The 55,895-nt window shown below is 44.6% G+C and carries 61 protein-coding genes and 3 tRNA genes (2 of these 64 running past the window's edge); 33 read left to right on the top strand and 31 right to left on the bottom strand.

All coding sequences use genetic code 11. The features are described 5' to 3' along the window. The 4 genes from AC59GT_RS15310 to ubiE form a co-directional block, all read right to left on the bottom strand. Nucleotides 1-345 carry the 5' portion of a GatB/YqeY domain-containing protein gene (locus AC59GT_RS15310; RefSeq protein ID WP_497238441.1) on the bottom strand. 105 nt of this gene lie to the left of the window's left edge, so the window shows 345 of its 450 coding nt (coding positions 1-345); the start codon lies at nt 343-345; the stop codon falls past the left edge of the window. A 45-nt stretch (nt 346-390) separates the two neighbouring features. Further along, nucleotides 391-1,149 (bottom strand): SDR family oxidoreductase, encoded by a 759-nt coding sequence (locus AC59GT_RS15305; protein WP_497238440.1) that lies wholly within the window; start codon nt 1,147-1,149, stop codon nt 391-393. Between the two features lie 148 nt (nt 1,150-1,297). Further along, nucleotides 1,298-2,035, bottom strand: a complete 738-nt coding sequence (gene porT / locus AC59GT_RS15300) for a type IX secretion/gliding motility protein PorT/SprT (protein ID WP_497238439.1) — start codon at nt 2,033-2,035, stop codon at nt 1,298-1,300. Continuing rightward, a complete protein-coding gene (gene ubiE, locus AC59GT_RS15295) occupies nt 2,032-2,763 on the bottom strand; it encodes a bifunctional demethylmenaquinone methyltransferase/2-methoxy-6-polyprenyl-1,4-benzoquinol methylase UbiE (RefSeq protein ID WP_497238438.1) in 732 nt (243 codons plus the stop codon). Before ubiE ends, porT begins: the two co-directional genes overlap by 4 nt. A 418-nt stretch (nt 2,764-3,181) precedes the next feature. Here ubiE and AC59GT_RS15290 point away from each other — a divergent pair, with 418 nt between their 5' ends. The 3 genes from AC59GT_RS15290 (at nt 3,182) to AC59GT_RS15280 (ending at nt 6,029) form a co-directional block, all read left to right on the top strand. After that, nucleotides 3,182-4,552, top strand: coding sequence for a Gfo/Idh/MocA family protein (locus tag AC59GT_RS15290; protein ID WP_497238437.1), 1,371 nt, complete (start codon nt 3,182-3,184; stop codon nt 4,550-4,552). A gap of 3 nt (nt 4,553-4,555) precedes the next feature. Then, nucleotides 4,556-5,296 carry a 3-keto-disaccharide hydrolase gene (locus tag AC59GT_RS15285; RefSeq protein WP_497238436.1) on the top strand — a complete coding sequence of 247 codons (741 nt, stop codon included), beginning with the start codon at nt 4,556-4,558 and terminating at the stop codon, nt 5,294-5,296. Between the two features lie 67 nt (nt 5,297-5,363). Next, nucleotides 5,364-6,029, top strand: a complete 666-nt coding sequence (locus AC59GT_RS15280) for a Type 1 glutamine amidotransferase-like domain-containing protein (RefSeq protein ID WP_497238435.1) — start codon at nt 5,364-5,366, stop codon at nt 6,027-6,029. 49 nt (nt 6,030-6,078) lie between these two features. Here the strand turns inward: AC59GT_RS15280 and AC59GT_RS15275 are convergent, their stop codons facing one another. Together AC59GT_RS15275 and AC59GT_RS15270 are read right to left on the bottom strand one after the other, a co-directional pair. Then, nucleotides 6,079-6,582, bottom strand: coding sequence for a hypothetical protein (locus AC59GT_RS15275; protein ID WP_497238434.1), 504 nt, complete (start codon nt 6,580-6,582; stop codon nt 6,079-6,081). Then, nucleotides 6,557-8,050: a hypothetical protein gene (locus tag AC59GT_RS15270; RefSeq protein ID WP_497238433.1), complete on the bottom strand. Its 1,494-nt coding sequence runs from the start codon at nt 8,048-8,050 to the stop codon at nt 6,557-6,559. Before AC59GT_RS15270 ends, AC59GT_RS15275 begins: the two co-directional genes overlap by 26 nt. 377 nt (nt 8,051-8,427) lie before the next feature. On the opposite strand from AC59GT_RS15270, the gene AC59GT_RS15265 reads away from it, so the two are divergent. Beyond that, nucleotides 8,428-9,228 carry a DoxX family protein gene (locus tag AC59GT_RS15265; RefSeq protein ID WP_497238432.1) on the top strand — a complete coding sequence of 267 codons (801 nt, stop codon included), beginning with the start codon at nt 8,428-8,430 and terminating at the stop codon, nt 9,226-9,228. Between the two features lie 79 nt (nt 9,229-9,307). Here the strand turns inward: AC59GT_RS15265 and AC59GT_RS15260 are convergent, their stop codons facing one another. From AC59GT_RS15260 to AC59GT_RS15245, 4 genes are all read right to left on the bottom strand, one after another. Continuing rightward, a complete protein-coding gene (locus AC59GT_RS15260) occupies nt 9,308-10,339 on the bottom strand; it encodes an aldo/keto reductase (RefSeq protein ID WP_497238431.1) in 1,032 nt (343 codons plus the stop codon). Between the two features lie 112 nt (nt 10,340-10,451). After that, complete coding sequence (locus tag AC59GT_RS15255) at nt 10,452-10,592, bottom strand: hypothetical protein (RefSeq protein ID WP_497238430.1); 141 nt, start codon at nt 10,590-10,592, stop codon at nt 10,452-10,454. Nucleotides 10,593-10,871: 279 nt separating this feature from the next. Continuing rightward, nucleotides 10,872-11,372, bottom strand: a complete 501-nt coding sequence (locus tag AC59GT_RS15250) for a GNAT family N-acetyltransferase (protein ID WP_497238429.1) — start codon at nt 11,370-11,372, stop codon at nt 10,872-10,874. Between the two features lie 9 nt (nt 11,373-11,381). Then, on the bottom strand, nt 11,382-12,074 hold the full coding sequence (locus AC59GT_RS15245) for a S24 family peptidase (protein ID WP_497238428.1): 693 nt from the start codon (nt 12,072-12,074) through the stop codon (nt 11,382-11,384). Between the two features lie 166 nt (nt 12,075-12,240). Between AC59GT_RS15245 and AC59GT_RS15240 the strand changes: the two genes are divergently transcribed. Both AC59GT_RS15240 and AC59GT_RS15235 read left to right on the top strand, forming a co-directional pair. Further along, nucleotides 12,241-12,435 carry a hypothetical protein gene (locus AC59GT_RS15240; RefSeq protein WP_497238427.1) on the top strand — a complete coding sequence of 65 codons (195 nt, stop codon included), beginning with the start codon at nt 12,241-12,243 and terminating at the stop codon, nt 12,433-12,435. 22 nt (nt 12,436-12,457) lie between these two features. Next, nucleotides 12,458-12,874, top strand: coding sequence for a hypothetical protein (locus AC59GT_RS15235; protein ID WP_497238426.1), 417 nt, complete (start codon nt 12,458-12,460; stop codon nt 12,872-12,874). A gap of 224 nt (nt 12,875-13,098) precedes the next feature. On the opposite strand, the gene AC59GT_RS15230 is transcribed toward AC59GT_RS15235, so the two are convergent. From AC59GT_RS15230 to AC59GT_RS15205, 6 genes are all read right to left on the bottom strand, one after another. Next, a complete protein-coding gene (locus AC59GT_RS15230) occupies nt 13,099-13,437 on the bottom strand; it encodes a hypothetical protein (RefSeq protein ID WP_117382579.1) in 339 nt (112 codons plus the stop codon). A 91-nt stretch (nt 13,438-13,528) separates the two neighbouring features. Continuing rightward, entirely contained in the window at nt 13,529-14,863 is a 1,335-nt protein-coding gene (locus AC59GT_RS15225; RefSeq protein WP_497238425.1) for a sensor histidine kinase, read from the bottom strand. 160 nt (nt 14,864-15,023) lie between these two features. Then, nucleotides 15,024-15,446 carry a DUF1801 domain-containing protein gene (locus tag AC59GT_RS15220; RefSeq protein WP_497238424.1) on the bottom strand — a complete coding sequence of 141 codons (423 nt, stop codon included), beginning with the start codon at nt 15,444-15,446 and terminating at the stop codon, nt 15,024-15,026. Nucleotides 15,447-15,540: 94 nt separating this feature from the next. After that, nucleotides 15,541-15,819: an RNA recognition motif domain-containing protein gene (locus tag AC59GT_RS15215; RefSeq protein WP_117383000.1), complete on the bottom strand. Its 279-nt coding sequence runs from the start codon at nt 15,817-15,819 to the stop codon at nt 15,541-15,543. A 104-nt stretch (nt 15,820-15,923) separates the two neighbouring features. Beyond that, on the bottom strand, nt 15,924-17,858 hold the full coding sequence (locus AC59GT_RS15210; protein WP_497238423.1) for a PAS domain-containing sensor histidine kinase: 1,935 nt from the start codon (nt 17,856-17,858) through the stop codon (nt 15,924-15,926). Between the two features lie 119 nt (nt 17,859-17,977). Then, nucleotides 17,978-18,562, bottom strand: coding sequence for a hypothetical protein (locus AC59GT_RS15205; protein WP_497238422.1), 585 nt, complete (start codon nt 18,560-18,562; stop codon nt 17,978-17,980). 380 nt (nt 18,563-18,942) lie between these two features. Between AC59GT_RS15205 and AC59GT_RS15200 the strand changes: the two genes are divergently transcribed. Continuing rightward, on the top strand, nt 18,943-21,333 hold the full coding sequence (locus AC59GT_RS15200; RefSeq protein ID WP_497238421.1) for an ABC transporter permease: 2,391 nt from the start codon (nt 18,943-18,945) through the stop codon (nt 21,331-21,333). A 13-nt stretch (nt 21,334-21,346) separates the two neighbouring features. Here the strand turns inward: AC59GT_RS15200 and AC59GT_RS15195 are convergent, their stop codons facing one another. Further along, nucleotides 21,347-21,856 carry an RES family NAD+ phosphorylase gene (locus tag AC59GT_RS15195; RefSeq protein WP_497238420.1) on the bottom strand — a complete coding sequence of 170 codons (510 nt, stop codon included), beginning with the start codon at nt 21,854-21,856 and terminating at the stop codon, nt 21,347-21,349. Between the two features lie 43 nt (nt 21,857-21,899). Continuing rightward, complete coding sequence (locus tag AC59GT_RS15190) at nt 21,900-22,379, bottom strand: Xre family toxin-antitoxin system antitoxin (protein WP_497238419.1); 480 nt, start codon at nt 22,377-22,379, stop codon at nt 21,900-21,902. 161 nt (nt 22,380-22,540) lie between these two features. On the opposite strand from AC59GT_RS15190, the gene AC59GT_RS15185 reads away from it, so the two are divergent. The 6 genes from AC59GT_RS15185 to AC59GT_RS15160 all read left to right on the top strand — a co-directional run bounded on the left by AC59GT_RS15185 (nt 22,541) and on the right by AC59GT_RS15160 (nt 29,957). Next, a complete protein-coding gene (locus tag AC59GT_RS15185; protein WP_497238418.1) occupies nt 22,541-22,996 on the top strand; it encodes a hypothetical protein in 456 nt (151 codons plus the stop codon). A gap of 37 nt (nt 22,997-23,033) precedes the next feature. Continuing rightward, nucleotides 23,034-24,248 carry a terminase large subunit gene (locus AC59GT_RS15180; protein WP_497238417.1) on the top strand — a complete coding sequence of 405 codons (1,215 nt, stop codon included), beginning with the start codon at nt 23,034-23,036 and terminating at the stop codon, nt 24,246-24,248. Nucleotides 24,249-24,290: 42 nt separating this feature from the next. Further along, a complete protein-coding gene (locus AC59GT_RS15175; protein WP_497238416.1) occupies nt 24,291-24,992 on the top strand; it encodes a hypothetical protein in 702 nt (233 codons plus the stop codon). Nucleotides 24,993-25,274: 282 nt separating this feature from the next. Then, the gene (locus tag AC59GT_RS15170) at nt 25,275-25,721 is read left to right on the top strand and encodes a hypothetical protein (protein WP_497238415.1); all 447 of its coding nucleotides are present in this window, start codon (nt 25,275-25,277) and stop codon (nt 25,719-25,721) included. 10 nt (nt 25,722-25,731) lie between these two features. Continuing rightward, nucleotides 25,732-27,804 carry a hypothetical protein gene (locus tag AC59GT_RS15165; protein WP_497238414.1) on the top strand — a complete coding sequence of 691 codons (2,073 nt, stop codon included), beginning with the start codon at nt 25,732-25,734 and terminating at the stop codon, nt 27,802-27,804. 107 nt (nt 27,805-27,911) lie between these two features. Continuing rightward, on the top strand, nt 27,912-29,957 hold the full coding sequence (locus AC59GT_RS15160) for a hypothetical protein (protein WP_497238413.1): 2,046 nt from the start codon (nt 27,912-27,914) through the stop codon (nt 29,955-29,957). Nucleotides 29,958-30,056: 99 nt separating this feature from the next. Here AC59GT_RS15160 and AC59GT_RS15155 read toward each other — a convergent pair whose 3' ends face one another. After that, complete coding sequence (locus AC59GT_RS15155; RefSeq protein ID WP_497238412.1) at nt 30,057-30,233, bottom strand: hypothetical protein; 177 nt, start codon at nt 30,231-30,233, stop codon at nt 30,057-30,059. A 130-nt stretch (nt 30,234-30,363) separates the two neighbouring features. On the opposite strand from AC59GT_RS15155, the gene AC59GT_RS15150 reads away from it, so the two are divergent. From AC59GT_RS15150 to AC59GT_RS15115, 8 genes are all read left to right on the top strand, one after another. Next, nucleotides 30,364-30,936, top strand: a complete 573-nt coding sequence (locus tag AC59GT_RS15150; protein ID WP_497238411.1) for a hypothetical protein — start codon at nt 30,364-30,366, stop codon at nt 30,934-30,936. A gap of 142 nt (nt 30,937-31,078) precedes the next feature. Then, nucleotides 31,079-33,070: a coiled-coil domain-containing protein gene (locus tag AC59GT_RS15145; protein WP_497238410.1), complete on the top strand. Its 1,992-nt coding sequence runs from the start codon at nt 31,079-31,081 to the stop codon at nt 33,068-33,070. Next, nucleotides 33,030-33,386 (top strand): hypothetical protein, encoded by a 357-nt coding sequence (locus AC59GT_RS15140; protein ID WP_497238409.1) that lies wholly within the window; start codon nt 33,030-33,032, stop codon nt 33,384-33,386. The genes AC59GT_RS15145 and AC59GT_RS15140 overlap by 41 nt, the downstream gene beginning before the upstream one ends. 69 nt (nt 33,387-33,455) lie before the next feature. Further along, nucleotides 33,456-33,713, top strand: coding sequence for a hypothetical protein (locus AC59GT_RS15135; protein ID WP_497238408.1), 258 nt, complete (start codon nt 33,456-33,458; stop codon nt 33,711-33,713). Next, the gene (locus AC59GT_RS15130) at nt 33,710-34,996 is read left to right on the top strand and encodes a hypothetical protein (RefSeq protein ID WP_497238407.1); all 1,287 of its coding nucleotides are present in this window, start codon (nt 33,710-33,712) and stop codon (nt 34,994-34,996) included. Before AC59GT_RS15135 ends, AC59GT_RS15130 begins: the two co-directional genes overlap by 4 nt. 4 nt (nt 34,997-35,000) lie before the next feature. Next, entirely contained in the window at nt 35,001-35,621 is a 621-nt protein-coding gene (locus AC59GT_RS15125; protein ID WP_497238406.1) for a DUF6712 family protein, read from the top strand. Continuing rightward, nucleotides 35,621-37,345: a hypothetical protein gene (locus AC59GT_RS15120; RefSeq protein ID WP_497238405.1), complete on the top strand. Its 1,725-nt coding sequence runs from the start codon at nt 35,621-35,623 to the stop codon at nt 37,343-37,345. Before AC59GT_RS15125 ends, AC59GT_RS15120 begins: the two co-directional genes overlap by 1 nt. 1 nt (nt 37,346) lies before the next feature. Continuing rightward, the gene (locus AC59GT_RS15115) at nt 37,347-38,189 is read left to right on the top strand and encodes a YncE family protein (protein WP_497238404.1); all 843 of its coding nucleotides are present in this window, start codon (nt 37,347-37,349) and stop codon (nt 38,187-38,189) included. Here AC59GT_RS15115 and AC59GT_RS15110 read toward each other — a convergent pair. Next, nucleotides 38,186-38,977 carry a methyltransferase, TIGR04325 family gene (locus AC59GT_RS15110; protein WP_497238403.1) on the bottom strand — a complete coding sequence of 264 codons (792 nt, stop codon included), beginning with the start codon at nt 38,975-38,977 and terminating at the stop codon, nt 38,186-38,188. The two genes, AC59GT_RS15115 and AC59GT_RS15110, sit on opposite strands and share 4 nt — an antisense overlap. A 75-nt stretch (nt 38,978-39,052) precedes the next feature. Between AC59GT_RS15110 and AC59GT_RS15105 the strand changes: the two genes are divergently transcribed. Beyond that, nucleotides 39,053-39,274 carry a hypothetical protein gene (locus AC59GT_RS15105; protein WP_497238402.1) on the top strand — a complete coding sequence of 74 codons (222 nt, stop codon included), beginning with the start codon at nt 39,053-39,055 and terminating at the stop codon, nt 39,272-39,274. Nucleotides 39,275-39,296: 22 nt separating this feature from the next. Then, nucleotides 39,297-39,545: a hypothetical protein gene (locus AC59GT_RS15100; protein ID WP_497238401.1), complete on the top strand. Its 249-nt coding sequence runs from the start codon at nt 39,297-39,299 to the stop codon at nt 39,543-39,545. Here the strand turns inward: AC59GT_RS15100 and AC59GT_RS15095 are convergent. The 4 genes from AC59GT_RS15095 to AC59GT_RS15080 form a co-directional block, all read right to left on the bottom strand. Continuing rightward, nucleotides 39,542-39,952: a DUF1810 domain-containing protein gene (locus AC59GT_RS15095; protein ID WP_497238400.1), complete on the bottom strand. Its 411-nt coding sequence runs from the start codon at nt 39,950-39,952 to the stop codon at nt 39,542-39,544. The two genes, AC59GT_RS15100 and AC59GT_RS15095, sit on opposite strands and share 4 nt — an antisense overlap. A gap of 65 nt (nt 39,953-40,017) precedes the next feature. Beyond that, complete coding sequence (locus AC59GT_RS15090) at nt 40,018-40,599, bottom strand: TetR/AcrR family transcriptional regulator (protein WP_497238399.1); 582 nt, start codon at nt 40,597-40,599, stop codon at nt 40,018-40,020. A 79-nt stretch (nt 40,600-40,678) separates the two neighbouring features. After that, nucleotides 40,679-41,428, bottom strand: coding sequence for an SDR family NAD(P)-dependent oxidoreductase (locus tag AC59GT_RS15085; RefSeq protein ID WP_497238398.1), 750 nt, complete (start codon nt 41,426-41,428; stop codon nt 40,679-40,681). Between the two features lie 143 nt (nt 41,429-41,571). Further along, on the bottom strand, nt 41,572-42,444 hold the full coding sequence (locus AC59GT_RS15080; RefSeq protein WP_497238397.1) for a DUF808 domain-containing protein: 873 nt from the start codon (nt 42,442-42,444) through the stop codon (nt 41,572-41,574). A gap of 140 nt (nt 42,445-42,584) precedes the next feature. On the opposite strand from AC59GT_RS15080, the gene AC59GT_RS15075 reads away from it, so the two are divergent. After that, nucleotides 42,585-43,688 (top strand): SPL family radical SAM protein, encoded by a 1,104-nt coding sequence (locus AC59GT_RS15075; RefSeq protein WP_497238396.1) that lies wholly within the window; start codon nt 42,585-42,587, stop codon nt 43,686-43,688. A 90-nt stretch (nt 43,689-43,778) separates the two neighbouring features. Here the strand turns inward: AC59GT_RS15075 and AC59GT_RS15070 are convergent, their stop codons facing one another. Next, nucleotides 43,779-44,279 carry a hypothetical protein gene (locus AC59GT_RS15070; protein WP_497238395.1) on the bottom strand — a complete coding sequence of 167 codons (501 nt, stop codon included), beginning with the start codon at nt 44,277-44,279 and terminating at the stop codon, nt 43,779-43,781. Nucleotides 44,280-44,434: 155 nt separating this feature from the next. Here AC59GT_RS15070 and AC59GT_RS15065 point away from each other — a divergent pair, with 155 nt between their 5' ends. The 3 genes from AC59GT_RS15065 to AC59GT_RS15055 all read left to right on the top strand — a co-directional run bounded on the left by AC59GT_RS15065 (nt 44,435) and on the right by AC59GT_RS15055 (nt 47,824). Next, entirely contained in the window at nt 44,435-45,403 is a 969-nt protein-coding gene (locus AC59GT_RS15065; RefSeq protein ID WP_497238394.1) for a bifunctional helix-turn-helix transcriptional regulator/GNAT family N-acetyltransferase, read from the top strand. A gap of 205 nt (nt 45,404-45,608) precedes the next feature. Further along, nucleotides 45,609-46,088: a DUF4112 domain-containing protein gene (locus tag AC59GT_RS15060; protein WP_497238393.1), complete on the top strand. Its 480-nt coding sequence runs from the start codon at nt 45,609-45,611 to the stop codon at nt 46,086-46,088. A gap of 137 nt (nt 46,089-46,225) precedes the next feature. Next, complete coding sequence (locus tag AC59GT_RS15055) at nt 46,226-47,824, top strand: serine/threonine protein kinase (RefSeq protein WP_497238392.1); 1,599 nt, start codon at nt 46,226-46,228, stop codon at nt 47,822-47,824. Nucleotides 47,825-48,158: 334 nt separating this feature from the next. Here AC59GT_RS15055 and AC59GT_RS15050 read toward each other — a convergent pair whose 3' ends face one another. Next, entirely contained in the window at nt 48,159-49,097 is a 939-nt protein-coding gene (locus tag AC59GT_RS15050) for a bifunctional helix-turn-helix transcriptional regulator/GNAT family N-acetyltransferase (RefSeq protein WP_497238391.1), read from the bottom strand. A 63-nt stretch (nt 49,098-49,160) separates the two neighbouring features. Beyond that, a complete protein-coding gene (locus AC59GT_RS15045) occupies nt 49,161-49,604 on the bottom strand; it encodes a winged helix-turn-helix transcriptional regulator (RefSeq protein WP_497238390.1) in 444 nt (147 codons plus the stop codon). Between the two features lie 108 nt (nt 49,605-49,712). Between AC59GT_RS15045 and AC59GT_RS15040 the strand changes: the two genes are divergently transcribed. The 3 genes from AC59GT_RS15040 to AC59GT_RS15030 are packed head-to-tail and all read left to right on the top strand — an operon-like array spanning nt 49,713 to nt 52,326. Next, nucleotides 49,713-50,459 carry an SDR family oxidoreductase gene (locus tag AC59GT_RS15040; RefSeq protein WP_497238389.1) on the top strand — a complete coding sequence of 249 codons (747 nt, stop codon included), beginning with the start codon at nt 49,713-49,715 and terminating at the stop codon, nt 50,457-50,459. A 6-nt stretch (nt 50,460-50,465) separates the two neighbouring features. Then, on the top strand, nt 50,466-51,413 hold the full coding sequence (locus tag AC59GT_RS15035) for a polysaccharide deacetylase family protein (protein ID WP_497238388.1): 948 nt from the start codon (nt 50,466-50,468) through the stop codon (nt 51,411-51,413). Nucleotides 51,414-51,468: 55 nt separating this feature from the next. After that, the gene (locus AC59GT_RS15030) at nt 51,469-52,326 is read left to right on the top strand and encodes an SDR family oxidoreductase (RefSeq protein ID WP_497238387.1); all 858 of its coding nucleotides are present in this window, start codon (nt 51,469-51,471) and stop codon (nt 52,324-52,326) included. Between the two features lie 147 nt (nt 52,327-52,473). On the opposite strand, the gene AC59GT_RS15025 is transcribed toward AC59GT_RS15030, so the two are convergent. The 4 genes from AC59GT_RS15025 to AC59GT_RS15010 form a co-directional block, all read right to left on the bottom strand. Further along, on the bottom strand, nt 52,474-52,749 hold the full coding sequence (locus tag AC59GT_RS15025) for a hypothetical protein (RefSeq protein WP_497238386.1): 276 nt from the start codon (nt 52,747-52,749) through the stop codon (nt 52,474-52,476). Nucleotides 52,750-53,033: 284 nt separating this feature from the next. After that, nucleotides 53,034-53,106 (bottom strand) — tRNA-Lys (locus tag AC59GT_RS15020). 131 nt (nt 53,107-53,237) lie between these two features. Further along, entirely contained in the window at nt 53,238-54,245 is a 1,008-nt protein-coding gene (locus AC59GT_RS15015; RefSeq protein ID WP_497238385.1) for a WD40/YVTN/BNR-like repeat-containing protein, read from the bottom strand. Then, nucleotides 54,242-54,679: a DUF2147 domain-containing protein gene (locus tag AC59GT_RS15010; protein WP_497238384.1), complete on the bottom strand. Its 438-nt coding sequence runs from the start codon at nt 54,677-54,679 to the stop codon at nt 54,242-54,244. The genes AC59GT_RS15015 and AC59GT_RS15010 overlap by 4 nt, the downstream gene beginning before the upstream one ends. A 162-nt stretch (nt 54,680-54,841) precedes the next feature. On the opposite strand from AC59GT_RS15010, the gene AC59GT_RS15005 reads away from it, so the two are divergent. The 3 genes from AC59GT_RS15005 to AC59GT_RS14995 all read left to right on the top strand — a co-directional run. Further along, a tRNA-Leu gene (locus tag AC59GT_RS15005) sits at nt 54,842-54,925 on the top strand. Between the two features lie 73 nt (nt 54,926-54,998). Further along, nucleotides 54,999-55,082, top strand: a tRNA-Leu gene (locus tag AC59GT_RS15000). A gap of 86 nt (nt 55,083-55,168) precedes the next feature. Further along, on the top strand, nt 55,169-55,895 hold the 5' portion of the coding sequence (locus AC59GT_RS14995; RefSeq protein ID WP_497238383.1) for an NIPSNAP family protein. The gene runs 71 nt beyond the window's last position; the window shows 727 of its 798 coding nt (coding positions 1-727); it begins with the start codon at nt 55,169-55,171; its stop codon lies off the right edge, out of view.

Raw genomic sequence — 55,895 nt, 5'->3', positions numbered from 1 at the left:
TGTTACTCCTAAACGTCCTATAAGTTCCTGCACGTAGCCTTCTATCTCGAACTTGCTCATCTGCTGTGGCAGGTAGGGTTCTATTACGTACATCTCCGCCATTTCTATCTCGTACAGGTCTTCCCTGCCTTGCGTTTTGTAGATGTCTGCTGATTCCTTACGCTGTTTGATTAGCTTTTGCAGCACCTTTATTTCGGCATCCTGCGTAAGTTCTTCGCTCGCGCCTTTTTCTGTCTTGGCTAAAAGCAAAGCAGATTTTATGGCACGTAAGCCACGCAGGCGATCGGGTTGTTTTGCCAGCATGGCCTGTTTAATATCCTGGTCTATTTGTTGTATAAGTGACATGGGTCGGTATTTAATGAATTAGTAATCTGGTGAATATGGTATTAGTTAGCCCCTGAAAATATTCGTGGCGCTCGCCTGCGCTGTGGGCATCACTACAATATCGTTTATATTTACGTGTTTCGGGCGTGATGCCACGAACCAGATGGTTTCGGCAATATCATCTGCCACAAGCGGATCAAAGCCTTCGTAAACCTTTTTGGCCCTGTCGGTATCGCCCTTAAAGCGCACTTCAGAAAACTCTGTCTCTACTGCGCCCGGATGCACGGCGGTAACCTTAATACCATGCTTTAAAAGGTCTATACGCATCCCCTGGTTAAGGGCATCTACCGCGTGCTTAGAGGCACAGTAAACATTGCCATTGGGGTAAACTTCTTTTCCGGCAATAGAGCCAATGTTGATGATGTGGCCAAAGCCATTCTCCACCATCCACCCGCTTACTACTTTGGTAATATACAATAAGCCTTTAACATTGGTATCTATCATGGTGTCCCAGTCATCCAGGTTGCCCTGGTCTATAGGGTCCAGACCCTGGCTCAGGCCGGCGTTGTTTACCAGTACATCAACCTGCTTCCATTGTTCGGGAAGGCTCTGCAGGTTTTCTGTTACCTGCTGGCGGCTGCGCACGTCAAAGCAGGATACTGCTACCTGTACATTGTACTTATCATTTAACGACTGTGCCAGTCGCTCCAGCCTTTGCATGCGGCGGCCTGTTAATATAAGGTTGTACCCTTCACGGGCGAATAGCCGTGCACATGCTTCGCCTATGCCGGCGGTTGCTCCTGTTATTAATGCGATCTTTGCCATAGGTATATGTAACTATCGGCAGCAAAATTATGTTTTTATTTGAGATGAAAGAAGCCCCTCTAAATCTCCCCCTGAAGGGTGAGACTTAATGCAAGTTTACTGTTGCGGTATTTTGCCCCTCCCTTTCAGGGGAGGTTGGGTGGGGCTCTTACTCAAAATACAGGCTGAACATTATAGTATGCAGCGATAGCTTGCTGATAGGTGATGAGAACGGATGGTTCTCGGGCACCAGCATGTTGCCAAAGGTGTTGGTCACCTTTAGTTCGGGCGAGAGCTTGAAATACTCGAAGTAGATATCGAAACCAAACCCGGCCTCGTAAGAGGAGTAGCTTTTTACGTTTTTTACTATCCGATCTAATGGTGCGGTATTAGCATCCTCCTTTTTGCCGCCAATAGCACCGGAAAATTTCAGGCCACCAAGTAAATAAGCGCGCATGTTGCCAATCCTGTCAGATTTTAGCTTAAGCGAAAGCGGGAGATCTACCGTGGTGGTTTGCACCTGCTTTTCTATAGGCTCGGCAGTATTTGCGTAGGTGTAAATAAGCTTTTTGTCGGAGAAAACTAGCGAGGGTGTGGTACGCACCTCCAGGTGATCGGTAATGCGGTAACGGGTGATGAAACCAACAGCAAACCCCGGTGTAGATGGTGAACTGATTGAGTTGAGCGAATCGGTAGCAGGTTTGCCCAGATCGGCATCAAAGTATGGCGAGCGCCAGTTGGGCTGCTTTACTATCTTGAAATTGCTGCTTACGTATGAAAAACTAAAACCAAAGCTCAGGTCGGTTTGGTCGGCCCCTCCACCCCATGCAGGTGCAAACTGCTGTGCCTGCAACATATTACTGCAGCACAAAAGCACCGTTAAGATGGCCAGGTAGCGTTTTATCATTTAACACCGGTGTAAATTGAACAAATACCAAACGCCAAAGGCCTGCTTTTGGTATTTGTAAAGCCTGCTTTAGCCATCATGGCGGTAAAAGCGGGACCATCCGGAAATGCGGCAACAGACTCTGGTAGGTACGAATAAGCACGCGCGTCTTTACTGAACAGCTTACCTATGCCAGGCGTTACATAGTTAAAGTAAAAATTATATAACTGCTTTACCGGGAATGCTTTTGGTTTAGAGAACTCCAGTACTACCGCCTTGCCACCGGGTTTAAGCACACGGTGAATATCGGTAAGCCCATCCAAAAGGTTCTCAAAGTTGCGTACGCCGTAAGCTACCGTAACAGCATCAAAACCATTATCATCAAAAGGCAACTTTTCAGAGTCGCCAAGTTTCACTTCAAACTTGTCTGACAGGTGTCGTTTGGCAATCTTCTGGTCGGCAATGTTTAGCATTCCTTGCGAAATGTCTACGCCAATTATCTTTTTAGGCTTTAGTATCTTCAATGCCTCAAAAGCAAAATCACCGGTACCCGTGGCAACATCCAGAATTAGCTGCGGCTTATCCGCTTTCAGCTCATTTATGGCTTTCTTGCGCCAGATAATGTCGATACCCAGCGACATAAAGTGGTTCAGGAAATCGTAGGTTTTTGAAATGTTGTTGAACATATCGGCCACCTGTTCTTTCTTGGTGGCTTTCTCGTCCTGGTATGGGGTTACTGTTTTGCTCATATTTTAGCGGCAAAGATAAGCTTTTTGTGGGTGAGTGATAAGGGTTGGTAGTAGGTGGAGTGTTGAGCTTGTGCAATGTTTGTGTAGGTAGTCCTGCTGCTCTTTTGCGTGGTGCTCGTAACGCCGCGTCATTGCGAGGTACGAAGCAGTCCTCGCTAGAAAGGTCACCGCAAGCATGTAGATGATTGTCGCGCTATCGCTCGCAATGACGCGTTTTTACATCAACCCTCTTTGCGCGCAGCGGAGAGAGGGTCGACGAGCGATAGCGATGTCGGGGTGAGTAGAACCAGTGGAAAAAGTCCAATGGCAAGCACCTCGGTGAAGTTGAAATTGACCTAAAATTCGGAGCTACGCTTTGAATGCCAATCCTATTTTATATCTTCACTTATAACAATTATACAACACCTAATACATCATCATGAAAGAACCGAACGAAGCATCGCGTAGGGGATTTATTAAAAAGCTGGCCGCTACTGCCGCCGCAGTTACCGTTGGCAATAGCCTTTTAGCTAACGATAAACCAGGCACGTTTCATTATCTTAAACAGGAGTATAACCACTTTGGCCCGAACGACCAGGTAAACATTGCGCTTATTGGTGCAGGTGGCATGGGCACTTCAGACCTTAACACTGCTCTGCAAGTACCAGGCGTGAAAGTGGTTGCTGTGTGCGACCTATATGATGGGCGCCTTGCAGAAGCCAAAAAGAAATGGGGTAACGACATTTTCACAACTAAAATTTACAAGGAGATACTTAATCGCAAGGATGTTGATGCCGTAATTGTGGCCACACCCGACCACTGGCACCAGCAAATTTCTGTTGACGCTATGCGCGCCGGTAAACACGTTTACTGCGAAAAGCCGATGGTACACTCCGTAATGGAAGGTCCTGCTGTAATAAAAGCACAGCAGGAAACCGGGAAAATATTCCAGGTGGGCAGTCAGGGTGTATCATCACTCGGCAACGAAAAGGCTAAGGAACTGCTTAAAGCCGGCGCCATTGGCGAACTAAACTACGCTGAAGGATTTTGGGCACGCCGCGGAGCGGTTGAGGTTTGGCAATACCCTATCCCGGATGATGCATCTACACAAACGGTAGATTGGGAAACTTACGTAGCCAATACCAAGAAAAGGCCTTTCGACAGCAAGCGCTTTTTCCGCTGGAGGAACTATACCGACTACGGAACAGGCATGGCGGGCGACCTTTTTGTACACCTGTTTAGCAGCTTGCACTTTATAACCGGTTCTATGGGGCCTAATAAAATTTATGCTTCCGGTGGACTACGCTATTGGAACGATGGCCGCGAAGTGCCCGATGTACTATTGGGCACTTTCGACTATGCCAAAGCCGCGGCCCACCCGGCATTTAACCTATCGCTGCGATGCAACTTTGTGGATGGCACCAGCGGCACTACCTACCTGAAACTTGTGGGCAGCGAAGGCGCTATGGACATCACTTGGGATAGTGTTACTTTAAAACGTAACAAGATGATAGACAATACCGACCCCTTCTACATAGAAAAGATGAAGCAAATGGGCCAGGCAAGCGGCGGACGTAAAATGATGCTGCCGCCAGAGCAGATAACCTATGATGCGGAGAAAGGATACCTTGGAGGGCCGTATGATCATATGAACAACTTTATTACTGCTATACGTACCAACGGCAAGGTTACCGAAGATGCCATTTTCGGCTACCGTGCGGCTGCCCCTGCCCTGCTTTGCAACGATAGTTATTTTAAAAATTCGCCTATGTTCTGGGATCCGGAAAAGATGAGGACTTTAAAAGGTTAACCTATGAAAAATCCAGTAACTATCCTTGGTATTGCAACTGCCATTACCTGTATTACCGGCGCACAAACGTTTGCATCTCGCCTTACCGACCCTGACCCGGTGAAGAAAGTTGCCAAAAAAGATGCCTGGATAAGCTTGTTTAATGGCAAGGACCTTACAGGCTGGCATGGCTACAATAAGAAAGCCCCAGTGGTAAACTGGGAAGTGGAGAACGGTGCATTGGTTTGCCTGGGGACTGTAAAAGGCACTGACACCGGCGGCGACATAGCTACCGACAAGGAGTTTAGCAACTTTGAGCTTGTGTGGGAATGGAAGATTGACAAAGGCAGCAATAGCGGCGTACTTTACCATGTAGTGGAAGACCCAAAATACACGTCCACCTATCAAACAGGGCCCGAGTACCAGATAATTGATGACCTGGGCTGGGTACCCGACAAACTGGAAGATTGGCAAAAAACCGGCGCAGACTACGCCATGACCGTTCCTAATAATGAAAAAGAACTAAAGCCGGTTGGCGAATGGAACACAAGCAAGATCGTGTTTAATAAAGGGCATGTAGAACACTGGCTAAACGGCAAAAAAATATTGGAGTTTACCGCCTGGGGCCGCGACTGGACTACTAAGAAAGCAACCGGGAAGTGGAAGGAGCACCCGGAATACGGCATGGCAAAAACCGGCCGCATAGCCCTGCAGGACCATGGGCATAAGGCTTACTTCAGGAATATTAAGATTAGGGGATTATAATTGAACAAGTGGTTGCGATAAGAAAAGTGTTTTTGGCTAACAATTAACAGAGCGGTATCATTAATAAGTGAAGCTACTACTTACATCTGCGGGAATCAGCAATACCAGCATCCGCAATGCTTTGGTTGACCTATTGGGAAAACCCGTGAGCGAAGCTAGTGCTCTTTTTATACCTACGGCTATCTACGGCATCCCCGGCGGCGGCGGTCTGGCATACAGGGTGATCAACGGATCGTTAGGTGACCCCTTCTGTGATTTAGGATGGAAATCGATAGGCTTATTGGAGCTCACAGCGTTGCCCAGCATTAAACAAGAACTATGGTTGCCCCTGCTGCAGGAAACCGACGCGCTGCTGGTGGGCGGCGGCGACTGCCAGTACCTGTGTTATTGGATGCAGCAGTCAGGCTTGGCGGACTTACTACCTACCCTGCTAAATAAAATGGTTTATGTTGGACTAAGTGCAGGAAGCATGATCATGACCCGGTACGGCACTACCTATGGCAACCACACACTTCCCGCAGACTCGCCGAAGTCGCTAAACCTGGTTGATATTGCTATACATCCGCACCTGGACCATGAGTGGTTCCCGGATAATTCGCAGGCTAACCTGGAAAAGCTTGCTGCTACCTTACCGATGCCCTCCTACCTGATAGACGACCAGACCGCTATTAAAATAGTGGATGGTGGAATTGAGGTGATCTCTGAGGGTAAATGGAAGTTGTGTACTCCCTAAGTTTGTTTATTGTCCTGTTTATATTACCAGCAATAAGTTGCTTACCAATTTATTTTACAGGTTTATATATTTTATTAACTATCGGTGTGAGCGGCAATACAAGCTTCTGGTATTTATTTAAGTTAAACTGGAAGTACTGTTGTCTAATTAGATCCTCACTGTATGGATTGCCGCAAAAGCTTGTATCAGTTGCAAACACATAAAAAACAGGTATGAGCAAACCACAATTTTTAAAATGCTGTTCACCAACATAATCCTGGAATAATTCTTTCTTCAGCTTTCCTTTTACAACATTAAATTTTTCTTTAAGTGCCGCCGGTGCACTGTCTGAAATCAGGATATCGCTAATATATCCATTTTTATCAATGTCAATTATAACATTTGTATAAGCAGGAGTGCAAGAGTCTATCAACGTACGCGGATAGACCAGCACTTTGCTGAAGTTTTTGCTAAACTGCCTATATGCTTCCTGACCATATCCTGCTTTAGAACACAGCAGGTATAAACAACAGATAGCTACCTTTAAACTAACACCTTTTACCTTTTGTACCACTTGCATCTTTATAAGCTTTGTTTGTATCAATAATTTGTTGTGCTTTGGTAGGATCAGATTTAACTAAATTTTGCCAGTCAACAGTATCGCCTAAGCCACCCCACGCCATTGCCGTTGCATCATCAGAGCTAAGGCCAGGAAACATGGCTTGTAAGTCTTTACTCATAACTGTAACATAGTTCTTAGCCATTCCCTCGTGATTTTTCAGCTCATTGCGGTTACCCATTGCATCCATCATGCCATGCAATGCCTCATGCATTGTTGTTGCTGCTACATATTCCTTAGAAGAGTTGGGCAATACGTTGCCGTTGAAACTTATCTCGATAGCATAAGTGCCCACCTGTTGAGTAACCGCATCAACATCAGCCGTGAGATTACTTACTTGTTTTAACGTCAAATCAAAACCTTCGGTACTTCCAAACAAATAATTGGTCATTTCAGAAGTAAATGTTGTCAATCCTTTTTGAATAGCTTCATTTACAGCATTTTTTAAACAATCATTTGTTATTTCATTTTCTATTGTCTTAGCTGGCGGGCACGGAGTTGTTCCGCCACTTCCGCCGGAGCCGCCGCCGCCACCACCTGGTAGAAGATTGATTTGTGGGCCACTTGACGAGGCGACAGCTGCCACTGGGCAACCTGGAGGAGGCGTAGGTGTTGGAGGGGGAGAAGGATATGTGCCACCGCCACCGCCACTACCGGAGCCGCCGCCGCTGTCACCGCCGCCACCGGTTGTAGTGCACTCGATTATATAAGAACTATTATAATAAGGGGTGCAGGTAGTTTGTGGTCCTCCACTACCAAAATCAACAGTAAGACACTGCCATGTGACCGTCGTAACCGGAATTGCAGTACAAGTTTGTACAAGCCTCACGCCGACGGATGTAACTTGCTTGGTTGGAGCAAACCCAACCTGGCTAACTGAAATATCTTTCGTTATCAAGCCATTTTTATATCTCCAGCCGGCTATAAAATCGCCATCAGCAGAATAGTAAAGCAACCTTCCGCTAAAATTGGCATCTTGAGTTTTGAACGTGTTTTGCTTGAATTTTTGTGGATTGCCATTCACATATGACGTGTCACCTACCAGCACCATTAACCAGGCGTTGTAGGTACTGCCGGCTTTTTTTGAGATCAAATATGAAACTTTAGTATAATTATTTCCTCTGGTAACGAGCCTGCCATCAGAAACATTGACCGCAAACGAGACTTCGCCAGAACTAAGAGGTAATTCGAGGAAGATATCCTCGCCTTTCTTGTATATATCGGCTTTTTTCCAATCAGGTTGCAATCCTGTGTTCCATTTTCTGGAAATACTTGTTGTCGATTGAGACAAACCACTAGAAGCTACCCGATTTTGAAAGGAAGAATTAAACCACATGTTTGCTTCCTTTAAAACTAAAGTTTGATTCTCAACAACTATGGGTTGATTAGATTCGAAAGATTCACGCTTACAGCTATCTATCACCAGCACTAAGCACTATTAGAAGTGTAAAAAGCGGAGCGATGGCCCTCCATTTAAGTTTAGGTTTCATAACTTTATTTATTTAAACGAAAGTTAGCAACATTTTTTTTACATTATCTCTTTTAAGTTAATAAAAAGAATTCTTTTATATTCCAAAATAATAGCGTTAGGCCGTTGTTGGTATTATCACCAACAAGTTCCGGTTTCTTCGGATCTTATTGCTCTTTGCAGTTTGTTAGTGACAACACCAACAAAGGGCTAGAAACATTAATTAGCATGAACGCCATCGAAGCTGAACGTAAGACATCGCTAACAAACATTGTCCGTTCGTCGATAAACTTCTAATTTGTCGACTACTGATCGTAGTTGGTCTAAAACTTTTGCGTGAGTTAACTTTCAGCAACACCTTTGAAGAAAATATCATCATGTTTCGCCATAAAGATTTTCTTATCGTACTTATCAGGTTATTTCTTGGCTATATATTTTTGTCTGCCGGCCTGTGCAAACTTACACATGGGCATTTCGGACAGATTATTGGTCCACCATTGCTGGAAGATGCCCTTGCCCGTTACGGGCTTGCGCTGTTCGCGCGGGTAGTAGCTACGCTGCAGGTAATATGCGGCTTGTTGTTACTTTCGCAACGCTACAGTACCATTGCAGCCATAATGCTGATGCCCATGAACCTGTCTATACTTGCCGTAACCGTGTCGATGCAGTGGACAGGCACACCTTATGTTAATGGCTTTTTTATCCTCCTGAATATATTACTGCTGCTATACGACTGGCCCAAGTTAAAGGTACTTATCAATCCGGCATACGCTAACGCAGTTACGCCCACCATTACTGATAGATACGGCAACAATATTTACAACTTTGTTGGACTTGCCTTTGGTACAGTGGCACTTATATCATCACGGTTCAACATCATACTCACCAACAGTTTTGCGGTAGCTGCTTTTGTGATTATCGGCTACAGTGTGGTACAGGTAAAAGCGATCACCAACCTGCAACGGCTAATTGCCGTATTAGTAATGGTCAATATGATTACGATAACCCTCGCCGGCAAACTTATCCCGTATGCGCAAAAAATAGCGCTTTTCAACTCCCTGGTTATCATAGCCCTACTTGCAGCGTCTTTCCTGCCGTGGTTTAACAAAACAGAGAAACTGGCAACATTTTAGATTATTGCTAAACCTGCATTCAATGAAAAAGCCGGAATGCTCACGACATTCCGGCTTTGTTAAATAAACGAATTTTCGTTTAATAAAACTTTGGCAGCGGGTTAAGCTGCGTATCCTGTCGCTGGTGCCAGTATGGGTATATCGGATCTACTTCGCTGGCTGCATCAAGTCTCTTAACCTGTTCTGTGGTCAGGTTCCATCCTACCGCGGCAAGGTTTTGTTTCAGTTGTTCTTCGTTACGGGCACCTATTACCAGGTTGGCTACAGTTGGGCGCTGCAACAACCAGTTTAATGCTACCTGCGCTACCGATTTTTCGGTCTCAGCAGCTACTTCGTCCAGCACATCTACTATATTGTATAAACGTTCGAAGTTGGTTGCCGGGCCGTGGCTGCCGCCCTGCGCTATGCGGTTATCTGCAGGCACTTCTACTCCCCTCCTGAACTTGCCGCTCAACCGGCCGGAAGACAGTGGGCTCCAAACAATAGTGCTAACGTTCTGATCAATCCCCAACGGCATCAGCTCCCATTCAAACTCCCTGTCCAGTAGCGAGTAATAAGCCTGGTGGGCAATGTATTTAGCCCAGCCGTACCGCTCAGATATAGACAGCGACTTCATGAGGTGCCAACCCGAAAAGTTAGAGCAGGCAATGTAACGCACCTTACCGCTCGTAATAAGATCATCAAGGGCGCGCAAGGTTTCTTCTACAGGTGTATTGCCATCAAAGCCATGCAAATGGTAAACATCTATATGATCTGTCTGTAGCCGGCGAAGGCTTTCATCTGCTGATCTGAGGAGATGAAAGCGGGACGAGCCGTAATCATTAGCACCGTCTCCCATCCGGAACGTAGCTTTAGTAGAGATCAAGACCTCGTCGCGAATACCTTCAAGGGCTTTGCCCAGTATCTCTTCAGACACACCGCCTGAGTATATGTTGGCAGTATCAAAAAAGTTTACGCCGGCATCCATGCAAAGCTTTACCAGCTGTTTTGCTTCATCCAGTTGCGTGGTTCCCCAGGCTTTAAAAAAATTGCCTTTACCACCGAACGTGGCGGTACCAAAGCTTAAAACGGGCACGTTAAGTCCCGAACCACCTAATTGTCTGTATTCCATAATATCTTATAATTTATAAGTGCCTCCATCTATTACTTCAAATGACGCAGATTGTTTCCGCATACAGAAAAACGTAATTACAAAAGGATATTCAGCTGAAAAAAGGGAAGCGTTACGGTTTACGGCCGAAGAGTTTTCGCAAGCCGGTGCGCAGCCATTTGGCTAATGCTATTAGGCTGCGGCGTGTGCCGGTTTCCTGCGATACATTTAGCTGCACGATGATCATCATCAGCATCACAGCAATTATTAACATCACAATTATGTTATGCGTTAAAGAATGTACTGGCGCTGAGTTAGTTTGAGCAGAGGGTGATGAGGCTGGCATGGCTTTTATATTAAAGGATAGGCTAGGTATTACGTGTTACAACTCAGGTTGAAAAGTTAACCAATAATAATGAACTTCAATAACAAATACAACTATTGAGAATGCCAACAAAAAAGATTAAAATTCCATTACAATTCTTTCTTTTTAGTAACAAAGACTACATAATCAGGCAATAACCTGAACTTAGATTTGACTTAACAGTTGCTATTACAGCGCCTTTTGGTAACAATAAAAACTGAGCCCGGGCCTGAAATTAAGCCCTATTTCGCCTGCGAACTCGTAACCCACCTTGGGGAACAGCTTTTGAGTTGCCTGGTTGTTAGAATTGGTGTCTACCCTTAGCAATTTAATACCCCTGCGCAAGGCTTCCTCTTCGGCTTTCATCAGTAATGCTGCGGCTATGCCCTTCCCGTTGTATGCCGGGTTAACCGCCAGCCTATGAGTTACTATTGCATTCTCGTTAATGTCCCAACCTACCTGCGTGTATTCCTCATCCTGATCTGTAGTTATTGCAGAAACGCCAGCAACACTGTTGTCTAAAATTGCAACCCAAAGTTGACTAAGGCGAATGTCTTCCTCAAACACTTCGGGGTTAGGATACGCATCATCCCATTGGTAATTACCGGCAGCCTGCATTATGGGTACTACTGCTTTTATGATGGACATGATAGCTGGAATGTCCATAGATGTGGCAAGACGAATATCCATAGCAGCTTATTAATGATTATGCTTTTTGTGAATATCTTTAACCAGGCAAAGCTTTTTTATCTCGTCAATTCGTATGGGGAACGGAGCATATTTCAAACGGCTACCTATCATTTCTGTAGTATTGTCTGAGTGCGCTATCACTTCTTCCGGATCATCGCTTAATAGCAGGCGCTTATACATCCGGTAGTCGCCCCACTCTATATAGTACACTTCACCAGGTAAAATCTTTTTATCGCTGATTACCTTAAGCGCTACCCAGCATCCATTTTCAAGATACGGGTACATAGAGTGTCCCCATACCGGTAATGCAAAATCACATTCTTCAATTCCCGGGAAGTTCATACGACCCACCGGGCGAGAGTCATTTATATCATTATAAACTTCTACACCCGAAGCTGTTGCGGTTATTTCATACATAGGTATACCCTCCTCATTTCTCAAACTCACTTGCCTATCTGTATTTTTCTTACCCGAAAGATGTTCTCTGTATTTTTCTTTAAATATCTTTAATTTTTCAGGATCTATATTTTGCCTGCTCTTTATTATCTCAGTGATACTGCTGGCATTGTTAAAGCCCAGCGCTTCCGCCAATTCAAGATTATTTGCAAAAGCGCGCCCTCGAAGCTGGTTATATAAAATTATAAATTCGAGTGTCTCAGGCCTTACTGTCTTTACTTTATTCGGCTTTAATATGTCATCCATGGCGAAAAAATAATTTTAACAAATTCTTTATTTTAAATAAAGAATATTCTTTATATTTACATTGTCAATAATTCTTAAAGGTAGCTAAATTATCTATTACCGAATAGTTTTTCTTTAAATTATTACAGATTAAATACAAGCAAACCATAACACTTAAAAAATCAAGATGCATATTGTTTACAACGCGTTACGCCCCGATAATGCCACTCAGGGGAACGATCAACAAACCGAACTTCAGTTACGCATTGATGCTTACAAGCTGGCGTGTGAAAAACACAGTAAAGATATTACTGCCATACAGCGCTATCTGCCCGGCTGGCAGCCTGTCTTTAACTACCATCCGACTTTAAAAAGTATTTAACAACAAACCATACCGCTATAACATGAAACTCTCTCAAAAACTAAAAACCGAACTTTGGTGGCTCATCATCTCCGTTAATTATGATTACAGCCGCATTTGTATTGCAGAACACGATCTAAGCGATACCACGCTAACCTTATGGCTGGAGGACAAGCAGGATTACAAGAACACCATTGACGAATGCCTGCAGGTAGACATACCTATTAGGGACTTTGCAAAACTAATTAAGAACGAAAACTTCAACAGCTACGAAGGCACCAGGCTGCACCCTTGCAAGCAATACGTTTATAAAGCGCGTATTGAGATTAACTCGCCCATTAAATGGTACCGCAATGATGCTACACTTGTTGAACAAATCTGGGCGAGGGAGGCAATGTTGAAGAGCATCCTCACCTACTTAATAGAGACCGAGACTGCGAACCATGAAGAATTTTGCTAATAGTATGCCAAACGGCATTGTTATCACATTGTTCCATTATTTTATTAAACACTTTCTTAAGTTGCTTAGCTTAGAAGCGCATTAGCAAACATGCAGAGAAAGATAAACAATGCGAAAAGTACAATTGCCGATTTCATGATGGTGTAGATTGATGCTACAAAATTCATGATAGCAAAAGCTTAATACAACCGTGTTTAAACGGTAAATAGCCGTGTAATTACCCCCTATTTATCCCCAACCTTTACCAGCTCGCTTATATCTACATCTGCAAGCACCTCTTCTTCGGTAAGGGCTTCGGCCGGTTTGGTGTTGTAATTAAGTTTACGGAAACGCCAGGTAGCAAATGCAGGCTCCTGGTAACGGTTAAGTAGTGTAAAAAATTTCGGAAAGTTATGCACTTCCTCAAGCAGCAGGCCGGGCACAATGCCATTGTTATCAAGCACCTCGCGAACGGTGTACTCTTTATCTTTGGTGATCCATATCTCAAAATCGCGACGTATCTCCTCGCTTTTTTCAGGATCTATCTTATCATTAATGCAAATCACTTTATCACCTGGCTTCATAATGACAAAATTAAGAAGTTAATAACAACTTAAGCATGAAAAGTAACTATGGTTTACCGCTTCAACTAAACGTTTTACATCAGTTTACTTCTTAACCGACAGCCGGCATAGCTACGTAAAAGACAGTACCCTCACCCGGAATGCTTTCCAGCCAGATCCGGCCGCCTTGCAGTTCGGTAAATTCTTTACACAGCAATAAACCCAGCCCTACCCCGGTCTCATTAGCAGTACCAACTGTATTGCCGCTGCGCAGGGAGAAAAGTTCTGTTTGTTTTTCTTTACTGATGCCTATCCCATTATCACGAATAATGAGCCAGCATTCGCCTCCTATTTTCCTGGCTTTGAAATGTATTTCGCCTCCGGGGTTGGTAAATTTTATTGCGTTGCTGATGAGATTACGTAATACCAGTTGCAACATGTCACTGTCGGCCACCAGTTTAATCTCCCAGTCAACCATGGTTGTCAGGGTTATTTGCTTTTTGGCAGCTATCGATTTCTCCAGTTCGAGGGTGTTAAATAATGCATCTTTAAGGCTAACCTGGCTCAGCTGTACATTAACACCATCCATCTGGCCTTTGCTCCATATCAGCAGCTTACCAAGCATATCAACTGTGCGGCGGGTAACCTTTAAAAGATCCCCCTCAACCATTTGTCGTTCTTCTGTGTCTAAACCATATTCTGTTATCAGCTCAAGATAATTTTGGATATTGCTAAGCGGAGATCGTAGATCATGCGCTATTATCGACATCAACTTGTTGCGCTCCTGGTTTATGCGCTCAAGCTCTTGGTTTTGACGGGTTATTTGGGCGTTCTTACGCTCTATTGCTTCTGCCTTGTCTGCTGCAGACCTTTTTTCGTGATCGTAATTTTTAAGCATGTATGTAACTGTGTAGTAAACCACTACAATAACCACCACATAGGCTGAAGTAAGGTCAAAAAAGCGGCTTTCGCGACTGTCATACGTATAAGGGACAAGGCTTGGACGGTAGTACTCAAGAACATGCAACCCCAGCATAATAGCAGCGTTAATTGCAACCCAAAGCTTATGCTGCTTTTGTGGCAGAGTGCACAACAGCAACAAAATACACAACCCCATAAAAATCTCGGTAGGGCCCTGAGTACCTGAATTGTAAAGATAATTTATTGCAAAAAGCAAATTACCCAGCGTTGCAAAAACAATTGTAGCAAAGGTAGTGTAGCCCTTGTACCGCGATATGTAGTAAAGACACGTAAATGCAAGCACCGCTATAAAACTTAACAATGCAATTAAGGGCAGGCCTATAATTAAGTTAAAAGGAACGTTGTAAGCAAGCGCTGCAATAGCAATTAAAGATACTGAATGAAATATCCTAACCTCCAGAGGGAACTCGGCTGTGGAACCGGTTGCCCTTACCCAAAGCTTATAAATTTTTCCGGGGATGTCCAATTTAAATTAGTTTAGGGAAAACAAGATTACAATTAATAACTAAAAAGAGCAACTAACACAAACACAGGATTACTCCCGGCAAAATCTGTAGTTTATGCGTTTGTACCAGTTTCTAATTTACAAGTTATTACGCACAATAAACTCCATATAATCAAACCAGCTAGCTTAATGCATAAGTTTCGCGGACGTGTTTTACTGATAGTGCGATAACATTCTTAAGTACCTCTACATCAACATCGGCAAGCTTTTTAATGTATAAGCAGCCTTTACCCGCTTTGTATTTACCAAGCTTGTTTAAAAGCAAATTATCATTCATACAACCCAGGTGCAGATATAAAGATATGTTGGCTTTCCGGGGAGAAAACCCCACTTGGCACATCTCGCCCTCATGGCCACTAGCATATTTATACTTGTACGTACCAAAACCAACAATAGTTGTTCCCCACATGGCTGCAGGCTGGCCGGTAGCAACCTGCATCATTTCAGCTATAGCCAGGCAATCCTGCCGCACAGCATCGTCGGCAATGGTATCTAAAAAGCCGTTTACAGCGGCGTTGGTAAGCTGGGTTTTAAGTTTATACATAACTGATGCAGAGCTACTTTCCCAAATATACAAAACTCGTTATAAACAAAAAAAGCCGGGCAGTGCCCGGCTTTCAGTAATCAAGAATTTTGTATTAGTTGCGGCTAAACCCGTTACGGCCGCCGTTGAAACCTTTGTCTTCAGCCACGTTTACAGTAATACGTTTACCGTAATAGCTCTGGCCGTTCATGCATCTTATAGCTTCTTTAGCTTCATCATCATTTACCATCTCAACAAATCCAAAACCCCTGCTTTCTTTTGTTTCGCGGTCTTTCACTATCCTAAGGGACCTAACCGGCCCGAAATCTTCAAAAACCGCATTTAATTCGGCCTCGCTTACTTCTAGCGGAAGGCCTCCAATAAATACTTTCATTAATCTCCTTTGTTTTTGCAAAGATAGGCAAAAAAGGCGGGTTTTCAGGAACATGGCTGGCTTATAAGTGTCAGTTGTACCCTTTTTGACAATCAACTGAATATTCAACTCAGCGGCAAGGTAAACCAGAAAGTGCTGCCTTTTCCCGTCTCACTTTCCACCCCTATTTTACCGCCATGCCGGGTGATGATTTCGCCGCTGATGTAGAGCCCCAATCCCAGGCCGGAAAACTGCATTGCCGACTGATCTACCCGGTAGTAGCGCTCAAATAAATGGGGTATTTTTTCCGGTGGGATGCCTATACCAAAGTCCTGTACAGATACCCGCACCTCAGTACTGTTGCACATCACCTTAATGATGATGTCCCTTGAATCCGGTGCGTATTTAACGGCATTGTTTACGAAGTTAACCACCACCTGGTCAATCCGGTGCTCATCAGCATAAACCATCAGGTTAGGATCACAGTTTAGGATGATCTGGTTGTAGTTGTTGTTCCTGATGTGTTCAGTACCTTCCTCAATCAGCTTCAGCAGGTTGAACCATGTTTTCTTCAGCGGAAGTTCTCCATGATCCATCCTGGATACATTCATAAGATCTTCCGTCAGGTGCACCAGTCTGACCAAATTATCATTAGCTTTCTCCAGGAACAACGGTATCCGGGGCGACGTCGGATCTGTACCCAGCACCTTGGTAAGCAGTTGCATAGACAGCTTTAACGAGGTAAGCGGTGTCTTCAATTCATGACTCGCCACGCTGATGAACTCGTCTTTCTGTTCGGCTATTTTACGTCGGCTGGTAACGTCCATAAACGTGCCAATGCCTAGAACAATATTATTGTTATCGTCGCGAATAGGTGCAGCGTTAATGGAAATATAAAAGCGATCACCATCAGGTGGCTGCACGGCAATCTCCCTGTCGTAAACTGGCTTGCCGGTAGCCATCATCACCGCCATAGGGTGTTCCTCGTCCGGCAACGGCGAACCATCCGGCTTCAGTATCTGCCAAGTGGAGTGGGTTGTACTGTGGCTCAGTACCTCGTTCTCGTGCATGCCCAGTATCTGCTGGGCCATTGGATTGGCATAGGTCAGCTTGCCTGATGTATCAATAATGCTTACCCCCTCGGCCATGGTCTCCAGTATTTGAACCAGCCGTTCTTCGTTTGCACGCAGGTTGCTTTCTACTATCTTTTTTTCGTCAATAATAGCCTGTAGCCTGGTGCGGGACCTTACCTTATCCGTAGCATCCAGCGCGAAGCCCACCACACCTCTTATTTCGCCGGCGTCATCGTACAGTGGTTCAACCGTTAGGTCTATATAATAGGTTTTTGCTTTATCTCCGCGCTTATACTCCAGGGGAGCTTCTATAGCACTATAGGATTGGCCGGTAGCAAATACTTCATCAAACAATGGACCATAGCCCTGGTGCTTCAGTTCGGGCAGTAAGCTAAACAATGGCTCGCCTATGATCTTTTCTGTAGGTGCGCGGTTAAGCAGGCGGCGCATGGCTACATTGGCGTATTCTATACCGTAGTTCTCCCTGTTAATGAACATCATGCCGATTGGCGCCTGCATAAACTGCTGCTGCAATTGTTCGCTAAAGGCCTTACGTGAACTTTCAACGCCAGCTAGTGTCCAGCTGTCGGTAACGTCGGTTACTTCGCACAACAGGTGCGATACGTTGTTATCATCATCTATAATGGGAGAAGTGTTTATCTGCCAGTAATGTACCTCGCTATCGCCTAAGGCGCCCGACCTGTCATACCGCAGGCCGTTTAGTTGCTGTGCGGTTCTGGTCTCTGTTACGGTAGCAAAGTTACGCAGTAGCATAGTGCCTTCCTTACTGCCGCCGGGTGCCAGTTGTTCAGGAAAGGCTGAACACAGATCCTTACCCACTACACCTTCGGATGTTGTTGAGGTAATGCTGAGAAAGGCAGCATTCGCTGCTACGATGCGAAACGACGGCGCATTAGCCTCCAGCAACACCATAGGCGGGCCTTTATCAAAAAACTGCTGTAACAAGCTGGCTGGTGATGTTGGCATACTATTAAACCATTTACAATAAAGTTTATTATCAAACGGGGTAGCACCAACAGCTCAAATTATAGGTTAAGCAAATATAGCAGGTAAAAGATCTAATAAAAGAGGGTTTAAGAAAAGCGTTACTTCAGCTTCAGATTAAAGCTGCCCTGCACCCTGTAAAAAGGCGATTCGGCTTTATCGTCGTGCGCTAAAAAAGTAAAAAAGGTACCTTTTGCCAGCACACTGTCCTGGCGGTATTGCTGTACATCTATCAATCCGGCATCACCGGGTGCAGTAAATTGGGTAAGGCTGTATTGCTTAATGTGCATGGCATCAGGCCGCAACAACAGCTGGCTGCCCTCTACACCTTTTTTCACGTCAGCGGCGGCAGTACCTTTGCTGCTTATGGCGAAACTCATCGTATGGGCTTTGTTTATAGCTGTAATGCCAAAGTACCGGTTATCACCAACGCTCAGGTTCACAAAAGCTATTGAGTCTTCAGCAGCGTTAAAAGTGTACGTAGTGTCGCCAAGGTCAAAAGTGAGTGTTCCTTTTGCTGCTAAAAAGTTAGTAGCCGGTGCCGCAGCAATTGCGCTATCTGCCGCTGTGGCCATCATTTTTTGGTCTACAGTGTTCGCATCCTGATCTTTCTGACAGGCGCTCAGCGCTGCCATCAGGAACAGAGCAACTCCAAAATAAAAAGATGTAAACCGTTTAGCGTACATAGGCAATAGATGTTATAAAATTACAGAAAAATTATTCCCGTCAAAGCCCGGCTCATGGTTTTAGTTAAATTTTTAACACTTTTTAACTATATCTGTAAACGAATAAGACAAACAAAAGGTTGGGGAGCAGGTATGGCTTTGTGAAATAATTTTCCAGGCAGATCTTTCGCCTCTTCTAAATCAAAAATAGCTTAACAACCTATAAATCAGCGCTCCTATTTTTTGCTGTTTTATTCTCAAAACAGTGTATCACGCTCGCACGGCAGGTGTACGTAACCGAACATCAGGCGACGACGAAAAATGAATAACTAATTATAAATCAATTGTTTAACCAAATGGCACGAACTTAGAATATCATACAATAACTCACACTAAATCTCATGATAATCAACCATTTAAAGTTCGCATTCAGAAGCCTGATGCGAACCAAAACGTTCTCTGCCATAAACATTGCCGGGTTAGTAGTAAGCCTTACCGCATTTATGCTGATGGCGCTTTACATACAATACGAGTTGAGCTTTGATAAGGAGAACAGGAACGCCGCCAACGTTTACCGCGTGGTTGATGACAAGCAAACAAACGCGTTAATGCAGCATACAGCGGGCTCCCCTGCCCCAATTGCACCTGCGTTGTTAAATGATTTTCCGCAAGTTAAAGAAGCGGTGAGGCTGATAAGTTCTGAAAGCCTTGTAAAGTACCGGGATAAGTTATTTGAAGAACGTGCTTTGTTTTATGCTGATAAAGGCTTTTTTAAGGTGTTTGATGCAGCTATGCTAAGTGGCGATGCAAACACCGCCCTTGCAGCGCCCATGAGCATAGTACTTACCCAAACAACTGCACAAAAATACTTTGGCAGCGCCAACGCTTTAGGCAAAACCCTTTTGGTGGATGGAAAAGGAATGCGCGTTACGGGAGTTGTAAAACCCATGCCGAAGAATTCGCACGTGCAGTTTGACATGCTTTTGTCTATGGCTACGGTTGAACAAAAGGACTCCGGGTACGACTGGATGTTCACCAACTGGTACTCCAATAATTTTTGGACTTACATCGTGCTACCGTCGAACTACAATGCCAAACAGTTGGAAAATCAGTTTGACAGCTTTGCCAACCGCCACAATGCCAATACAGCAAACACTAAACACCATTACAGCCTGGAGAAACTTACAGATATTTACCTGCACAGCAACCGCGAAGGGCAGGTTGGTAAAACAGGCAACCTCTCCAGTTTATACATATTTAGCGCTGTGGCGCTGTTCATATTGCTTATAGCATGCGTAAACTTTATCAACCTGTCTACCGCGCGTTCTGCCGAGCGGGCAAAGGAGGTGGGTGTAAAAAAAGTTAATGGCGTAACCCGTGTACAATTAATATGGCAGTTCTTTATCGAATCATTTACCATGGTGGGTGTGGCGCTGCTTATAGCGATTGTTTTAACCGTGTTGCTGGTACCGTCATTCAACACCTTCGCCGGTAAAAACATCGTTTTTGAGGTTTTTACACCTGTACATATCGGCGGGCTATTGGCCATATTGCTGTTGGTGGGTATGCTGTCCGGCAGTTACCCTGCGCTGGTTATATCAGCCTTTAACCCGGTTACTGCGCTTAAGGGCAACATCCGCTCATCTGCACGCAGCATTTTTATACGTAAAGGACTGGTTGTATTTCAGTTCACTATATCTATCATACTTATCGTAAGCAGTATTGTAGTATACACCCAGTTGCAATACATGCAAAAGCACGACCTCGGTTTTAAGCCATCGCAAACGCTGGTGATTAACTTTGAGGGCGACAACGAAGTGCAGCGACACTACCAACAAATTAAAGCCAGCCTTAAGCAGATAAACGGTGTAAAAAATGTTACCGCATCGTCTAACGTGCCAGGCGTAACCGATCCGGGCGGATGGTCTATGGATGTGGTTAAACGCACGGGCGATACTGTACATGCCGAACTGCCCATCTTTTTAACCGATTTTGATTTTATGCAGCAGTACAACATACCAATGGTTGCGGGCCGCGCGTTGTCGCCCAACTTTGCTGCAGATACTGTTGAATCTATGATCATCAACCAAACTACCTTACGCAAACTTGGCTTTAATTCTGCCGAAGAAGCTATTGGTGTTAAAGTAGGCATGTACCCTAAGGATGCACGGATAATAGGCGTTTACAAAGACTTCAACTTCCAGTCGCTGCAGAAACCTATCGAGCCGTTGGTCATCCGCATTATACCCAACAAGTTCAGGGTCTTCTCGGTTGAGCTTAATACCGCCAACCTAAAACAAACAATTGCCGGTATAGAGCAGCTCTGGAAGCAGCAGGTGCCGCAGCGCCCATTGGAATACACCTTTTTAAACGAGCGGTTTAACCTGCTTTACGAAGCCGAGACCAAGTTTGGGCAGGTGTTTGCGGTATTTACCTTACTGGCCATCAGCATAGCCTGCTTTGGGCTGTTTGGGCTGGCGCTGTTCAGTGTGAAGCAGCGTACTAAAGAAGTAGGTATACGTAAGGTTGTGGGCGCTTCCGTAGCGCAAATTGTAGCTTTGATAGCTAAAGATTTTATTAACCTGGTGATAATTGCCGTAGTAATAGCATCACCACTGGCCTTTTACGCCATGAGCCGCTGGATCCGCGATTTTGCTTACCGCATCGAGATCAGCTGGTGGATATTTGCAGTAGGCGGGCTGGCAGCGGTTTTAGTTGCCTTGGCTACCATCAGCTACCAGGCCATCAGAGCGGCGGTTTCTAACCCGGTAAGAAGCTTAAGAGACGAATAACAGCGGGACGCCATTAGCTCCGCAACCGTTCATCAAAAGAGAACTTGCTGATAGATGCAATTTTCACCCTGGCAAAATCGGGGTGTGCCGGGTTAAACAGGTAATTGTACTCCATATCAATTATGGCAGATGGCACCTTTAAAACAGCCGTTTCCATACCCTGCAGCCAGGTGTCGCCAAGGCTTTGCGTGTAAGGATAGTTGATAACGCGCTGCCACTCGGGCTCTAAACGGGTAAGCTGCGCAAGTGTGATCTCCTTTATTGGTAATTTATCCGGTACGCTAAATACCGTTACTGAAAAATCGCCCGAGTAAAGGGACGTGCCCGATGTGTGTACCAGTTTTTCCAGGCAGGAGAGCGCCAGCGATCCCCCGGAGTAGATAACGTACATACCCCGCGAGTTCCACCTGCCGTCTATGCCCGAAGCATTGCGGTCGGAAGCGTATTTGGTTTGTCCTATACGGTAAGTCTTCAATTGATAAATGTTAAACCCCTCCCAACTATCCTTTAAAGAGGAGGGCATAAAAAGCATCCCTCTTCAGGGGGATATTTATAGGGGGCTTTGCTTACGCCGTAACCCCGTAATCTATACGGATAAGCTCACTCATAACAATGCCAATACCGGTAATGGTATCAAGCATATCAAAAGGAACGGCATCAATACCGGCATTGTAGTGACGCAGCCAGCTTTTAAACTCATCTAAAGAACCAAAGGTTTCGAGGCCTTTATCAAAAAGCTCAAACAGCTGTATGATGTGCTCACTAAGGCCGGGGTTTAAACCCTTGCTGCCCTGTATGTGCTTGCGCAGGGTAGGCTCGGTAATATCAAGCCATTTAGCAATATCTATCTGGGTAACACCGGTAAGCTGCAGCAAATCTGTAAGGGCACCGGGCTGCAGCCCCTGCTTTATTACGCCTAGTTTTGCTATTGGCGATTTAAAGTAGGTATTGTATGGCATCAGAAGATCATTTAAAACAGGTACAGGCATATCTGCCTGATACTGCTTTACAACAGCCTGCTTTGTGTTATGCTTTACTTTTTCCATATACAAACGTAATTATTTTCTAATTAAAAACAAATTATTTTCTAATAGTTTTTCTCCGATGAAAAAATAATCCTAAATATATTAGTAATTATAAAGAATATTCTTTATCTTTGTATATCAAATATGCCAATCGGCATCTCTTACATAAACTAAAGTCCATCATGAAATACTTCTATACTGTAAAGCAGTGCGCCGAGCGCATTGACGAATACTTCCGTTATATACAGGGCCAGTACCATGTAGAAAAACCCGAAACAACAAACGATAACAAGAAAGCACAACCCGCCGAAATAATAGTGTGGGACCGTAAGCCCGAACCTGCCCTGCTAACCGGACTGGCCCTGTATATGGGCTTTACCAGTAAAGAAGAGTTTGAAAAGTACGAGGTAAAGGGCCGGTACAAAAAACTACTCAGACGGGCCCGCCTGCGTGTAGAACTGGAGTATGAAAAACGCATGTTGCAGCAAGCACCCACGGGTGCAATATTCGTTCTGAAAACGCTGGGGTGGACAGACAAGAGCGCCCTTAAACAAAGCCAGGCCACCAAAAAGCTGCGCATAGAAATTGTTGATGCAGGCCCGGCCATAGCACCCTCTGAGAAGGATGTGGCGATGTAACCTCTATCCCACATCAAACCAAATAACCTAAACCATTATGAAAACAAGCCTTTTATTTAAACACAACTATTATGCTACGGCAGATGTTGTGATTAACCAGGGCGGTACCAGCTCCGGTAAAACCTACGCCATAACACAGGTACTATTCTCTCTTGCCGCTTCAGAAAAGCTGATAATTACCATTGCCGGGCAGGACATGCCGCACCTTAAATCGGGCGCGATACGAGATGCTATCGAAATACAAAACTCCTCCGCCGCCATGCAGGCTGCAATAAAGAATTACAACCGCAGCGATCACCTGTTTGAGTTTAATAACGGCAGCATAATTGAATACAAGAGTTACGCCAATGCACAGGATGCGAAGTCCGGAAAACGCGATTACCTGTTTATCAACGAAGCAAACGGAATAAGCTGGCTTATCTATACAGAACTGGCCCTGCGTACCCGCAAGCGGGTGTTTATAGACTACAACCCCAACACCAGCTTTTGGGCGCATGAGAAACTGATGGGGCGCCCGGGCGTGCAAATGTTTATATCAGACTACAGGCACAACCCGTTTATTACTGAGGCACAGCGTAATAAAATAGAAAGGCTGAAAGAGGAAGACCAGCAGCTTTGGCGGGTTTATGCCCGCGGCCTTACCGGCAAAATAACCGGGCTGGTGTTCAGCAACTGGCACCTTTGCGAAGCCATACCGTGTAATGCCACACTGCTCGCGGCCGGGCTGGATTTTGGCTTTAGTAACGACGAAACCGGCTGCCTGCTGGTGTACCGGCAAAACGGCGAACTATGGGTACGCGAACTGCTGTACGAGACTGGCCTCACCAATACCGACCTCTCCCGAAAACTGCAGCAACTGGGCATGAGCAAGAAAATAGAGATAATTGCCGACAGCGCCGAACCGAAATCTATTGAAGAACTAAGGCGGCTGGGGTGGTTTATTACTGCCGCAAAAAAAGGTGCCGATAGCGTGAACAACTCCATAGACATACTTAAACGCTACCGCATAAACGTAACCGCTGACAGCACTAACCTGCGCAAAGAACTGGAACGTTATAAGTGGAAAGTAAACCACAGCGGTAAAACCACTAACCAGCCTATTGATGCCTGCAACCACCTGATAGATCCCCTGCGCTACGTAGCTCTTCACAAGCTAAAAGCGGGTAACATAAAGCCGGCCACCAGTAAGCTGCCGGCAACTGCTCCGCAAGCAACCAAACGGGACATACTGGATGAAATGCTCGGCCTGTAAAAACCTGGGCAATCAAAATATCAACACAAATCAAATAACAATATGATAGAAAGAACACTTAAAACCATGGATGGAAGGCTGAAGGTCAGCATCCCTACTCAGCTGAATGAAGTCTCCTTAGGGCAGATGATAGAACTGCAGGAAGCAAAAGAACTGACAGACATGGATGCCATCAGCATACTATCCGGCGTACCCGTAACCGACCTGCAAAACGTGGCGGATGCTAATGACTTTACCCTGTTTGCCGACGGCGTACTGACCCTTTCCAACGAGATAAAGAACTTGTACAACAGCGACAAGGTACCATCCACAATAACCTTTATGATAGATGGCAAGCCGGTAAAGGTAGCGATAACCAATAACCTTTCGGTGGAGCCAGCCGGTGCTTTCATGGCTGCAAGGGACATTATTGCCGATGAGATTGCCGCCCATATTAAACAAAATGGCGAGGACAACTGGCAGGAAACCTTTAAGCCGTCGTTACTTGCGTGTGCCAAATTGCTGGCGCAGTACTTCTTTACGCGCGTAACCGGTCTGCCTTACGATGAGTACGCCGCTGCAGAATTTTTAAACGTTGTTAAAAAGCTTTGGGTAACGGAGGCACTGCCCATCGCGAAGCATTTTTTTACCTCCTATCCAGACTTATCGAAATCGAAAACCGGCTTTTGGCCTCGCCTGCTACACCTACTGAAAAACGTGCTGGTATCCGGGCTTTCGAGCGTTTTAAGTACATCAACACGGTAAACGCCCTTGCCGGCGGCGACATAACCAAATGGAGCCTGGTAATGGCCATGCCATACGAACGCATCCTCACCAAACTTCTCCTCAACAAAACGGAAGCTGAGTACCAGAAACGGTATATGGAGATCCAAACTCAAACCCCCTAGCCCCCTGAAGGGGGAATAGGAGATTGACAATCTAATCATAAAACCGATAACTACTTCCCCCTTCAGGGGGCGAGGGGCTAAACAAGATTTATTTACTAAAACCATTAAAATTCCCCCTTCAGGGGGTTAGGGGGTTCCTATGAGAAACCAAATTGAAGCTGTGGTGCAAAGCTTAAGCACCTCGCCGTCGTTTTTGTACGGCACCGAAAAAGAACTGAATACCCTTGCCGATAACGCAGCCTTCCCCTGTGTTATGCTGTACCCGCTGCAACCTATAGTGCTGTCGCCCCAGGTGAATGGCTCGGTAGATAATGTGTTCACCATATACCTCGAGTTCCTGTACCAAACAGAGTTTGGCCAATATACAGCAGAAAACGAAACCTACGTGCAGCAGGCGCTGCGGATGGCAGGCGAGTTTGTGGTGAAAGCTGCCAGGTACCGCGATGGTGATGGCCGTTACTTCCGTATCAAGGCAGGCGAAAATGCAAAGTGCGTACCCGTATACAACAAATTTGACACCAATACCACCGGCGTTGGGCTTACCATAACGCTTAACACCATGTATTACGACACCTACCCTGCTTAAAACTTATACAATGAATATTATCCCTATTATTGACTATACCAACACCTATGTAAACGGTACCGAAACCAACGGGCAGGTATACATCAGGCTGATTGACGCGGCTACCGGTCAGCCCGCCAATGGCAACAACATGCAGGTTACCTACCAGGTAAACCTTGACGGTGTTTCAAACATCTATACTATCCTTATTTCCGGGCAGGGTAAGGCAATTTATACCGGCCGTATAGGCAACACTAATCCGCAAAATTACCACTACAGTAGTTTTACTATAATCAGCCACGAAGAGGTAACCACGCCGCCACCAGTTGCCGTTTGCGACCTACAGATCACCCATGTAAACGTAGATAAGCTGGAAAGTGCCGTTGGCGCGAACGACGGGCAGATAACCGCATTTGCTACCAGCAGCAACGGGCTGATAGAATACAGTATCGATAACGTAACCTTTCAATCGTCGCCAACATTTGGCGGCCTCACAGGTGGCATAATACCTATTTACGCGCGGGATAGTAATGGTTGCCTGGCCGGATACAGTGTATTGCTTGGTACCGTAACGGGGCTGCTTGTTGCCGATCCGTCCGTGAGTTTACCAGGCGGTAAAATCTCCAGGTGGAATGCCGCGTTTAACCCTGTTGTATTCACTTACCAACGTAAAGATTTCGGCATCCATTCATCCACTACAGACACCCTTACCGGATTTGCCAAACTCAGGATAAATGCCTCGTTGAACGATCCCGCAACGGGCAACCCGGTACTATCCACCGGCGACAAGGTGTACATCAACAGTACCACCTACAAGGGTATATATGATGTTGATCGCACCGAAGGCGTTTACAATCTTATTTTAAAAACTCCGCCCATACATCCCGATGAGCCTATCAGCGGCTTTATCAATATTAACAAGCTTAGACCCTATTATAACATTGTCACCCGGATAAGTTATTTCGACAGGGATGGACGGCAGAAAACCATAACATCAACCAACCGGCCTGATGCAACCGGGCTGGTAAAAGCCGACCTATCCAGCTTTTTGCAAAGCCTTGTACAGCCGGCTGACGAAAGCGATTACAGCCTGCCCAACTTCAGAGACGATAACTTAAGTGCCAGCTATTCCATAGCCTATGCCGAAGTTTGGGACGAGAACGGCACAACCAAAGAGCCGGTATTTGTATCGTTAGACCACAACTACTTCGTGCTGTACGCAGCTAAACAATTGGGAGAACGTTATGGCGGCAACATGGCAGCTTATGTACCGTTTGCGTCGCTGCCCGACGGGGTAGCTAAAGCCAGGTGGATAACCGACTTTGCCGAGCCCGCCTGCAGTAACGGCTACCCGTTTGATATTGGCTTTATTTACAGCGAAGACCTGCTGGGCCGCCAGTTATATTGCGAATTTACCCTGCTGGATATTAATCAGCAACCTATACAAGGCGGCGAAAACCAGGTTGGGCTGCTAAATGAGGATGGATCCTGGCTGCTGAACCAGGACGGCGGCAGGCTGGTAATTGCAAAGCAGGGTTTCGGTAACATTCCTGTACCCGATCAACTCGGCCTTAACAGGCTGCTTATAAACACCAATTTGCCGCCAGAGGTTTACTACATTAACCTGGCACTTAAGTACAATGATAACAATGTAGTTCATACCGTTACGCAAACTCAAACCATACGGGTGGATGACGCTGTGGACGACAACGCCGTTTACCTGCGCTGGATAGGCCTCTCGGGCAGTTGGAACTACTATCGTTTTGTTTTCGATCAGGAAGTAACGCTGGATGTACAGAATGCCGTAATCATCAAAAACTTTGTGCACGATTGGGAGAACCAGCAAGGCATAGAAGAAGTGATCAGTAAGTCGGCAGGTCAAAAAATGAAGGTTGTTGCCGAGGATCTGTCTGTGGCAGACATCAAGGGACTGCAATCTATTAAATACTCACCAAAGGTACAAATACTGGTGAAACGCAACCCTGTAAAATGGCAAACCGTTGTGATAAACACAGCTACATACAGCGAGTACGAAACACGCAATGGCCGGGCGCCATTCAGCGTCACCTTCAATCTGCCGGCCATAAATATACAAACGCAATAGCCTCACCCAATAGCCCCCTCTAAATCTCACCCTGAAAGCGGAGACTTAAAATTAATTTAAAGCCTTCCTTTCAGGGGAGGGTTTGGGTGGGGCTCAAACTCACCAACATGCAACTCTACATCTATAACGAGCTGGTTGACCTGGCGGATGACAGCCCGATAGCGCTCACCTTCCAGATAAACAACCTGGCCGAAGTAAAAAATCAACAGGGCAACACCAGTAACCAGTTTAAGTTGCCCCTTACACAACGCAACAGGCGTATACTGGGCTTCCCGGATGATGTTGCATTTTGTGGTAAAGCACCTTATGACAACTACCCGGCAAAAATAGTACAGGATGGTTTGGAGATTGTAACCAATGGTATTGCAGTGCTAAATGGCGTTGAGCAGGATAGCGCGGCTATAACAGTACTGAGCGGCAACGTGGACTTCTTTGATACGCTGGATGCTAAAATATACGACATGGGCGACGCAGAGACTACTATTGGCAAGCAAGGCCTGCTCAAGTACTTTGACCATGCCTACACTGTGGATAATGTAGTGGCATCTCAAACTAAAACCGAAGGCTGGATATGGCCGGTAATAGATTATGGCACTATAACTTACCCTACCGATCAGCCATTGAAGATTGACGTACGGCAGATCCGTCCCGGATTTTTCCTGAAGACCATGGTAGAACTCATGGCCAAACAAGCAGGTTACCGCATAAACCCCGATTCGTTTTTGCTGAAGCAGCCTTTATTTCAAAAGCTTATTGTGCAGTTTGCAAACGATAATTTTAGCCACGGCACCAACTACCAGAACACTACCGACGACCTCGGGATAGAGGTTACCAACGCGGCTAAGTATGTGCACACTAACGATGCATATGAGGAAGATATGCGCCTTAACACGGTAATAAACGATAGTTCGAACTCTTTTAAGAGCAATGCTTATGTAGCAAAAGCACGTGTGGCATTTACTGCCAGCTTTACTTATTCGCTAACACTTGCCGGAAAAATTACTTTGGACGATGGCGGCGCCAAGGCGCACATTTACTTTGAGTACTACGATGTACATGGCAACCCAACAAAATTGGACCGCATAACCCACACGCTTGATAATGATGCACAATTAGTAAACAGCTACGCGCAGATAAAATCATCCTTTTTTCAAAGAGGTATTGCCGTAAAAACCTTCAACAACCAAAAGTTATCTGCTGATGTTGAGCTGCTTGCCGGCGAAAGCTTAAAGGTTCGGTATGAGGTAAACCACCGGGCAGCGCGCGACCTCTATTCGGAGATACAAGCGGGTGCCACTTTCAAGATAGAAACAAAGCGCGAAGAGGTGCTGCTGGGCCAAACAATTCAATGCGAACGCATCTTTCCGGATATTTCTCTTAAAGATCTCCTGAAGGACACCTTGCAGCGGTTTGGCATAATCTGCCAAACTGATAACGCTGCACGGACAATAACATTCGCTTCTTTCAGGGACATTGTAAACAATATACCGGTTGCCCGGGATTGGACACGCAAGTGCATAGACCAGGGTAAAGCCATCAGCTTTCAGCTCGGCAGCTACGCGCAGGAGAATTACCTGAAACAAAAAGAAGACGAAAGCATTAAGCCCAAAGGCTTCGGTAATACAAAGATAACTGTTAATGATAAGACGCTGGCTGCAACGGCCGACCTGGTAGAAAGCCAGTTTGCCCCAACCCTTAATCGCCCGTATGTAAACGGTAGCATAGCGCAGATTTTAAAAGTTGACCGGAGTCCCGAGGAGGATGCGATCGATTTCTCTGTCAGTACCCAGCCGCGCCTGCTCATTAATGATGCGCTCAATCTTTTAGATACCGGCAAACAAATCACTTTTACCGACGGAACAAACGAGCGGGTGGTGAACAGCACCATATCTATCCCCTACTTTGCTAAAAATGGCGCAGCAGAAAGCCTGGATTGGGAATACCTGCGTAAACAGTATTATCCGGAATTAGAGAAGATTCTGCAACAGACAAAAAAGGTAGTACGCTACTTTATGCTCTCTCCCCGTGACATATTGGAGCTTGACCTGCTGATTCCCGTTTACCTGGAGCAGGATAGCGCATATTACTACATCAACAAAATAGACAGCTGGCGCAAAGGCCAGCCGGTAAAGGTTGAGCTGGTAAGATTGTAAAAGTCCCCAACCAAGACTTCCAACGAGCATTGAGAATTCTAAGCCCTCCCTTTTAGGGGAGGGTTTGGGTGGGGCTCTGGGTTTGAGGCTTGAGCGCGTTTATGAGAATAAGCCGTGTGTAATCTCTTTAACAGCATCATCGCCAAAAAAGAAGATGGTGTACATGCTTGGTGCCTGGGTAATTACCAATATATCTTCTCGCTTTATTTTGTTCTCGTTGATGAAACGGGTAAGGCGTTCGTGGGAGCTGAAGTAGTCAGATTTTAAAACGATCATGATGGTGCTTTCTGGTAAGAGATGTGCGGCGAAAATATGTTACCAAATAATAAAAATATTTGCAGAATGCGTTTGCAATTTTAAAATCAGCTTTTTACATTTACCAAAAATATTAGCAAACCTTATCCAAATGAAAAAACTTTTACTCGCCTTAGTTCTATTTACAACAACGCAAGTGCATGCTCAAACCAAGGTCATCGACTCGTTTCTGGGAATAAAATTTGGAAGCACTCCTCAACAAGTGGCTTTAGCATTAAAGGCTAAAGGCGCGATAAAAGATGTTGCCGGTAGCAAACCAAGTGAATGGTTGTACAGTAATGTGAGGCTCGGCGGCAGAAAAGCTGAGATCTTAGTTGTTAGATTCCTTGACGGCAAAGTGTATCAGGCAACCTTTGCTTTCAAACCCAAACTTGAGCCCCAGTTAATAGATCTTTATAAAGAAATATCAACCGACATTACTGCCGTATATGGAGAAGGCGAAGAGAAAAAGGAATTTAAATCTCCTTTTGAAGATGGTGATGGTCACGAACTTTTAGCAATTGAAGGTGGTAGTGCTGATATTTCCACAACATGGTCGGATGAAAAAGGATTAATTTTTGAAACAATAAGTAGTGACATGGTGATCGGATTAACCTATGGTGACATTAAGTTAGGTCATCTTGCTACAGAGCGCGATAGGGCGAAAGAAAGAGCCGACTTTTAAATTCATCTTCTAAGGATTTATTTTAGTGCTTGTATTCACAGACAACTTTTTCTTCTGCCTTATTCCTCTCTACATAATAAATAATTTTTAATACCTGCTGCCGAGAAAGCAGCAGGTATATATTAGATAAAAAATATGCCATATGGCATACAAATCAATTACTATGGAAATAAATGATGATTTAACAAAAAGTCAGCAGGTGGAAATAAAGAAGCTGAGAGCTTCGGTTGAAGAACTCGAGGGATCTCTGAGATCGCTTGCTAGCACTCAAAATAAATTAACATCCTCTGCAAATACTTTAGAGAAAGCCTACAAAGATGTAGCATCGGAAATTAAAAAAACTGCATCGGCAGTAAAGGAAAGTAATGATCAGTTAGAAAAAAATGCCAAGCTGCTTAACTCAACAAAATCTACAGCTGGGTCAGCAGGGGTCGCAATAGATGAATTAACGAAGAATTACAAGGAACTTTCAGAATCCCAAAAAAGCGCAGCAACCACATCCGAAAACTTCAAAGCCGCCAGTGTCGCTTTAAAAAACGATTCAAAAGAAAGCGGTGAAAGTACAAAGGCGAGTGCAGAAGATTTCAAATACCTGGAGAAAACATTTGAGTCGTTAGATAAAACGCTGGACAGTTTGAAAGTCGAGGCAGGTGAGTTTGCACCGGAACTGGAGAGTTTAAAGGCTGGATTTGGTGGGTTAAAAACCGGCTTAGAAGTTGTAAAGGACGGCTTTAACGGTGTAGGATCAGCATTAAAGGCTACAGGTTTTGGATTGCTGATGCTTATACTCAAGTCGCTGGAAGAGTACTTTCAACACGACAAAATTGGGCTAAAACGGTTTCAAGGTGCACTTGCAGCAGTAGGTGTTGTCACTAAAGAGATTGAGAAAGCGCTCGTGAAACTAGGTGGAGCCATCGTTGATGCTCTGATTAACCCTGTAGACACTATAAAAAGCTTTTGGGATAGCTTAGTTCAAAAATTTAGTAAAACGTTCAGCGCTTTGGGAGACATCATTTCTGGTGTGCTTACCTTTGATAGCGCTAAGATAAAAACGGGTGTAACACATTTAAGTGAGGAATTTGATAAAGCTGTTACTATTGTAAAGGATGGTTATGATAAGGCAAAATCTTATTTTACGGGCTTAGCCCACGATGCCGGAAAAGCGTTTGACAATGCATATAAGAAGGCCGGGGAGAATGCTGGTCACTTCGTAAAAAAAATCAAAAGGTCGCACGAGCAACTAAGTTTAAGACAAATCACAGCAGCAGATTTTTTCAAAAGACAACAGCAGCAATATGACCAGGAGCTGGCCCTGCTTAATGACCAACTTAATAAGAAGCTTATAACGGAGGAGAGCTACTATAAAGCAGTAGATGAACTTGCAAAAAAGTACCCGTCTGCTATTATTAAGGCTGCGCCAAGCCTCCTCCCAGATTTTGCAAAAGCAAAACGGCAACTACAAACTGAGCAACAGCAAAAGATAGTTGAAAAGGATGAAGAAAAGTTAAAGCAAGCAGTATGGCCATGGCAAAAATTTGAAGCCGAAAAAAAGCTTATTCAGGACAAGTATGCTTTTGAGATATTACAAGCAAATGGAAATAAAGAAAAGATAAAAGAGCTAACTGAAAAAAGCCAGGAGGAGATATCAACCTTAACTGAGAAATACGAGAAGCAACGATCTGAATTAATTACAAAAGCAGCACAACAAGTTACCGATAAAGCTTTCTCATTGATAGCCGGTGGAATTGGCAAGCAAAGTGAGGCCAAACTAAAGGCTCTTGAAAAAGATAAAGCCAACGAACTTAACAATAAGAATCTTACCTCCACGCAGCGTAAAGCTATAGAAGACAAGTACCAGAAGAAAGAAAATCAGGAGAAAGTAAAAGCTTTTAAAGCAAACCAAAAAGTGCAGGTTGCTCAGGCTGTGATCAATGGGTCTATCGGCGTACAAAAAACAATTGCGGAGTTCGGTATGCCATTCGCCATACCAAACATCATTCCGGTGATTGCGTCTACCGCGGCACAGGTGGCTACCATTTTATCGCAAAAGCCACCTGCATATGCAAAGGGCGGTCGCTTTGTGTCCGACGGTCGTGGCGCGCTCCTATCCGGCTACCGAAGAGATCGATTTTAATATCGCCGGTCTTTCGGTTGAGGTAAAAGCACAGCTAATGGCAATGGGCTATGGTCGTGTACGGGCTATCGCAGTAAACAACTATAAAGATGGCAATTCGGCCGTTGAACTGTTTGGTGCTGTAAACGGCCTTATCGTAACCGAAGCTGAGCGCAACGCTGCAGACGAGACGCTGGATGGTGGTTACAAAATAAAACTAACCAATCCCGACAAGCTTAAAGAACCGTACCCTCCACGCGCTATTTCCATAGCACCGGACAACGGTACCGCCACCTACGCCAGTACCCTTGCTGCTATAGAGGCACTTACAGTTTAACCCCCTCTAAGTCTCCCCCTGAAGGGGGAGACTTTTAATACCTACTCAAATAATTTAAAAGGAGGGCTCATGAAAAAATACATACTTAAACCCGGCAGGCACCAGTTTGCACCCGGTTCGTCCGCAGTGCATAACAACAATACCCTTACGGATGCTGAAGCCGAATGGTACCTGCAGCGGTTCCCGCACATAGCAAAATTGTTTATTCCACTGCCTGCCGAAGGAGGATTATCAACAGCAAAGACATCTAAGATGAAATCACATCAAACAGAAATGGAGCAAACATCAACTTTTGCTCTCCCTTCAGGGGGTAAGGCGGGACAATGAAGACTTTCCTTCCCCAAATAGAACGGCGGATAGTGGTAAGGCCAAATCAAACGTTTGGCATCCTCAATTATGATATGGATAACGCCTATCCGCAGCGTATGCTCGAGCTGGTATCGCGCTCCCCCACAGCAAAAGACTGCTGGAACAAACGTGCAAAGTTTATAGCCGGAAACGGCTTTGAAGATGCTATGTTGGGCAAGCAGGTTATCAATAGCAAAGGGCTCACGATGGCCAAATTGTTAAAAGCAATAGCTACTGATAAGGCACTATTTTGCGGGTTTGGTATTCACGTAAACTACAACGCTAATTGCAAGATTGCTTCGGTAAACTATGTTAAGTTTGAGGACATCCGCATGGGTGATACCGATGACGTACAAACCGCCGGCAAGTTTGCCGTTTATAATGATTGGGGCCGCCGCACATGGAAGCACATCATGCGCAGCAAGATCACCTTCCTGGACAGTTATAACCCCGATGCAGAAGTTGTAAAGCGCCAGGTGATTGCAGCAGGTGGCTGGAGCAAATACAAAGGGCAGCTGTTTTACTTTAACCCCGAAGTGGATGATTACCCGCTGTTAGAAGCAGACTCGGTATGGGAAGATTTCGAGACCGAAGCAGGTATAAAAACCTTCAACAACAGGGAAGTGACCACAGGCTTTTTGCCATCAACCATGCTGTTCATGCAATCGCGCCGCGAAGAAGCGGATAACAGCACCGATAATGGCAGAGGAGGTAATACGCCGTCTCAATTAGAACGTGACCTAAGCAGCTTTCAAGGTGCTAAAAGCGCGCAAAAGATAATTGTAATAGAGTACGAAGACGAAAGCTCCAAACCGGAGTTTCAGCCTTATGCAATACAAAATAATGATAAGCTTTTCGAAACAACAGAGCGGTCGGTAGAGGCCCGGATTATTAAAGGCTTCTCCGTACCCAAGGAGTTGGTTAATGCCGAGAAAGCATCCGGCTTAAGCAACGGCAGCGAAAAGAAAGAGGCTATACGTGAATTTAACGACAACACTGCGCCGGACAGGCTCGAACTGAGCGAAACGCTCGAAAGCATATTCGCCAATTATTACACTAACATCAATCCCGCAGGTAACTGGAGTATTGTACCCGTACCAACTAACGTTGCCGATGATGCAATCGGCTTAAAGGCGGGGTCGGCCATTAATCAGCTACTCTTATCTACCCTCTCGTCCGCCAGCAAAATTGCCACGCTGGTACATGCATACGGCTTAAAACAAAGCGAGGCTGAAGCCATGGTAAACCCGCATAATCAATAACAACATGCCTACACAAAACACACTTATCATCCCCGACACGCTGAAGCGTTACGAGGATATTGCTGCCAATATAAAGCCGGAACGTATTAAAGTATTTATACAAAAAGCGCAGGAACTGGATCTTAAACCATTTTTGGGTTATGCCTTGTACTATGATCTGATAAAACACCTGGAAGCAGACGGCACACTTAAGGACGACACCCCGCAGCATTATAAAGACCTGCTGAATGGCAGCGAATACCTGGACGAACAAGGTTACATAGTGCTGCATCAGGGCCTGCAGCCGGTAATCGCCTATTTTACCTTTGCACGCTTTATTGAAGCCGATGCGGTACATTATACCGCTACCGGCCCTGTAACTAAGCGCTACGACAATGCCGATGCATTGCCTGCCAAAGACGTTGTAAAGCTGGTACAGCAGCAGCGCAGTACCGCAAACGCATACACCAACGAGGTTGAACGCTTTCTGCTGGATCACAAAGAACAATTTTCGATATGGCATTACAACCGTAAGAACAAAACTGCCAGGCAGCCAGGTCCGCGAATCCGCGGGATTGACAAAACAGACCTGTTCCTGCAAGATGATTACAACATTGATCCGCTCATACCAGAACTATTTAACTAATGGCTACAGACAAAAAGATAAGCGAACTGCCGGTAACGTCCGGGCTCAATGCGGCAGACATATCGTTATTGGTACGTAACGGCGTAGATTACCAATTTACCATAGCCCAGTTGCTGCAATACTTAAATAGCAACTTGTTTGCAGGGGCGTCAATTGCGTTTGGTACTGCTCTCCCGCAAAATTCAACCGGTAAGGATGGGGACGTGTTCCTGCAGACCAACACAGGCAGGTTTGCACAAAAACTTGCCGGTACCTGGAGCATAGTTTACCAACTGCCGGAAGCGAACGGAGCAGACGGCACCCTGCTGTATGGCGCAGGAATCCCCGGCAGCGGAACCGGCAAAAACGGCGACAGCTACATCAACACACTTACAGGTGTATTTTACCAGAAAAGCCTTACCGGCTGGAGCCAGGTGTTTTCTATGCAGACCGGCCCGCAGGGGCCAAAGGGTGACAAGGGTGATATTGGAGTAGCAGGTATTAACGGCAAAACAATATTAAGCGGAGCCAGCAACCCTGTTAACCTGGGCATTGGCACAGATGGGGATTTTTACATCAACACCAGCACTTTAACTTTATTTGGCCCAAAAACAGCAGGAGTTTGGGGTGCCGGAACATCAATGATTGGTGAGGGTGGCGCTCAGGGAGAACCCGGTCTGGCAGGGCCGGCCGGTCCTGCCGGTGCAACCGGCCCTAAAGGAGACAAGGGTGACACGGGAGCAACCGGCGCTGCGGGACCAAAGGGCGACACTGGTTCACAAGGGCCACAAGGCCTAAAGGGAGACAAAGGCGATACAGGTGCCACCGGCCCCGCCGGACCGTCAGGAACAGCCGGAGCTTCGGGGTCTGCGGGGCAGGGCGTAGCTGAAGGAGGCAGTGCCGGCCAGGTGCTTTCCAAAGTAAGTAATGCCGACTACAATACACAATGGGTAGATCCACCTGCAGGAGTAGCCAAGGCAAGCCTTGCCGAGATAAACGCCGGTACTGACGATGCAAAATTCACCACATCAGCTAGCTTGGAAGCATCAAAATACACGGGGCAGTCCGGCGCCAAACTTTCAGCAACTGCCACAGGTACTAATGCTTATACTGCAGTCATCTCTCCCGTGATTACCGCTTACGCGAATACGCAGCGGTTCTACATCAGGTTCAGCAATGCCAATACAACCGTAAGCTGCACAATAGCGCTTAACGGGCTAACCGCATTACCCCTGGTAAAGGGCATAAACACCAATTTAGCAATTGGCGACATTCTTGCCGACAGCATCCACCTGGTTGCAATAGATGGCACCAACGCACGCATACTTTCACTTTCCAGTTTGCCTGTGGTGACCTCCGGTGAAAAGGTGGTGACAATAACAGCTGCAGGTCCGCAAAAAACGTATGATCTGCAGGAACTTACCGTAAATTCCGCCCCGCTCACCGCTGCAGATTTCAGCAGTGGAATAGCATCAGTAAACGGGTCTATAGGGCAGTTCTCTTATGACGCCAACTACCGGTACGATTGCATCGGAATTAACCAATGGCGGCGCTCGGCCTTAAACGGTAACCTGGTAGAGCTTTACCTGGCAGACATTGACGACACCGCAGGCGATAAAACCAGCGCAGACCTGCAAAGTGCTTATCCAGCATCATTAATCGGCCAGCAGGTATGGGGTGTAAACAAGCTATACATTAAAAAGACTTCAACAGTCTGGAAAAAACTAACTATAACAACAGCATAACATGTCACATTTATTCAGATCAGGAACAAATATTTACACTACCGGTGGGAACGTGTTCCGGGTGAACGACAAGGTGAACACGGTGGTGACAACGAAAAACGGCTTTGGTGCTATAGAATTCGTTCGATGTGATCCGGTAGCTTCGAACAAAAGAATTGCTGTAGCAAACGGTAGTAGCGTAACGGTGTTGAATGTAGATACCTTAAACGAAATTACAACAATTAACGTGGGCGGAAAAGTTACAGGCTTGGCTTGGGATAGCCCGACATCAAGGCTTTATATCGTTGCCGGCGGGACATTAAAATATCTTAACACAAACAATTGGGCTCTCTCTAGTACAGGCTTAGTTGGAAACAACGGTCTTGCCGTAGATCCTAATGCCTTAAACAACAGAATTCTTTGTGCTGCAGGGAGTTCACTTAACTTTATAAGTCTCAATAACTTTGGTGTAGTCGGCACAATAACTACTGGTTTTGCAGGAGCATACGGAGTTACTTTCGATTCAATTAATCTGAACAATGCCTATGTATGTAATTATGCAAGTAACTACATTACAGTTGTGAATACTGATACGATGACAATAATTCAAAATATTACCGGATTTAACAGTCCAATTGATATCTCTTTTGACCCTAATTTGAACAATGACAGATACATAGTAAGCGAATATAGCTCCGGAAATATTGCATATGTGAAAAAATCTACAAATGGGGTTTTTAAACGACTTCCCGGATTGTTAAATCCTATAGGTGCGTCTTTCGAGCCGAATACCTTTAAATCGCAATTTTTTGTTGGAGGAGGAAGTGGCGGTCTTTGTTATGCTGTCTCGGAAGTAATCAACTAACTTTTCTTAAGTAATAGCCCATAGCCGGTGACACGATTATTTGCAACAATATGGATGCCGGAATAGTCGTTGAATTTCATAACCAGTGCATATCTTTTTGCCAGAATATTGTTGAGTGATTGCTCGGACATGTTGGTATGTGGGTAATAAACTTTTTTATCCTGAAGCGTTGAAGGCATTAATCCTACCCCTTGCTCTTTCAACAAAGTTTCTTGTACTGTAATAAGATCTTCACTGTTCAAATTTAAACTTAATCGGTTTAGAAAAAGATGTTCGGCTTGTAGATCGCTCAGTTGTATTAAACTTTTGCTCGGGTTAGGCGAATACTGCAAAGTTCCTGATGAGAATGCCAGATTAACTACTTTCAATGAATTAGCTGCAGATTGAAGATTATCGTAAAATCTAAGTTCATTGTTCTCTAAACTTTTGGCGTACTGGACCATTGCAGATGTTTCTACCACCGCCCAATTCAGTTTGTAATCATCACCTAACAAGTTCTTAAATGTAAAGTAGTGCGCCCCGCATGCGCCTCCAAAATCAAGAACAGAGATTTCTTTTTTGTTACCCAATGCTTGCCTTATAGCCAACATACCGTATGCAGTAGTAGCATCTACCTCCTGAAACTTTTCGTTCTCGAGTTTTTCTTTAAAACGTTTTGTTTTCTCTAATACAACTTTGACAATGTCGTTGTCTTCGTAGCCCTTCGGGTTATTGCAATGCATTAAAGCCTCATCGTATGAAGAATAAGTCTGCTGAACAACTTTTCTTTTTGGCTGAACTAACTTCAAGAAGATCGGCGGCAGTAGATTTTTTATAACAGATTTTGTCGTCACGCCTTAAATATAAATAAACTCTAACCCATCATGCAACCTAAACTTACCTTTATCAAACGCCTTACCAGCGAAACCCCGGCTTTTTTTAAGCGTGCCCAACTTTTTGGTGTCGGGCTTGCCGGTGTGGGTACATCCTTATCTACTGTAGCGGGTATACCGTCGAAACTTTGCACTATTCTAATCTCGGCAGGTACTACCATAGCAATTGTGTCGCAGTTTGCGGTAAAGCAATTACAGCCGGAAAACAGTTAACAATAACCTTAATTAAACACCTATGACATCTTTTGAACACCGCGAACTTCGTGGCATCACCATCAGGAGCATCATCGTAACTATAGTTAGCACAGCTAGTATAGTAGCAACCGTAATGACGAGTTATCTCCAAATTAAAGGCGACCTCCGTGACATGCAGACCAAGCAAGAAGCACAGACACGGGTTAACGAAATACGGCTTAAGGTACTTGAAGGACAAGTAGCCTTACTGGAACGCGAAGTAGAGGAAATAAGAACAAGAAAGTTTTAGCTAGCTATATCTACCGTGGCTTTATCTCTCTTTCCACCAAAATACTTCTCTAGCACCGCTTCAAAAACCGGGTCAGTGCCATTTGCCATACTAAACAAGGTCATTGATGATCGCAGCTTTAAGTCGTCCGGACTGCCAAATACAGCATTAGCATCATCCCCTTGCAATCGCAGTAAAACTTTGCTGATCTCTACTAGTCTTGGTCCAAGTATTGGATGTGCGAGGTAGGCATTCGCTTCGGCAAGATCGGTTATAGCATAATGTCGCGCCATTTCACTGTATCCCAATCCGGCAATCTGCGGAAAGATGTACCACATCCAATGGCTGCGTTTACGCCCGTTCCTGATCTCGGTTAAAGCTGTATTGTAATCGCGTTCCTGCGCTTTGATGAATCTCTCAAGTCCCATTCAGGAACTACAAATGCCGTGAAGGATGGTTTGCTGAACACAGCTAAATTGGACCGTATCGCAAATTAATTGAATACGGTAAGCGTGGTGTTAATGATGTCGTCAAAAATGGCTTTGTCGGTACTGGATTTGGCCGTCACCCGCATACCTTTAACTACGTTCATGATAAAACGTGCCAAGGCACGAGCGTCTTGTTTACTGTTGATCTCGCCACTGTCCTGGCCTTTTTTTATGGCATGGTAAAAGGTATCTTCCAGTAGCTGGTCATTTTGTGAGATAAGGGCTTTTACTTCTACGTCATGCGGTGCTACTTCTACCTCGGCGTTCACCATAAAGCAGCCTTTTTGCTGCACGTCATTAAGCAAGTTTACGGTCGTGAACTCAAGTAATTTCTTTATTGCTTCTTTGGCAGACTCAGCGTTGCTGATGATATTGCACATCTGTCCGCCCGAACCACTTTGGTAAAACTGCAACGCCTTTACATAAAGCGTGTGCTTATCGCCATAAGTATCGTACAAACTAGAGCGGCTGATACCCAGGGTATCTACAAGTTCCTGCATGGATGTACCGTTGTAGCCCTTATGCCAAAAAAGGCAAACTGCTTTACCTAAAACTTCCTCTTCATCAAAATCCTTCGTCCTTGCCATAATCAAAAAGCTTTGCCCTGTAAGGGGCAAAGCTATTCATTTTATTATTTATCTACTATAAGCAGTTCGCAGCTGCAAATTAGCGTACGCCACCGCTGGCTATAATTACCTCGCCAGTTAACCAACGCGAATCGTCAGATGCAAGGAAAACAGCTACAGGTGCTATATCATCCGGCTGACCTGTACGGCCGAGCGGTGTCTGACTAACTGCCTGCGCATGAAAGTCGCTACCGATGAAGCCGGCACTAACGGTGCCTTCAGTTTCTACCATGCCTGGATTAATGCTATTAACGCGGATCTTTCTTCCTCCAAGCTCTTTTGATAACACCTGGGTTAACGCATCTACCGCGCCTTTTGTAGCAGTATACACTCCGGTTTGAGCAGGTGTAATACGTGTTACTGTAGAACTGATATTGATTATGCTGCCCCCTTTTTCGCCAAAGCCTTTTACTGCCGCTTGGGTTGCAAGAAATAAACCTAATACGTTTGTATTAAACTGGCGGGTGTATTCTTCTACCGTAAAATCGTCAATAGCACCAAACTGGTAAACGCCGGCATTATTCACCAGGATGTCTACTCCGCCAAATGCTTGTTGTGTTTCAGCAAATAAGCGGTCAACATCGGATGGCTTAGACACGTCGCCTTGTACGGCAACTGCCCTACCCCCATTACCAACAATGTCTGCTACTACCTTTTCTGCACCTTCTTTAGCGGATGCATAGTTTACTACTACGGCTGCGCCTTCTGCTGCTAAACCTCTTGCTATTTCGGCACCAATACCTTTTGATGCGCCTGTAACTACTGCTACTTTGTTCTCTAACTTTTTCATTTTGTGTTGTGAATATTATTTGGAATAATCGTTCCGCAAATATATATTCAAAACAGAACGACCGTTCCAATTAGTTTCAAAGATTATACAGGTATGACAATGAGGCGAACACGACTAATTACTTGTGCGTGTGTGATGCCGGATTAAGCCCGTTGCTTGAGTAAGGAGAATACCTTTTTGGCTGCTGTTATCACCAACACTGCTGCTAAGCCAGCAGCCAGTCCTAATGCAAGCTCTTTAACAATTGAGGGAATTTGAGGATACAGATGATGTATATATTCGATATTATGAACGAAGATGCCGCCGGAAACAAGGATCAAAGCAATAGTACCTACAACGCTAAGTATTCGGATGATCACCGGTAACGACTTTACAAGTACCGTACCCAGTGTCGACAAAAAGCCTTTATTGCCTGACCTTTTAATTAAGTTATAGCCAGCATCATCCATTCTAACAATAACAGCCACAATCCCGTAAACACCTATTGTTGCCAAAAGGGCAACAGCCGAAACAGTTATGATCTGTATAACAAGGGTTTTATCAGAAACAGATCCTAAAGCAATAATCACGATCTCAATAGACAAGATAAAATCCGTCGCAATAGCCGACTTGATCTTCGCCTTTTCAGCAGCACTATCATCTTGCTTATCCTTCTCTACTACTTTGTCGCTGGTTTTTTTACCATGAAAAAAGTACTCTATAATTTTCTCTACGCCTTCGTAGGCTAAATACAAACCGCCAAGAATCAAAATAACTTTTATTGCAGCAGGGAAGAACAGGTTCAGCAATAATGCTACCGGAACAATAATAAGCTTGTTTACCAGGGAACCTTTTGTAATTGCCCAAAGTACCGGCAATTCCCTGGACGACAGAAAGCCGGTGGCTTTTTCCGCGTTAACAGCCAGGTCGTCGCCAAGTATGCCTACCGTTTTGCGTGTCGCCAATTTAGCGGCCACAGCTACATCGTCCATTAATGCACTTATATCATCCAGAATTGCGAATATGCCTGCGGCCATTTGGTAGTGTTATTTAGTGACTCGTGTTTACTCAACGGTATAAATGCGAGTTGCAGAGTAAAGTTTTAAAATGTAGCAATATTCGCCTGCAATGAGCACTTTATTGGTTTTTGCGGAACGCGAATTGCAGTTGAGATTACATGGAGTTACTGGATATATTAAACGACATCACCACAGAAGCGCGGGAGTTAAACGGTGAAGAAAAATCATTTAAACTGTGGATGCCGAGGCGGGTGGTTTTTACAGCCGACGCACTGGAGCAAGCCTATGGCCAAAAGATATATCAACGGATCAAGGACTTTAACCTGAATATTGAAATAGCAAAAAACAACCGAATAACAGGACTTCGTGGCAAAGATGAACGGGAAACCTATCGCATTGCTAAAAATACGCTGGCAATAGTGAATGCGCCGCCAAGCGCATTTAATCTTCGCCCAATCCCTCCTTCTGCAGATTGGCAGTTTCATTTGGCCGAAGGCTGCCCTGCTCACTGTCAGTATTGTTATTTAGCCGGCAGCTTATCCGGTCCGCCGGCTATAAGAGTATTTGCAAACCTGCCGCAGATTTTAGAAAACACCATTAAATTTGAACGCTTGAATCAGGTCACCTCGTTTGAGGCAAGTTGCTATACTGATCCGCTGAGCCTGGAACACCTTACCGGAGGTTTGGCCGAATCGATCAGCCACTTTGCAGATCGCCCGAATACCCACTTGCGTTTTGTTACTAAATTTGATAATGTAAACAGCTTGCTCAAGCTCAATCATCAGGGCCGCACAAGGTTCCGTAGCAGCCTAAATGCCGATGTAATTGCCAGGAAATTAGAAGGCGGCACTCCAAATGTATCAGCCCGCATAAAGGCTTTAAGGAAAATGGCGCTGCCAGGCCAGCAAGGGGGCGGAGGCTACCCTATTGGTGTAGTGCTGGCACCAATAATGCCCATACCCGATTGGGAACTACATTATTCCAAACTATTGGATGAACTAGAGCTGAACCTTAACTTTGAAACTGATTTAACCTTCGAACTGATAACGCACCGGTTCACACCCGGTTCCCGTGATATTTTGATGGAGTGGTACCCTAACACCAGCCTGGATTTTAGCGAAACAAACAGGGCCGTAAAACGGAACAAGTTTGGTGGCCATAAGTATGTTTTTATAAAAGAACTGATGAAGGAACTAAAATCGTTTTTTGAAAGTGAGATTGCGCGCAGGTTTCCAAATGCCAGGATATTATACTGGACGTAACTAGCTTAAGTTGATAATACCAAGCTTAACTATCCTCAGTTGTTAATGTTATCTGCGGCAAATACAACGTAATGTATGCTCAAACAGAACTTAGTTTGCCACTGAGAAGCTAATCACATCCTTTACCTGCAGTCCGCTTACACCGCTGCCTACATACGTTAGCTTATACTTGGTTTTGGCTAAAACATAGTTGGTTGATAGATTAATTTCAGTTGTAACTCTGCTCTTAGCAGCTACCGTGATATATGCACTTGCCGGTGGCGGCATTACACGCCTTGCCATTGCTCCTTTAAAAACAGCCTCATTCCCGATACCATCAATAATTTCAAAATACTTTCCTATACGTGGCTCAAACGGCGTTTCCCACTTGCAGAAACGCAGATCATGACTAGTGTTGTTTATTACAGTAAAAGATAAAAGCGCAGAACTGCTTGAGGTAAACTTCTTTATCATGGCCATATGCACAATCAACTTACCGGCAGAATTTTGACTTGCATTAGCCACACCCTCTTGGCTAAGTTGCTTTCTACTTTTACAACCAAATGAAAACAGGCAAATAGTAATAGCGGCGAGAAATATTCTAATTTTCATACCTCAGAGACACTAAAAATGCACAATGGTTTGATGTTCTCTACTTGTATTTGTTCAACAACATCACCACCAGCCATTTAAACCAAGAAACTCTTTTACTATTTCTCCGACTTTAACAAACCATTATTATATTTGCGTAACTAGTTACGTAATGAATGAATAATAAATTTTTTAACGATGCAGGCATCATAGCTATTGGTAGCAGGCTAAGAATGCTTACGGAAACAATTACCAATGAAGCTGCTGGCATTTACAAGCTTTATGAAATCGAAATTCAGCCGAAGTGGTTTCCGGTTTTTTATTCTCTGTCCCGTGGCGAAGAAAAGACCATTACGGGGATAGCTGTTGAAATCGGTCACTCGCACCCATCTGTAAGTAAAATTGTAAGCGAAATGATCAAGGCGGGATTGGTTATCGAGAAAAAAGGAACAGTGGATGGCCGAAGAACCCTAGTAGCTCTCTCTAAGAAAGGAAAAGGCTATGCAGAAAAAATAAAAGACCAGTACGCAGATCTTGAGCAGGCCATTAAAACCTTAAACTCTCAGGCTACACATGATTTATGGAAGGCGATAGAAGAGTGGGAGTTTTTGCTTGAACAACAACCTTTGCTGCGCAGGGTGACAGAAGAAAAAAAACGAAGGGAAAGTAAAGATGTCCTGATTGTAGACTACAAGTCGAATTATGCAGCGGCTTTCAAGTCATTAAATGAAGAATGGATCTCCACCTATTTTAAGATGGAAGCAACAGACTATAAGTCTTTGGGTGATCCGGACGGTTATATCTTAAAAAAAGGCGGCCATATACTAGTCGCTTTATACCACGACAAACCAGTTGGTGTTTGCGCCTTGATTAAAATGCATAACAGCGATTATGATTTTGAACTTGCCAAAATGGCGGTGTCACCACTTGCTCAAGGTAAGAATATAGGATGGCTGCTGGGCCAGGCAGCACTAGACTGGGCAAGCAGGCAAGGTGCTAAAAAGATTTATTTAGAAAGTAACACCTTGTTGAAACCGGCTATCAACCTCTATCATAAACTCGGGTTTAAGAAGGTCGTGGGCCATCCTACTCCTTATGAAAGATGTAACATTCAGATGGCTTGTGAGATAAGTAAAAATCAGTAAAGAATGTACTTTCATTGAACTTGGACGATCTTAATTGTTTCAGCAATTACAGAAGCGAGAACCAATAACATGTAATTAAAGTTTGGGGCGTTTATCTGATAGCCCCATGCCCTTAATCCAATTAAACACTGCGATACTGTTCTCCTGAAGTTTACCGCCTAACAATTTACAAAACAAATCCCTGTGCTTTCAATTCATTTAGTAGATGAAACAATTACCAAAAAACACAGCCCTTACAGGTCAGTTGAAATGGGTGGAGCGGGTAGCTTCCGTTATGGACGACAAATTCCGCGTCCCTGGTACAAATTTTCGCTTCGGGCTCGATCCTGTGCTGAACTTCATCCCCTTTGCAGGAGATGTTTCTGGCTTTATAGTAGCAGCAGCGCTGCTTTATGTAATTGCAAAGAACGGCGGTGTGAGTCGAAAGGTACTTATTTTAATGGCTGTTAATATTTGCGTAGATGGGCTTCTTGGCGGGATTCCCCTCGTAGGTCAGATAACCGACTTCTATTTCAAAGCAAATACCCGCAACATTAAGCTGCTAAAAGAGCACTATCAAGAAGGCAAGCACCAGGGCAGCGATAAAGGTGTTATCGCCTTAATATTAATTGTACTGGTGATTTTCCTTTTGTCAACCATTTATGTCTCCTACATCGCTTTGCGATGGCTACTGGGGCTTTTTTGATAGACATGATAATTACAAGCATACCAATCTGTGGCAGCAATGGCGACTCCGATACCCTTGTTCAAAAACTATTTTTGTGCAGTAGGGTTTTAAGGTAGATACTTTTATAGCAAAACTGCTTTATCGTTAACAACCAAATGGGTAAAATTTTTACGATAACCGAGGGGCTCGAAAACATGGGTGCTCTTCATACCGGCGGCCAGGGTTCGGTATATAAAGGCAGGCGCATCGGCGAAATTTTTGTAGCAGTAAAGCTTTTGCCAACCCCAATTCACGCCGAAGATGAGAACGACAAGCACTATAAAGATTTCATTAACGAGGTAGAGAAATTAAAAAAGGTTAACCAGGTATCAAACCCCAACGTAGTTAAAATCCTCAACTCCGGCATTACTGAAAGTGGCTCGCTCCCATTCATCGAGATGGAATTTATTGAGGGCCCTGATCTTGCAGAACTGCTTACAGAGAAAGACACACCTGTTTTTACTATTCATGAAGCCATTAAGGTGGCTTATCAGCTTGCAAATGCGTTGAGCCATTGTCATAGGGTATCGGTAAAGCACGGCGATATTAAAAGCAATAACGTTAAATTTAATATAAATACCGGCAACTATATGTTGCTTGATTTTGGTCTCGCAATAATGAGCGACGAGCAGCGGCGAAGCAGCTTACGAAATGCTGGAGCAGTAGAGTTTATGGCACCTGAGCAAAGCGAAGGCAACCTGCTGCCGCAAAGCGATGTTTACAGCTATGGAATTATTCTTTACGAATTGCTGGCCGGCACCGTTCCCTTTAAATTGAATGACAACGGCCAGACTGCCCGTAATGCTGTAATGATAGCACACCTGGAGCAGGAGCCGCCCGATCTATTGACGTTGCGTCAAAAGAACATGCCTTTAAGCTGGCCCGAAGACCAGCGCCGCCGCGAAATGCAGGTGCCTGCGTGGTTGCTAATACTCATATCTAAATGTTTGCAAAAGAATCCGGCCGACCGTTACGCGGACGGCACCGAGCTTCGCGAGGTGATACAACACAGTGTGATCAGCGTAAAAGATGATACAGAAAGTGCGCTGATCCTGCAAAACGAAAAAGACGCCCTGGAATTAAAACTAAAGGAAGAGGAGACGAAGACAAGCAGGTTATTGCAGGAAATAACCCAGCTTAAAAACAGCCAGGTTGCTTTTAAGGCAGCGCCTGCTACAACACCGTTGCCACATAATAATAGTGGCAAGAGTATGTCAAAAGCGGCATTATTAGGTATAGGTTTGCTGCTTACCTGCATGGGTGCATTGGCTGGCCATTACCTTTTTAATAACGGGAAAGCAGCACGGATAGAGCCAGAGCCGCAGAAAAGTATAAAGGGAGCACCAGAGGTAACAGTAAAGAAGTCCGTTACGAAACCCAAAGCGCTGGCTGTTAAGAAAACAAGAAAAGATTCAGCTAAAAAAGTGGTAAAAACAGCGGAGCCTAAACCAAAGCCTACTGAAGCTGCGCCGGTCAATAGCGGCAAGGGCAGCGATGTAGGTAAAGTATTTACATTGTTTACCAGTTACGCCTACTTTCATAGCCGCCCGGACGAGGCAAGCAAACGTGCGGCAAACATAAACCAATGGAACAACGCACGCTTAAAAGCCCTGGACGACCAGAACGGCTTTATTTATGTGGTGTATACCAACGATAAAGGACAAACCAGCAAAGGCTGGCTCAGGAAAAAGGATTTGATTGTGGTTGGACAATAATGCAAGTTCGAGGCGTATTCTGATGCTAAGCAGAGTAAATCAAAACCAAAGAACTTCAAGTCAGCGATCTACTTTTTTACAGTTATCATATTACACCACTTGAGAACACCTGAAGTACAAGCTATCCAAGGGTAATTAGGAAGATGTTCAGAACTTGGCTTAAATAAAGAGATATGAAAAAACCCTCTAAAATAATGTGTAGAAGGGTTTTTCGTTTCAACCTGTTGGGTGGTCTTTGCTGTGATCCCGATGAGATTATATTTTGAAGGCTTACCGCCTAATGAACACTATGGCGGCGCGCAATCACCAATGATTAAGTAATGCATGAGATAGATTATTGCTGGTTTTTCAAGTTAAGATCGTAGCGTTCTTCACGAAGCGTTTTGCCCCATTGCTCCAATTTTACAGACTCGGTTGGCACAAAGCCTGCTTTCTTATACATGGCAATTGCCTTTTGCTGCACATCGGTAGTTAACAGATAAACATTATTGAACTGCTGCTCGCGGCAGTATGTAAGCGCTGTAGAAAGCAAATGTTTCCCTACGCCCGTTCCCCTGAATATGGGGTGTACGAGGAACCATCTTAATTGCGCCTCATTATCGGGCTTGGCTATAATAGCGATGCAGCCAATGATCTGCCCGTTATAGGTGGCAAGCCAGATCTTATCTTTTAATGTATCGTAGTGTTCCAGAAAATCATAAAAGGTTTTGACCACATATCCTTCAAACTCCTGCGAATAGCCGGATTCGCGTGCATACAGTACGCCATGCAGATAGATGAGATAACCAACGTCACCCGGCTTTAAACCTTCCCGATAGGTAACTTGATGCGACAGCACCTGATTGCTGTAATCAGCCGATAATAAGTTCTCAACAGTTCTCATGGAGTTTACCAGCATAGTCGTCTCATCAGCCGAAAGCCTCTTTAGAAATTCTTCTATCTGGCGGTCAGACCTTCCCTGTAATTCACTTAGTAATGTTGACCCTTGGGCGCTTAAACTGATATGCTGAATGCGAGAGTCGTCTTTAAAAGGTGTACGGGCAACAACCCCATCATTACTAAACATCTTGATGATTTTGCTCAGGTAACCTTTATCCAAGCCAAGCAATACTCCCAGTTCCTGGGAAGATATGGGCTGGCGTAAGCCTATTTCAAATAGGATGCGGGCTTCGGCCAATGTATATGGCCCATTTAATATATGCTCATTCAACAACCCGAGGTGGGCGGTGTAGAAGCGGTTGAAACTTCTGATTTGCTCTATATCTTTTTTCATAAAGCAAATATAGCGTTATGGTTGACAATTATCAACAATTACTGTTGATAATTGTCAACTTTTTTACGCGTTTTCATTTTCACTTGCCAGATCCATACGCTCAATTCGCTGTAAAACCTTGTCTTTCACCATCTTAATGGTACCTTGTTTGTCCTGCTCCAGTTTTTTGATTACCTCTTCGGCGCCCGGAGGGTTGTATTTTGAACCCCATATCATTAATTCAATAATTGCCGGGACGAGATCAATGCCTTTTTCGGTAAGCCTGTAAATAAACTTGTTCTTCTTTTCCAGTGAAACAGTTGAGGTGATGAACCCATTGACTTCTAATAGCTTAAGTCTGTCAGCTAGAATATTGGTTGCTATTTTTTCTTTAGAAGCCAGGAAATCACCGTAAGTGCATTTATCGGTAAAAATCAAATCCCTAAGAATCAATAATACCCATTTATCTCCCAGGTAATCTAATGAAAACGAAATCGGGCAATCGGACCGGTGATGAATTTCTTTCATGACATTAAAATGATACATTATACTTGCAATTTGCAAGTATAATATTCTACCTTTGTTTACTTGCAAATAGCAAGCAAATTTAGGTATTAATAATTAAAATAAAAAGCAATGAATTTCACAAACAAAACAGTCCTGGTAACCGGTGGTGGTTCAGGCATTGGTTATGCAACCGCGAAGCTTTTGAGCGAAAAAGGCAACAAAGTCATCATCTCAGGGCGCAATGCAGAAAAGCTGGAAAAGGCAGCGAGGGAATTAGGCGCAGATTATATCGTTGGCGATGTGACCGATGCAGAGGCGGTAAAGCGCCTAATGACTAAACTGGAAGCTGAGTATAGCGATCTTAGCGTACTCATCAATAATGCCGGTGTCGGCTTCGTTTACAAACTGGGTGAAGGCGCTAACGCCATTGAAAAAGCGAAACAGGAATTTGAGACCAACTATTTTGCCCCTGTTCGTTTGATCGAAGCTTTGTTGCCGCAGTTGAAAAAACAGCCTGAAGCAGCTATAGTCAATATTACTTCTAACGTGGCCTTCCATCCGCTGGTCGTTTTGCCAACTTATTCTGATGCCAAAACAGCCTTGCACTCTCACTCCGTGGCTTTGCGCTTAACGCTCTCATCAGGCACTAATATCAAGGTTTACGAGGTAATGCCTTCACTCATCAACACCGATGCTACTAAAGATATGGGAGGCGAGCAGCATGGTTTGCCGCCGGAAATAGCAGCGGAAGATATTTATAATGGAATCAGTGAGGATCGTTATGAAATATTTGTTGGCGAAGCCGGCCGGCAATACGCGGATTACTTTGCAGATCCCAAAGCAGCTATCGCCAAATTCAATCAGGGACTTTATTAATTCGTTATGACAGACAGAAGAGATTTCATTAAGCGAACCGGCCTGCTATCGATGGCTGGTATGATTGGCACTAATAAGCTATTTGCTGAAAAACCAGCTAAAAACACATCTTCATCTAAACAATCAAAGTGGGCAGATGGCTCAAGATTGGTGGTATCAGCTACTATGCTTCTTGAGTCAGGAGGCCAACCGGACAACGCCCCAAGCCCTTTTCCGCCAAACATGAAGCCCGGTTACAGGGATTTGCCTGCCGCCACCTGGTACGAATACGGATATAAAGAGGGTATTCCCCGCATGCTGGATAACTGGGATAAATTAGGCATCAAGGTAACAACGCACATGGTGGGTTCCGCTGTGCTGAAAAATCCGGCGCTTGCTAAAGAGATTGTCGACCGTGGGCATGAGGCATCAGGCCACGGCATGACCTGGAAAGATGAATACAATATGTCATATGATGAAGAAAAGAAATTCATTAAAGATGGATTGGATGCGATCAAAAAAGTAACCGGACAAACTGCGGTGGGTTACAACGCCAACTTTCTGCGCCGTAGCGAAAATACGCTGAAAATATTACAGGAACTGGGATGTGTTTATCATATTGATGATTTGAGCCGTGACGAGCCGTTTATCATCAAAGTTAACCAAAAGGATTTTGCTGTCGTCCCGTACACCGTGCGCAATAATGATCTGGGCATGATCGAGTTGAAAAATTTCTCACCTGATCAATATATCACACAGGTAAAAATGGAGTTCGACCAGCTTTATGAAGAAGCAGCTACCCGTCGAAGGATGCTATCGGTAACTTTTCATGATCGGGTAAGCGGCACGCCGCAGATGGTCAGGGCTGCAACCGAATTAATTAAATACATGCAGCAGCATCCGGGTGTTTCATTTAAACGCAAAGATGAAATAGCTGAAATGACATTAAAGGATGCTACGAGTCTTCGTGAGTAAAGTTAATTAAATAAGAGGCTGCATAACCTGCGGCCGTAAACCAAGTAATTTTATTATGGCAAAAATATTAGTAACGGGAATAACGGGCGCTGTCGGAAAAGGTACAGTTGAACATTTATTGGGAAAAGGGGTTCCTTCAAACCAGATCATTGGGCTATCCCGGAAAAAGGACGGCCTTGATGATATAGTTGCCAAAGGTGTTGAGCTTCGTATTGGAGATTACCTCGACTATGATTCTCTGCTCCGGGCTTTTAAAGGTGTTGATAAAGTAATGCTTACCAGCGCGGTCGCCTTTTCCGACCGGTTTACCCAGCATTATAACGTGATCACCGCTGCCCGCCAGGCAGGTGTTAAACATGTGGTCTATATGGCGATCATGCGCAAAAAAGGATCAGGTCGTATGATGCCGGAAATTACTGAATCAGATTTATTTACTGAACAAGTGCTTAAATCGTCCGGCCTTGATTATACCATTTTGTACCATCCGCCTTTTACAGACATACTATCGATCTATTATGATTCCAATCCCTATGAAAATGGAATAAAAGTTCCGGCTGTCAATGGCAAAATGTCACCTGCGACAAGAGATGAACTGGCGGAAGCTCACGCTGAAATACTGTCTACCTCCGGGCATGAAAAGAAAACCTATTCGTTAGGCGGAAGCGAGGCGATTTCGTTCGCTGACATTGCCAGCATCCTGGCAGAAATAAAAGGAAAACCTGTCACTTTCTCCAAGATTACCGCGGAGGAATATATAGAGGGAATGGTTGCAAAAGGAACTCCCCGAAAGGTTGCTGATTTTCTCACCAATTGGGTAGTGGCAATCGAAGATGGTGAATTCGAACATCAGTCAGGCGATTTAGAGCGGCTATTAGGTAGAAAAACAAAAACTTTTAGGGATTATATTGAATGAACTTTCGCAAGGAGTGGACGGTTTATCATGGATCGGTACCCAGATTGAAAACAGCGTTTACGGGTAGTTTGACGATCTTCACAGGATAAATTTCCCTGGCTACAAAACGGAAAACAGCAACGCTTCTAAAATATTGTCGCCGCCGAATCAATCTTTGCTACTAAATATTTCCCCATATATCTTTTCCATAGCTGCAAACTCTTCCGCTGTGATCCCGGCGAAATGCTTTTTACGCCGGTTAGGAAAGATTCCTTTATTCTGGTACAGAAAAACGATCACTTCGTTCAATTTGCGGTCCGGCATATCAACCAGGTTTTGCAGGTCGCCTTTGAGCTCATCATAGCGTTCCAGAAAAAACAGTTCCTCAGATAGATCATGCCGAATGGTTGACTGGATGGTCTGCGCCAAATAAATACTTTGCATCGGATAAGGAACCGGTGGATACGGCCGTTGCCATCTGTTTTTAAACTGAAAATCAAACCAATACAAGGCACCAGTATTAATTCGGTGACCTAATCCGGAAGAATGAATAGGTGACCGATTACTTTGATTTAGATTGAACTAACTTGCATTGAATTTCTTAAGAAAGTAGAGGGGAAGTTTGTAAAAAGTGGGTTTCTAAGCCAGAAACCGCATTAAAAAAAAAAGCCTCTTTTTTCAAGAGGCTTTTACTTCAAAACGTTCGACCTGTTGAGTGGTCTTTTCTGTGATCCCGCTGGGACTCGAACCCAGGACCCCAACATTAAAAGTGTTATGCTCTACCGGCTGAGCTACGGAATCTTCCTTTTAACTTTTTCGCTAGTGAAAGCGTTTCCGTTTAAAGTGGTGCAAATATACGCTTATTGTGTATTGCCTGCAAACGTATTTTAAATTTATTTTTAAGTAAATAATAACAATTTCATTATCAGCAATTAAGGATTATAGATACCAACCTTAGCACCATCTCCAGCTAACAGAACAAGGTTTCCACGCTTTGCTTTCCTGCAAACGTTGTAACTTTTGTCATCTATTTTACGCCACGTTTTACCACCATCAGTAGAAATATTACTACCTGAAGTACCTGTCGCAAGAAAAGTCTGCCCGTCGATGAACTCCACCCCGGACTGAAAACCTGCCGGACCAACCTGTGGGTTGCCGCCATTACTCAGCTTTTTGATCCCTTTAAATACATAAGCAACAGAATCAGCAACAACATCTTTAGCATAGTTGCCACCTACTACTATGGTGCTATTACTGCCGGTGGCAAATGAAAATGCTCCTCTGCTGGGTGTACCGTTGGTTAAAGGCAGCATAGTTGATGTCCACTTTAAATTGTTTGCATCAGCTGTCAAGATACGGCTTTGGCTGCCACCTGTTACAATAGTTAACATTGGAGTCGCCCTTATACAGGTTCCGCTGGCTGCAAATGCCGCCTCATCTTTTAAAGCTTCTGGGCCATTGACCTGTGCCCAGGTACTGCCGCAATCTTTAGTTTCCAGTAACAGAAACTTACCGTCTATCGGGTCGCCCAGTATAAAGCCATGTTTCTCATCGGCAAAGTCCATTGCGTCTAGAAAGTACTTTTCCTCTGTTTGGCGGTACCTTTCCTGCCAGGTTACACCACCATCAGTAGTCTTTAATATAACTGCTGGCGAGCCCGAACTCATTACTATAGCCTCTTTACTGCTAAAGGCTTCAACATCCCTAAAGTCGCTCTTCTCATACCCTTTCACCTGGTTCCACGCCCATGTCTTGCCACCATCTGTACTGATAGCGAAACTACCGCGGCTTCCGCTTACCCAGGCTACGTTATTATTTACAACCGAAAGTCCGCGGATACTGGCAGACGCGGGCTGATTCAGCCGGGTTATGGTTTGGGCATTTACAAATACCGGGCATAACAGCGCGGCAAGGGCAAGTAATTTAAAAGCTATCTTCATTTTACGCGGCTCCAATTTTCAGTTCTCCCTATCAATGATATACCAATATACCCGCGAATTTTCAACACATCGCCCTTAAGCGTCATTTTACAACTATAAGTTTTGCCAGACTTCGGGTCGTAAATGGTACCATCTTCATAAACATCATCACCATCAAAAACGAAATCTTTGATGATCTCCAGGCCGAGTATAGGTCGTGAGCGTAGTTCCGCTTTCGGGTTCTTTTCGTCTGTTTTAGGTTTGCCAGTTTCATCATTAGGCGCTTTAATCCACGCCAGTTTGCCATAAAACTTACTACCTTTCTTGTAGATAAGTATCTGGCCTTCGCCCGTCTTGCTTAGCCACTTTCCTAATATTGCATCTGCATTCTGTGCAGATGCTGTAATCACACAGGCAACGGCCAGTACAGTCGTTAAAATTATCTTTCTGATCATAGTATTTTTTAGAATTGCTTAGCCCAAGGTATACGTTTACGTCGGTTAATACAAAACGTTCACAATTTTGCATTAATTTTTAATTGCATGGGTCAAACCGTTATATTTGCAGCCTCATAAATGCCAAATACTTCATCAACGCTTTATGAGTTGTTCTATAATGCCCGGATGGCGAAATTGGTAAACGTTGCGGTCTCAGAAGCCGTTGAGAATTGTCTCTTGAGAGTTCGAGTCTCTCTTCGGGCACATCCCTTTAGTCTTAAGTAAAGTTTGTCGGTTAATTAATCACAGCTGTTTACTTAAGACTTCTTATTAAAAGGCCCGGGTGGCGAAATTGGTAGACGCACCATCTTGAGGGGGTGGCATCCGTAAGGTTGTACGAGTTCGAATCTCGTCTCGGGCACATTATCTATTCTCTTACCGTTATACTTTCTTTCCCAAACATTTACATATTTTTGATGGTAGAGATAGTATAAACATCCATCTATTATGAAAAGACGTTCTTTTGTGAAATCAACTCTTTTAACAGCCGCTGCGGGCACAGTTGCTCCGGCAGTCGCGTCAGCAGCTAACAGCGCGGTTCCGTCGAAAGGTACCGATTATTACGAACTGCGTGTATACACGCTTAAGAATAACGAACAGCAAAAATTGGTAGAAGACTTTTTGCAGAATGCTGCCATTCCTGCATTTAACCGTATGGGGGTAAAACATGTTGGCGTGTTTACCGAACTTAAACCGGAAGCACAAACCAAACTATATGTACTTATACAGTATAATGGCATTGCGCACTTCGACCATATCTCGGACAACATAAATAACGACACGGCGTATAAAACTAAAGGTGCCGCTTACCTGACTGCGCCTGCATCACAGCCGGCTTACGAGCGGATAGAAAGCTCCCTAATGAAAGCTTTTAAACATAGCCCGGTTCTTGCTGCTCCAGACAAAAAGACGAGGATATTTGAGTTACGCCAGTACCAGAGCGCTACTGAAGCAGCCGGCCAGAAAAAGATAGAGATGTTTAACGATCAGGGTGAAATAGACATCTTTAAACGCCTTGGCTTTAAACCGGTATTTTGGGGCGAAACCATTATTGGTCCGCTAAGGCCAAACCTTACTTATATGATCACCTTTGATGATCTGGCTGCAAAAGATGCACACTGGAAAGCTTTTGGCGGCGATCCGCAATGGAAGAAGATTAGCTCGGTACCGGAGT

It is taken from the genome of Mucilaginibacter sp. 320_HR, assembly GCF_059691875.1.
Note: the sequence above shows the minus strand (reverse complement) of the source record. Positions and strands in the feature narration are given on the sequence as shown.

What these genes read in the sequence shown, in the direction of transcription:
- AC59GT_RS15240 (WP_497238427.1), top strand. Translation starts at nt 12,241, where the DNA reads ATGCATATTGTTTACAACGCGTTACGCCCCGATAATGCCACTCAGGGG.
- AC59GT_RS15170 (WP_497238415.1), top strand. Translation starts at nt 25,275, where the DNA reads ATGAGAAACCAAATTGAAGCTGTGGTGCAAAGCTTAAGCACCTCGCCG.
- AC59GT_RS15145 (WP_497238410.1), top strand. Translation starts at nt 31,079, where the DNA reads ATGGCATACAAATCAATTACTATGGAAATAAATGATGATTTAACAAAA.
- AC59GT_RS15085 (WP_497238398.1), bottom strand. Translation starts at nt 41,428, where the DNA reads ATGAAAAAGTTAGAGAACAAAGTAGCAGTAGTTACAGGCGCATCAAAA.
- AC59GT_RS15055 (WP_497238392.1), top strand. Translation starts at nt 46,226, where the DNA reads ATGGGTAAAATTTTTACGATAACCGAGGGGCTCGAAAACATGGGTGCT.
- AC59GT_RS15050 (WP_497238391.1), bottom strand. Translation starts at nt 49,097, where the DNA reads ATGAAAAAAGATATAGAGCAAATCAGAAGTTTCAACCGCTTCTACACC.
- AC59GT_RS15250 (WP_497238429.1), bottom strand. Translation starts at nt 11,372, where the DNA reads ATGGATATTCGTCTTGCCACATCTATGGACATTCCAGCTATCATGTCC.
- AC59GT_RS15060 (WP_497238393.1), top strand. Translation starts at nt 45,609, where the DNA reads ATGAAACAATTACCAAAAAACACAGCCCTTACAGGTCAGTTGAAATGG.
- AC59GT_RS15290 (WP_497238437.1), top strand. Translation starts at nt 3,182, where the DNA reads ATGAAAGAACCGAACGAAGCATCGCGTAGGGGATTTATTAAAAAGCTG.
- AC59GT_RS15130 (WP_497238407.1), top strand. Translation starts at nt 33,710, where the DNA reads ATGAAGACTTTCCTTCCCCAAATAGAACGGCGGATAGTGGTAAGGCCA.
- AC59GT_RS15210 (WP_497238423.1), bottom strand. Translation starts at nt 17,858, where the DNA reads ATGCCAACATCACCAGCCAGCTTGTTACAGCAGTTTTTTGATAAAGGC.
- AC59GT_RS15215 (WP_117383000.1), bottom strand. Translation starts at nt 15,819, where the DNA reads ATGAAAGTATTTATTGGAGGCCTTCCGCTAGAAGTAAGCGAGGCCGAA.
- AC59GT_RS15125 (WP_497238406.1), top strand. Translation starts at nt 35,001, where the DNA reads ATGCCTACACAAAACACACTTATCATCCCCGACACGCTGAAGCGTTAC.
- AC59GT_RS15200 (WP_497238421.1), top strand. Translation starts at nt 18,943, where the DNA reads ATGATAATCAACCATTTAAAGTTCGCATTCAGAAGCCTGATGCGAACC.
- porT (WP_497238439.1), bottom strand. Translation starts at nt 2,035, where the DNA reads ATGATAAAACGCTACCTGGCCATCTTAACGGTGCTTTTGTGCTGCAGT.
- AC59GT_RS15015 (WP_497238385.1), bottom strand. Translation starts at nt 54,245, where the DNA reads ATGAAGATAGCTTTTAAATTACTTGCCCTTGCCGCGCTGTTATGCCCG.
- AC59GT_RS15010 (WP_497238384.1), bottom strand. Translation starts at nt 54,679, where the DNA reads ATGATCAGAAAGATAATTTTAACGACTGTACTGGCCGTTGCCTGTGTG.
- AC59GT_RS15080 (WP_497238397.1), bottom strand. Translation starts at nt 42,444, where the DNA reads ATGGCCGCAGGCATATTCGCAATTCTGGATGATATAAGTGCATTAATG.
- AC59GT_RS15090 (WP_497238399.1), bottom strand. Translation starts at nt 40,599, where the DNA reads ATGGCAAGGACGAAGGATTTTGATGAAGAGGAAGTTTTAGGTAAAGCA.
- AC59GT_RS15155 (WP_497238412.1), bottom strand. Translation starts at nt 30,233, where the DNA reads ATGATCGTTTTAAAATCTGACTACTTCAGCTCCCACGAACGCCTTACC.
- AC59GT_RS15180 (WP_497238417.1), top strand. Translation starts at nt 23,034, where the DNA reads ATGAAAACAAGCCTTTTATTTAAACACAACTATTATGCTACGGCAGAT.
- AC59GT_RS15220 (WP_497238424.1), bottom strand. Translation starts at nt 15,446, where the DNA reads ATGTATAAACTTAAAACCCAGCTTACCAACGCCGCTGTAAACGGCTTT.
- AC59GT_RS15235 (WP_497238426.1), top strand. Translation starts at nt 12,458, where the DNA reads ATGAAACTCTCTCAAAAACTAAAAACCGAACTTTGGTGGCTCATCATC.
- AC59GT_RS15100 (WP_497238401.1), top strand. Translation starts at nt 39,297, where the DNA reads ATGACATCTTTTGAACACCGCGAACTTCGTGGCATCACCATCAGGAGC.
- AC59GT_RS15185 (WP_497238418.1), top strand. Translation starts at nt 22,541, where the DNA reads ATGAAATACTTCTATACTGTAAAGCAGTGCGCCGAGCGCATTGACGAA.
- AC59GT_RS15255 (WP_497238430.1), bottom strand. Translation starts at nt 10,592, where the DNA reads ATGTTAATAATTGCTGTGATGCTGATGATGATCATCGTGCAGCTAAAT.
- AC59GT_RS15305 (WP_497238440.1), bottom strand. Translation starts at nt 1,149, where the DNA reads ATGGCAAAGATCGCATTAATAACAGGAGCAACCGCCGGCATAGGCGAA.
- AC59GT_RS15190 (WP_497238419.1), bottom strand. Translation starts at nt 22,379, where the DNA reads ATGGAAAAAGTAAAGCATAACACAAAGCAGGCTGTTGTAAAGCAGTAT.
- AC59GT_RS15045 (WP_497238390.1), bottom strand. Translation starts at nt 49,604, where the DNA reads ATGAAAGAAATTCATCACCGGTCCGATTGCCCGATTTCGTTTTCATTA.
- AC59GT_RS15205 (WP_497238422.1), bottom strand. Translation starts at nt 18,562, where the DNA reads ATGTACGCTAAACGGTTTACATCTTTTTATTTTGGAGTTGCTCTGTTC.
- AC59GT_RS15070 (WP_497238395.1), bottom strand. Translation starts at nt 44,279, where the DNA reads ATGAAAATTAGAATATTTCTCGCCGCTATTACTATTTGCCTGTTTTCA.
- AC59GT_RS15040 (WP_497238389.1), top strand. Translation starts at nt 49,713, where the DNA reads ATGAATTTCACAAACAAAACAGTCCTGGTAACCGGTGGTGGTTCAGGC.
- AC59GT_RS15150 (WP_497238411.1), top strand. Translation starts at nt 30,364, where the DNA reads ATGAAAAAACTTTTACTCGCCTTAGTTCTATTTACAACAACGCAAGTG.
- ubiE (WP_497238438.1), bottom strand. Translation starts at nt 2,763, where the DNA reads ATGAGCAAAACAGTAACCCCATACCAGGACGAGAAAGCCACCAAGAAA.
- AC59GT_RS15035 (WP_497238388.1), top strand. Translation starts at nt 50,466, where the DNA reads ATGACAGACAGAAGAGATTTCATTAAGCGAACCGGCCTGCTATCGATG.
- AC59GT_RS15260 (WP_497238431.1), bottom strand. Translation starts at nt 10,339, where the DNA reads ATGGAATACAGACAATTAGGTGGTTCGGGACTTAACGTGCCCGTTTTA.
- AC59GT_RS15160 (WP_497238413.1), top strand. Translation starts at nt 27,912, where the DNA reads ATGCAACTCTACATCTATAACGAGCTGGTTGACCTGGCGGATGACAGC.
- AC59GT_RS15175 (WP_497238416.1), top strand. Translation starts at nt 24,291, where the DNA reads ATGATAGAAAGAACACTTAAAACCATGGATGGAAGGCTGAAGGTCAGC.
- AC59GT_RS15285 (WP_497238436.1), top strand. Translation starts at nt 4,556, where the DNA reads ATGAAAAATCCAGTAACTATCCTTGGTATTGCAACTGCCATTACCTGT.
- AC59GT_RS15065 (WP_497238394.1), top strand. Translation starts at nt 44,435, where the DNA reads ATGAATAATAAATTTTTTAACGATGCAGGCATCATAGCTATTGGTAGC.
- AC59GT_RS15195 (WP_497238420.1), bottom strand. Translation starts at nt 21,856, where the DNA reads ATGCCCTCCTCTTTAAAGGATAGTTGGGAGGGGTTTAACATTTATCAA.
- AC59GT_RS15105 (WP_497238402.1), top strand. Translation starts at nt 39,053, where the DNA reads ATGCAACCTAAACTTACCTTTATCAAACGCCTTACCAGCGAAACCCCG.
- AC59GT_RS15115 (WP_497238404.1), top strand. Translation starts at nt 37,347, where the DNA reads ATGTCACATTTATTCAGATCAGGAACAAATATTTACACTACCGGTGGG.
- AC59GT_RS15230 (WP_117382579.1), bottom strand. Translation starts at nt 13,437, where the DNA reads ATGAAGCCAGGTGATAAAGTGATTTGCATTAATGATAAGATAGATCCT.
- AC59GT_RS15120 (WP_497238405.1), top strand. Translation starts at nt 35,621, where the DNA reads ATGGCTACAGACAAAAAGATAAGCGAACTGCCGGTAACGTCCGGGCTC.
- AC59GT_RS15245 (WP_497238428.1), bottom strand. Translation starts at nt 12,074, where the DNA reads ATGGATGACATATTAAAGCCGAATAAAGTAAAGACAGTAAGGCCTGAG.
- AC59GT_RS15135 (WP_497238408.1), top strand. Translation starts at nt 33,456, where the DNA reads ATGAAAAAATACATACTTAAACCCGGCAGGCACCAGTTTGCACCCGGT.
- AC59GT_RS15095 (WP_497238400.1), bottom strand. Translation starts at nt 39,952, where the DNA reads ATGGGACTTGAGAGATTCATCAAAGCGCAGGAACGCGATTACAATACA.
- AC59GT_RS15165 (WP_497238414.1), top strand. Translation starts at nt 25,732, where the DNA reads ATGAATATTATCCCTATTATTGACTATACCAACACCTATGTAAACGGT.
- AC59GT_RS15075 (WP_497238396.1), top strand. Translation starts at nt 42,585, where the DNA reads ATGGAGTTACTGGATATATTAAACGACATCACCACAGAAGCGCGGGAG.
- AC59GT_RS15030 (WP_497238387.1), top strand. Translation starts at nt 51,469, where the DNA reads ATGGCAAAAATATTAGTAACGGGAATAACGGGCGCTGTCGGAAAAGGT.
- AC59GT_RS15025 (WP_497238386.1), bottom strand. Translation starts at nt 52,749, where the DNA reads ATGCAAAGTATTTATTTGGCGCAGACCATCCAGTCAACCATTCGGCAT.